General features: G+C 71.4%; 56 protein-coding genes and 1 riboswitch (2 of these 57 cut by a window edge). Of the genes, 28 read left to right on the forward strand and 28 right to left on the reverse strand.

Translation table 11 applies throughout. The features are described 5' to 3' along the window. A protein-coding gene (locus VT50_RS29845; protein WP_046090234.1) for a TetR/AcrR family transcriptional regulator crosses the window boundary here: on the reverse strand, positions 1 to 148 show its 5' end (the start). The gene continues 413 nt to the left of window position 1, outside the view; the window shows 148 of its 561 coding nt (coding positions 1-148); the start codon lies at positions 146 to 148; its stop codon lies off the left edge, out of view. Positions 149 to 280: 132 nt separating this feature from the next. Here VT50_RS29845 and VT50_RS29850 point away from each other — a divergent pair, with 132 nt between their 5' ends. Continuing rightward, the gene (locus VT50_RS29850) at positions 281 to 1,216 is read left to right on the forward strand and encodes an NmrA family NAD(P)-binding protein (RefSeq protein WP_046090233.1); all 936 of its coding nucleotides are present in this window, start codon (positions 281 to 283) and stop codon (positions 1,214 to 1,216) included. Positions 1,217 to 1,483: 267 nt separating this feature from the next. Beyond that, complete coding sequence (locus VT50_RS29855) at positions 1,484 to 3,931, forward strand: SpoIIE family protein phosphatase (protein WP_046090232.1); 2,448 nt, start codon at positions 1,484 to 1,486, stop codon at positions 3,929 to 3,931. A 61-nt stretch (positions 3,932 to 3,992) separates the two neighbouring features. Here the strand turns inward: VT50_RS29855 and VT50_RS29860 are convergent, their stop codons facing one another. After that, entirely contained in the window at positions 3,993 to 5,192 is a 1,200-nt protein-coding gene (locus VT50_RS29860; protein ID WP_046090247.1) for a LysR family transcriptional regulator, read from the reverse strand. Positions 5,193 to 5,496: 304 nt separating this feature from the next. Here VT50_RS29860 and snpA point away from each other — a divergent pair, with 304 nt between their 5' ends. Next, positions 5,497 to 6,162, forward strand: a complete 666-nt coding sequence (gene snpA / locus VT50_RS29865; RefSeq protein WP_046090231.1) for a snapalysin — start codon at positions 5,497 to 5,499, stop codon at positions 6,160 to 6,162. A gap of 339 nt (positions 6,163 to 6,501) precedes the next feature. Continuing rightward, a complete protein-coding gene (locus VT50_RS29870; protein WP_046090230.1) occupies positions 6,502 to 6,741 on the forward strand; it encodes a hypothetical protein in 240 nt (79 codons plus the stop codon). A gap of 70 nt (positions 6,742 to 6,811) precedes the next feature. Here the strand turns inward: VT50_RS29870 and VT50_RS29875 are convergent, their stop codons facing one another. Further along, on the reverse strand, positions 6,812 to 7,255 hold the full coding sequence (locus VT50_RS29875; protein WP_078840994.1) for an STAS domain-containing protein: 444 nt from the start codon (positions 7,253 to 7,255) through the stop codon (positions 6,812 to 6,814). 228 nt (positions 7,256 to 7,483) lie between these two features. Next, positions 7,484 to 7,876: an STAS domain-containing protein gene (locus VT50_RS29880; RefSeq protein ID WP_046090229.1), complete on the reverse strand. Its 393-nt coding sequence runs from the start codon at positions 7,874 to 7,876 to the stop codon at positions 7,484 to 7,486. Positions 7,877 to 8,141: 265 nt separating this feature from the next. Between VT50_RS29880 and VT50_RS29885 the strand changes: the two genes are divergently transcribed. From VT50_RS29885 to VT50_RS29895, 3 genes are all read left to right on the forward strand, one after another. Continuing rightward, positions 8,142 to 8,840, forward strand: coding sequence for an HAD family acid phosphatase (locus VT50_RS29885; RefSeq protein WP_075200555.1), 699 nt, complete (start codon positions 8,142 to 8,144; stop codon positions 8,838 to 8,840). Positions 8,841 to 9,080: 240 nt separating this feature from the next. Continuing rightward, on the forward strand, positions 9,081 to 10,019 hold the full coding sequence (locus VT50_RS29890; protein ID WP_046090227.1) for a beta-ketoacyl-ACP synthase III: 939 nt from the start codon (positions 9,081 to 9,083) through the stop codon (positions 10,017 to 10,019). 118 nt (positions 10,020 to 10,137) lie between these two features. After that, entirely contained in the window at positions 10,138 to 10,521 is a 384-nt protein-coding gene (locus VT50_RS29895) for a VOC family protein (protein ID WP_046090226.1), read from the forward strand. A gap of 125 nt (positions 10,522 to 10,646) precedes the next feature. Here VT50_RS29895 and VT50_RS29900 read toward each other — a convergent pair whose 3' ends face one another. From VT50_RS29900 to VT50_RS29910, 3 genes are all read right to left on the reverse strand, one after another. Next, positions 10,647 to 11,363, reverse strand: a complete 717-nt coding sequence (locus VT50_RS29900) for a helix-turn-helix transcriptional regulator (RefSeq protein ID WP_046090225.1) — start codon at positions 11,361 to 11,363, stop codon at positions 10,647 to 10,649. A 14-nt stretch (positions 11,364 to 11,377) separates the two neighbouring features. Beyond that, a complete protein-coding gene (locus VT50_RS29905) occupies positions 11,378 to 11,602 on the reverse strand; it encodes a hypothetical protein (protein WP_046090224.1) in 225 nt (74 codons plus the stop codon). Positions 11,603 to 11,707: 105 nt separating this feature from the next. After that, entirely contained in the window at positions 11,708 to 12,619 is a 912-nt protein-coding gene (locus VT50_RS29910) for a glutaminase (RefSeq protein WP_046090223.1), read from the reverse strand. Positions 12,620 to 12,821: 202 nt separating this feature from the next. On the opposite strand from VT50_RS29910, the gene VT50_RS29915 reads away from it, so the two are divergent. After that, positions 12,822 to 13,412, forward strand: coding sequence for a peptidoglycan recognition protein family protein (locus tag VT50_RS29915; RefSeq protein WP_206269504.1), 591 nt, complete (start codon positions 12,822 to 12,824; stop codon positions 13,410 to 13,412). Positions 13,413 to 13,509: 97 nt separating this feature from the next. Here the strand turns inward: VT50_RS29915 and VT50_RS29920 are convergent, their stop codons facing one another. Continuing rightward, positions 13,510 to 15,120 carry a Na+/H+ antiporter gene (locus VT50_RS29920; RefSeq protein WP_046090222.1) on the reverse strand — a complete coding sequence of 537 codons (1,611 nt, stop codon included), beginning with the start codon at positions 15,118 to 15,120 and terminating at the stop codon, positions 13,510 to 13,512. Positions 15,121 to 15,197: 77 nt separating this feature from the next. On the opposite strand from VT50_RS29920, the gene VT50_RS29925 reads away from it, so the two are divergent. From VT50_RS29925 to VT50_RS29940, 4 genes are all read left to right on the forward strand, one after another. After that, entirely contained in the window at positions 15,198 to 15,461 is a 264-nt protein-coding gene (locus tag VT50_RS29925) for a UBP-type zinc finger domain-containing protein (RefSeq protein ID WP_046090221.1), read from the forward strand. A gap of 139 nt (positions 15,462 to 15,600) precedes the next feature. After that, on the forward strand, positions 15,601 to 16,146 hold the full coding sequence (locus VT50_RS29930) for a GNAT family N-acetyltransferase (protein ID WP_046090220.1): 546 nt from the start codon (positions 15,601 to 15,603) through the stop codon (positions 16,144 to 16,146). Between the two features lie 247 nt (positions 16,147 to 16,393). Beyond that, a complete protein-coding gene (locus tag VT50_RS29935) occupies positions 16,394 to 16,807 on the forward strand; it encodes an ATP-binding protein (protein ID WP_014054819.1) in 414 nt (137 codons plus the stop codon). A 17-nt stretch (positions 16,808 to 16,824) separates the two neighbouring features. Beyond that, on the forward strand, positions 16,825 to 17,730 hold the full coding sequence (locus VT50_RS29940) for an RNA polymerase sigma factor SigF (RefSeq protein WP_420822240.1): 906 nt from the start codon (positions 16,825 to 16,827) through the stop codon (positions 17,728 to 17,730). Between the two features lie 726 nt (positions 17,731 to 18,456). Here the strand turns inward: VT50_RS29940 and VT50_RS29945 are convergent. After that, positions 18,457 to 19,041: a hypothetical protein gene (locus tag VT50_RS29945; RefSeq protein ID WP_420822241.1), complete on the reverse strand. Its 585-nt coding sequence runs from the start codon at positions 19,039 to 19,041 to the stop codon at positions 18,457 to 18,459. Positions 19,042 to 19,121: 80 nt separating this feature from the next. Here VT50_RS29945 and VT50_RS29950 point away from each other — a divergent pair, with 80 nt between their 5' ends. Together VT50_RS29950 and VT50_RS29955 are read left to right on the forward strand one after the other, a co-directional pair. After that, positions 19,122 to 20,090, forward strand: a complete 969-nt coding sequence (locus VT50_RS29950) for a diacylglycerol/lipid kinase family protein (protein WP_046090219.1) — start codon at positions 19,122 to 19,124, stop codon at positions 20,088 to 20,090. Positions 20,091 to 20,409: 319 nt separating this feature from the next. Then, entirely contained in the window at positions 20,410 to 20,667 is a 258-nt protein-coding gene (locus VT50_RS29955; protein WP_014054815.1) for a WhiB family transcriptional regulator, read from the forward strand. A gap of 193 nt (positions 20,668 to 20,860) precedes the next feature. On the opposite strand, the gene VT50_RS29960 is transcribed toward VT50_RS29955, so the two are convergent. The 6 genes from VT50_RS29960 to VT50_RS29985 form a co-directional block, all read right to left on the reverse strand. Continuing rightward, complete coding sequence (locus tag VT50_RS29960) at positions 20,861 to 22,330, reverse strand: sensor histidine kinase (RefSeq protein WP_046090218.1); 1,470 nt, start codon at positions 22,328 to 22,330, stop codon at positions 20,861 to 20,863. A gap of 357 nt (positions 22,331 to 22,687) precedes the next feature. Then, entirely contained in the window at positions 22,688 to 23,758 is a 1,071-nt protein-coding gene (locus VT50_RS29965) for an SIS domain-containing protein (protein ID WP_046090217.1), read from the reverse strand. Between the two features lie 55 nt (positions 23,759 to 23,813). Beyond that, entirely contained in the window at positions 23,814 to 25,373 is a 1,560-nt protein-coding gene (locus VT50_RS29970) for a glycoside hydrolase family 3 protein (protein WP_046090216.1), read from the reverse strand. Positions 25,374 to 25,382: 9 nt separating this feature from the next. Then, a complete protein-coding gene (locus tag VT50_RS29975) occupies positions 25,383 to 26,213 on the reverse strand; it encodes a carbohydrate ABC transporter permease (RefSeq protein WP_046090215.1) in 831 nt (276 codons plus the stop codon). Then, positions 26,210 to 27,211, reverse strand: coding sequence for a carbohydrate ABC transporter permease (locus VT50_RS29980; RefSeq protein ID WP_046090214.1), 1,002 nt, complete (start codon positions 27,209 to 27,211; stop codon positions 26,210 to 26,212). The genes VT50_RS29975 and VT50_RS29980 overlap by 4 nt, the downstream gene beginning before the upstream one ends. Positions 27,212 to 27,216: 5 nt before the next feature. Beyond that, on the reverse strand, positions 27,217 to 28,488 hold the full coding sequence (locus VT50_RS29985; RefSeq protein WP_046090213.1) for an extracellular solute-binding protein: 1,272 nt from the start codon (positions 28,486 to 28,488) through the stop codon (positions 27,217 to 27,219). 264 nt (positions 28,489 to 28,752) lie between these two features. Between VT50_RS29985 and VT50_RS29990 the strand changes: the two genes are divergently transcribed. The 5 genes from VT50_RS29990 to VT50_RS30010 all read left to right on the forward strand — a co-directional run bounded on the left by VT50_RS29990 (position 28,753) and on the right by VT50_RS30010 (position 32,622). After that, positions 28,753 to 29,547 (forward strand): GntR family transcriptional regulator, encoded by a 795-nt coding sequence (locus tag VT50_RS29990; RefSeq protein WP_046090212.1) that lies wholly within the window; start codon positions 28,753 to 28,755, stop codon positions 29,545 to 29,547. Positions 29,548 to 29,699: 152 nt separating this feature from the next. Further along, positions 29,700 to 29,960, forward strand: coding sequence for a DUF3311 domain-containing protein (locus tag VT50_RS29995; RefSeq protein ID WP_046090211.1), 261 nt, complete (start codon positions 29,700 to 29,702; stop codon positions 29,958 to 29,960). After that, the gene (gene mctP, locus VT50_RS30000; RefSeq protein ID WP_046090210.1) at positions 29,957 to 31,570 is read left to right on the forward strand and encodes a monocarboxylate uptake permease MctP; all 1,614 of its coding nucleotides are present in this window, start codon (positions 29,957 to 29,959) and stop codon (positions 31,568 to 31,570) included. The genes VT50_RS29995 and mctP overlap by 4 nt, the downstream gene beginning before the upstream one ends. Positions 31,571 to 31,687: 117 nt before the next feature. Then, positions 31,688 to 32,053, forward strand: coding sequence for a DUF1304 domain-containing protein (locus VT50_RS30005; RefSeq protein ID WP_107424922.1), 366 nt, complete (start codon positions 31,688 to 31,690; stop codon positions 32,051 to 32,053). Then, a complete protein-coding gene (locus VT50_RS30010) occupies positions 32,050 to 32,622 on the forward strand; it encodes a TetR/AcrR family transcriptional regulator (RefSeq protein ID WP_046090208.1) in 573 nt (190 codons plus the stop codon). The genes VT50_RS30005 and VT50_RS30010 overlap by 4 nt, the downstream gene beginning before the upstream one ends. A gap of 8 nt (positions 32,623 to 32,630) precedes the next feature. Here VT50_RS30010 and VT50_RS30015 read toward each other — a convergent pair whose 3' ends face one another. After that, on the reverse strand, positions 32,631 to 36,320 hold the full coding sequence (locus VT50_RS30015) for a hypothetical protein (protein ID WP_046090207.1): 3,690 nt from the start codon (positions 36,318 to 36,320) through the stop codon (positions 32,631 to 32,633). Continuing rightward, positions 36,310 to 37,161: a DUF4132 domain-containing protein gene (locus VT50_RS30020; protein WP_240529370.1), complete on the reverse strand. Its 852-nt coding sequence runs from the start codon at positions 37,159 to 37,161 to the stop codon at positions 36,310 to 36,312. The genes VT50_RS30015 and VT50_RS30020 overlap by 11 nt, the downstream gene beginning before the upstream one ends. 137 nt (positions 37,162 to 37,298) lie before the next feature. On the opposite strand from VT50_RS30020, the gene VT50_RS30025 reads away from it, so the two are divergent. Then, a complete protein-coding gene (locus tag VT50_RS30025; protein WP_046090205.1) occupies positions 37,299 to 37,985 on the forward strand; it encodes a hypothetical protein in 687 nt (228 codons plus the stop codon). Here VT50_RS30025 and VT50_RS30030 read toward each other — a convergent pair. Beyond that, positions 37,982 to 38,476: an ATP-binding protein gene (locus tag VT50_RS30030; protein WP_046090204.1), complete on the reverse strand. Its 495-nt coding sequence runs from the start codon at positions 38,474 to 38,476 to the stop codon at positions 37,982 to 37,984. The two genes, VT50_RS30025 and VT50_RS30030, sit on opposite strands and share 4 nt — an antisense overlap. Positions 38,477 to 38,628: 152 nt before the next feature. Between VT50_RS30030 and VT50_RS30035 the strand changes: the two genes are divergently transcribed. The 3 genes from VT50_RS30035 to VT50_RS30045 are packed head-to-tail and all read left to right on the forward strand — an operon-like array spanning position 38,629 to position 39,902. After that, positions 38,629 to 39,489 carry a helix-turn-helix domain-containing protein gene (locus VT50_RS30035; RefSeq protein WP_046090242.1) on the forward strand — a complete coding sequence of 287 codons (861 nt, stop codon included), beginning with the start codon at positions 38,629 to 38,631 and terminating at the stop codon, positions 39,487 to 39,489. A gap of 1 nt (position 39,490) precedes the next feature. Further along, entirely contained in the window at positions 39,491 to 39,691 is a 201-nt protein-coding gene (locus VT50_RS30040; protein WP_046090203.1) for a DUF397 domain-containing protein, read from the forward strand. A gap of 10 nt (positions 39,692 to 39,701) precedes the next feature. After that, a complete protein-coding gene (locus VT50_RS30045) occupies positions 39,702 to 39,902 on the forward strand; it encodes a DUF397 domain-containing protein (protein WP_046090202.1) in 201 nt (66 codons plus the stop codon). Between the two features lie 16 nt (positions 39,903 to 39,918). On the opposite strand, the gene VT50_RS30050 is transcribed toward VT50_RS30045, so the two are convergent. Both VT50_RS30050 and VT50_RS30055 read right to left on the reverse strand, forming a co-directional pair. Continuing rightward, positions 39,919 to 40,584: a nitroreductase gene (locus VT50_RS30050; protein WP_046090201.1), complete on the reverse strand. Its 666-nt coding sequence runs from the start codon at positions 40,582 to 40,584 to the stop codon at positions 39,919 to 39,921. Between the two features lie 142 nt (positions 40,585 to 40,726). Then, positions 40,727 to 41,713 carry an IPT/TIG domain-containing protein gene (locus tag VT50_RS30055; RefSeq protein ID WP_167396638.1) on the reverse strand — a complete coding sequence of 329 codons (987 nt, stop codon included), beginning with the start codon at positions 41,711 to 41,713 and terminating at the stop codon, positions 40,727 to 40,729. Positions 41,714 to 42,245: 532 nt separating this feature from the next. Between VT50_RS30055 and VT50_RS30060 the strand changes: the two genes are divergently transcribed. The 5 genes from VT50_RS30060 to VT50_RS30075 all read left to right on the forward strand — a co-directional run bounded on the left by VT50_RS30060 (position 42,246) and on the right by VT50_RS30075 (position 47,322). Then, entirely contained in the window at positions 42,246 to 42,533 is a 288-nt protein-coding gene (locus VT50_RS30060) for a hypothetical protein (protein WP_046090388.1), read from the forward strand. A gap of 49 nt (positions 42,534 to 42,582) precedes the next feature. After that, entirely contained in the window at positions 42,583 to 42,753 is a 171-nt protein-coding gene (locus VT50_RS39785; RefSeq protein WP_167396639.1) for a DUF7196 family protein, read from the forward strand. Between the two features lie 64 nt (positions 42,754 to 42,817). After that, positions 42,818 to 43,324 (forward strand): GNAT family N-acetyltransferase, encoded by a 507-nt coding sequence (locus VT50_RS30065; protein ID WP_046090389.1) that lies wholly within the window; start codon positions 42,818 to 42,820, stop codon positions 43,322 to 43,324. 171 nt (positions 43,325 to 43,495) lie between these two features. Then, a riboswitch (cobalamin riboswitch) is annotated at positions 43,496 to 43,622 on the forward strand. Positions 43,623 to 43,756: 134 nt separating this feature from the next. After that, entirely contained in the window at positions 43,757 to 46,273 is a 2,517-nt protein-coding gene (locus VT50_RS30070; protein WP_075200568.1) for a ribonucleoside-diphosphate reductase subunit alpha, read from the forward strand. A 17-nt stretch (positions 46,274 to 46,290) separates the two neighbouring features. Further along, a complete protein-coding gene (locus VT50_RS30075; protein WP_046090392.1) occupies positions 46,291 to 47,322 on the forward strand; it encodes a ribonucleotide-diphosphate reductase subunit beta in 1,032 nt (343 codons plus the stop codon). 51 nt (positions 47,323 to 47,373) lie between these two features. Here the strand turns inward: VT50_RS30075 and def are convergent, their stop codons facing one another. From def to VT50_RS30115, 8 genes are all read right to left on the reverse strand, one after another. Then, complete coding sequence (gene def, locus VT50_RS30080) at positions 47,374 to 48,003, reverse strand: peptide deformylase (RefSeq protein ID WP_046090390.1); 630 nt, start codon at positions 48,001 to 48,003, stop codon at positions 47,374 to 47,376. 416 nt (positions 48,004 to 48,419) lie between these two features. Further along, positions 48,420 to 49,406, reverse strand: a complete 987-nt coding sequence (locus VT50_RS30085) for a tetratricopeptide repeat protein (protein ID WP_020868546.1) — start codon at positions 49,404 to 49,406, stop codon at positions 48,420 to 48,422. 295 nt (positions 49,407 to 49,701) lie between these two features. After that, complete coding sequence (locus tag VT50_RS30090) at positions 49,702 to 50,970, reverse strand: HD-GYP domain-containing protein (RefSeq protein WP_046090395.1); 1,269 nt, start codon at positions 50,968 to 50,970, stop codon at positions 49,702 to 49,704. Positions 50,971 to 51,404: 434 nt separating this feature from the next. Then, the gene (locus tag VT50_RS30095; RefSeq protein ID WP_046090419.1) at positions 51,405 to 52,838 is read right to left on the reverse strand and encodes an HD-GYP domain-containing protein; all 1,434 of its coding nucleotides are present in this window, start codon (positions 52,836 to 52,838) and stop codon (positions 51,405 to 51,407) included. Positions 52,839 to 53,107: 269 nt separating this feature from the next. Further along, positions 53,108 to 53,437 carry a mycothiol system anti-sigma-R factor gene (gene rsrA / locus VT50_RS30100; protein WP_046090396.1) on the reverse strand — a complete coding sequence of 110 codons (330 nt, stop codon included), beginning with the start codon at positions 53,435 to 53,437 and terminating at the stop codon, positions 53,108 to 53,110. Continuing rightward, positions 53,434 to 54,123, reverse strand: a complete 690-nt coding sequence (locus tag VT50_RS30105) for a sigma-70 family RNA polymerase sigma factor (protein ID WP_046090397.1) — start codon at positions 54,121 to 54,123, stop codon at positions 53,434 to 53,436. The genes rsrA and VT50_RS30105 overlap by 4 nt, the downstream gene beginning before the upstream one ends. A gap of 322 nt (positions 54,124 to 54,445) precedes the next feature. Further along, positions 54,446 to 55,150 carry an alpha/beta hydrolase family protein gene (locus VT50_RS30110; protein WP_240529371.1) on the reverse strand — a complete coding sequence of 235 codons (705 nt, stop codon included), beginning with the start codon at positions 55,148 to 55,150 and terminating at the stop codon, positions 54,446 to 54,448. Then, positions 55,150 to 55,874, reverse strand: partial view of an SOS response-associated peptidase gene (locus VT50_RS30115; protein WP_046090398.1) — the 3' portion only. It continues 94 nt past the right edge of the window; 725 of the gene's 819 nt are visible here — the last part of the coding sequence; its start codon lies beyond the right edge, outside the window; its stop codon occupies positions 55,150 to 55,152. The genes VT50_RS30110 and VT50_RS30115 overlap by 1 nt, the downstream gene beginning before the upstream one ends.

Genomic DNA, 55,874 nt, shown 5'->3' on the forward strand with positions numbered 1-55,874 from the left:
AGTGGCGGCGCACGGTGGCCGAGCCGACTCCGGCGGTGCGGGCGATCTGTTCCAGTGAGGCGTCGGCGCCGTGGGTGGCGACCTCCTCCTCGGCGACGGCGAGGATGCGCGCGTAGTTGCGCCGGGCGTCCGCGCGCTGGGCGGGCATGGCGTCACCTCCGGGTTGCTAAGTGGCGGGGCCCTCCGTATCGTACCGAGTGATAAGTGGCGGGGCCCGCCGTTTGGTCTTTCCAGTCGACTTGTCGATGAGTCGATTTCCTTCTGCCCGAGGAGCTGCAGCATGACCGTGGAACCCCCGACCTCCGCCCCCGTCCTCGTCACCGGTGCCACCGGGCAGCAGGGCGGCGCCACCGCCCGCGCCCTGCTCTCCGCTGGCGTTCCGGTGCGGGCCCTGGTCCGCGATCCGTCCGGCGAGCGGGCCAGGGCCGTGGCGGCGCTCGGTGCCGAGCTGGTCACCGGCGATCTGCTCGACCTCGGCTCGGTGCGGCGGGCCGCCGAGGGGGCGCGTGCCGTCTTCTCGATCCAGATGCCCGATATGAACGATCTCCAGGGCGACTCCGAGTGGATCCAGGGCCGGAACCTGATCGAGGCCGCGCGGGACGCGGGGGTGGCCCACTTCGTGCACACCTCCGTCTCAGGCGCCGGGCAGCACCACACCGCGCCCGGCTGGGCCGAGGGCCGCTGGGCGGCGATGGAGCACTACTTCGCGACCAAGAGCGGCCTCCAGGACCGGGTCCGGGAGGCGGGCTTCCGCCACTGGACGCTCCTCAAGCCCGCCTTCTTCATGGAGAACTTCCTGTCCCTGCTCCCGAACGGCCCCGAGGGCGGCCTGGCCACCGTCCTCGAGCCCGGCACCAAACTCTCCCTCATCGCCGTCGCCGACATCGGTACGGCCGCCGCCGCGGCCATCGCCGAGCCGGAGCGGTTCCACGAGGTCGAGCTGGAACTGGCGGGCGACCACATGACCATGACCCGGGTCGCCGAGGTCCTGTCCGAGGTCACGGGCACCACGCTGACCGCCCCGTCCATGACCGTGGACGAAGCGCTCGCCGCCGGGATGCCGGAGTGGGGCCTCGGGCACGAGTGGCTGAACGCGGTCGACCAGCCCGCCCGTCCCGAGTTCGCGCGGGCCCTCGGTCTCCCGCTCACCGGCTTCGCCGAATGGGCCCGGCGCCATCTGCGGCCCGCACGGCCCGCGCGCCCCGCAGTGGTCTGATCCGGGCGGCGGCCACCGTGGTCCGCATGGCCTGAATGGTCTGAATGGTTCGCATGGCCCGTACGGGTCGTACGGCTCGCACCGCCTGCACGGCTCGTACGGCTCGCATGGCCCCACGGCTCGCGGACAGCCGACCCGCACGCTCCCCAAGGCATCCCTCCCGCCCCCTCCGGTCCCGAGCCGTGGTTGATGCCCGGACCGGAGTGGACCAGGCTGGAAGGGAGCCCTGGTGGACGGACCCGGTGCCGTCCCGGAGGGATGGCGAGGATGAAGCGCCACGACGGCGGCCCCGCGCAAGAGCGGGACGGCTTCGAGGAAACGGATACCGCACGAGCCACCGTCAGCGATGACGGGACGCTGACCAGCTGGAACGAGGGCGCCCGTCGGCTGCTCGGGTATCCGTCCGCCGATGTCGTGGGGCGGCCCGCCGCCGAGCTGCTGGCCGATCCGGGCCGCGCGACCGGCATCGGGGCCCGCCGTGCCCGCGCCCGGCTGACCCGTTGGCACGGGACCGTGGCCCTGCGCCACCGGGACGGCCGCGAGGTGCCCGTACCGCTGCTGGCGCACCGCAGACGGCCGGAGGGCGACTGGCTGCTGGTGACCGCGGCACCCCGGGCCGAGCAGCCCCCCGAGTCGTGGAACGACGCGCTGATGCGACGGGCCTACGCCCAGTCGCCCTGCCCCATGGCGATCTACGACGCCGATATGCGGCTGCGCAAGGTGAACGCCGAGATGGTCCGCGTCATCGGCCTCCCCGAGGCGGAGATCCGCGGTCTGCGGCTGTCGGAGATCAAGGGCAAGCTCCAGAGCGAACGGCTCGAAGCGGCCATGCGCCACGTGCTGGCCACCGGCGAGCCGCGCGAGGTGGAGACGCATCTGCGCACCGGCGGCGGCGAGTCCGAGGAGCAGGCCTGGTCGGCCCAGTTCGCCCCGCTGCGGGCGAGGGACGGGCAGGTGTACGCGGTCTGCATGGCGGCCCACGACGTCACCGATCAGTATCTGGCCCGCCAGCGGCTGCTGCTGCTGAGCGAGGCCAGTGAACGGATCGGCTCCACCCTCGACATCGACCACACCGCCCAGGAGCTCGCCGACGTCTGCGTACCCCGGCTGGCCGACTACACCAGCATCGACCTGCTGGACCGGCTGACCCAGGAGGAGGAGCTGCCGTCCGGGCCGCTCGCCGATCCGGTGGTACTGCGCCGCGCCGCCCGGCAGTCCAGCTACGAGGGCTGCCCCGAGTCCGTGGTGCCGGTGGGCATGGTGGACACCTACCCGAAGGTCTCGCCGATGGCCGAATGCCTGGTGGCGGGGCAGCCCATCATCCACGCGTCCGCCGACCCCGAGATCGCCGAGTGGGGTGCGCTGAAGCCCGAGCGCGCCCGGGCGATCCAGCGGTTCGGCATCCACTCGATCATGTCGGTGCCGATCCGGGCGCGGGGGACGACGCTCGGGGTGGCGGTGTTCGCCCGCCACCGCACCCCCGAGGCGTTCACCCAGGACGATGTGGTGCTGGCCGAGGAGATCACCACCCGGGCCGCCGTCTGCGTGGACAACGCCCGCCGCTTCACCCGCGAGCGCGCCACCGCCCTGGCGCTCCAGCGCAGCCTGCTGCCGCGGACCCTGCCCCAGCCGCCGGCCGTCGAGGTCGCCTCCCGCTATCTGCCCGCGGGCCCGTACGCGGGGGCGGGCGGGGACTGGTTCGACGTCGTCCCGCTCTCCGGGGCGCGGGTCGCGCTGGTGGTGGGCGATGTGGTCGGCCACGGCATCCAGGCGTCGGCCACCATGGGCCGGTTGCGTACGGCGGTCCGTACCCTCGCCGATGTCGATCTGCCGCCGGACGAGCTGCTCATCCACCTCGACGACCTGGTGATCCACCTGGCCGCGGAGACCGGGGCCGAGGAGGCCACCGGGGATGTGGGGGCCACCTGTCTGTACGTGGTCTACGACCCGGTCTCGCACCACTGCTCGCTGGCCGCGGCCGGGCATCCCGCCCCGGCGCTGGCCAGGCCCGACGGCTCCGTGGAGTTCCTTCCGGTGCCGCCCGGACCGCCGCTGGGGGTCGGCGGGCTGCCCTTCGAGGCGATGGAGACCGAGCTGCCCGAGGACGCCGTGCTCGCCCTCTACACCAACGGACTGCTGGGCGAGTGGGACCGCGATGTGGACGAGGCGCGCCTGCTGCTGGCCGACGCGCTGGCCGACGCGCTGGCCCGCCCCCGCGCCTCCCTGGGCGACACCTGCGACGCGGTGCTGCGGACGCTCCTCCCCGGCCAGGGCGTGCTGGACGACGTCGCGCTGCTGCTCGCCCGCACCCGCGCCCTGGACGCGGCGCACGTGGCGACCTGGGACGTGCCCGCCGACCCGGCGTGGGTGGCCCGGTCCCGCCGGAACGTGACGGAGCGGCTGACCGAATGGGGGCTCGCCGAGGCCGTCTCCACCACCGAGCTGGTCGTCAGCGAGCTGGTCACCAACGCCATCCGGCACGCCGCCCCGCCCATCCAGCTGCGGCTGATCCATGACCACTCGCTGATCTGCGAGGTCACCGACTCCTCCAGCACCGCCCCGCATATGCGCCGCGCCCGCACCTTCGACGAGGGCGGTCGCGGGCTGCTGCTGGTCGCCCGGCTCAGCCAGCGCTGGGGAAGCCGCCCGACCGCCGACGGCAAGACGATCTGGTCGGAGCAGACGCTTCCGGTGGGGCTGGCCGCCCCGGGCTGACCGGGCTGAACGGACCGATTGGGCTGATTGGACCGGCTGGACTGACTGCCTGAGCCTGGCGCTACGAGACCTCGGCGGGTCCGGCGAGCCCCAGGATGTCGAGCTCATCGCGGGTCGGGGGCTTCTGCAAGCGCAGCAGCGGGCTCTCGTTGCGGACCAGCCACTGGCGGTACGCCACGCTCGCCCAGGCGATCTCGAAGTACGCGTCCGCCAGGTCGCCGAAGAGTGCGCCGACGTCGAGGGGCGCCGCACCGGCCGCCGTGGCGTCGACGTCAAGGGGCGGCGCACCAGCCGACGTCGCGTCGACACCGATGGGCGCACCGGCCGCCGTCGCGTCCGCCCCAAGGGCCGCACCGGCCGCCGTATCCGGGACGGGTCCGGCGGCACCGGTACGGACGACCACCGGGTCCGGGGCGGATCCGTCGACGCCGTTACGGCCCGCCGGGCCAGCCCGTGAGGCCAGGAACAGCCGGACCGTCAGCGGATCGCCGTGCAGCGGGCGTACGGCCACGCCCTGGCGGGACCGCGCGGTGGGCTGACAGGGGGTGACCACCTCGCCCGAGGCGACCAGGTCGGCGGCGGTGAGGTAGTCCCCGTAGACCACCCGCGGATTGAGCCCCGCGGCGGCCAGCACCCGGCGCAGTCCGGGCCCCTCACCGTCCACGCTGGGGTCCACCATCCACTGGTCGGCGGCGAGTTCGGCGAGCCCCACCACGGGCCGCGCGGCGGCAGGGTGGGTTTCGGCCAGCGCCACGAACTGCGGCTCCCGCTCCACCAGCACCCGGCGCTCCACCCCCTCGGGCACCCGCAGCGGCGCGCCCTCGACCTCGTGGACGAAGGCGACGTCCAGCTGGTTGGCGGCGACCATCTGCAGCAACGCGTTGGCGGAGACGTCGATGTGGATGGTGGTGTCTGCGACGGGGTAGCGGGCGCGGAGCCTGCGCAGCCAGCCGACCACGGCACGGCTGCTCGTGCTGCCGATGCGCAGCCGGGCGTCGGCGGTCTGCCCCGCCTCCAACTGGACCTCGCTGACGAGGGCGTTCATCTCGGCCACTATCGGCCGGGCGCGGCACAGCACGGACCGCCCCAGCGGGGTCGGCCTGCTGCCGGAGACCTCCCGCGAGAACAGCCGGCCGCCGATGGTGTTCTCGATGCGCCGGAGCTGAGTCGTCAAGGATGGCTGGGTCATGCCCAGTTGGCGCGCCGCCTTTCGTAGGCTGCCGGTGTCGGCTATGGCGCACAATGCACGGAGATGCCTCACCTCGAGCTCCACGGCGGGAGCATAACTGCGCACTTATCCGCCACACCAGACTCTGAAACCGCACCAACCCATATCGGAAACGGTCAATCGGTGGTCAGACACCGGTCAACGGGGTATCAAACACCGCTCGGCGGCCGGGCCCTGAGCGCCCGGCAGGGGATATGCCCTCGACCTATCACCAGTTGATATCTCCGCGTACGGCCGGTTCTCCTCAAGACTCTGCGTCAGCCAAGAGTTCATCCCACGGCCCCGGCCGCCACCCCACACGGTGACCGGGGCCCGAGGACGATGAGGAGCCCCCCACATGTCACTCCCCAAGCTGGCGCTGTCCGCGACGATCGGCCTCGGCCTGGCGGTCTCCCTGTCCGCCATGCCCGCGTCCGCGGCCACGCCCGACCACTCCACGGCCCAGCGCGGCACCGCGGCCGCCGCCTACACGGCGAGCGGCGAGGAGCGGGCCGACACCGACGCCTTCATCAAGGCCGTCATGAAGTCGGCGCTGGAGAAGCGGGCGAAGTCGCGCAGCGCGACCGCCGCCGTCACCGTCACCTACGACGCGAGCCAGGCCCCGACCTTCCAGTCGGTGATATCCCGCTCCACCCAGATCTGGAACTCCGCGGTGAGCAACGTGAAGCTGCAGGAGGGCAGCGGCGCGGACTTCACCTACCGCGAGGGCAATGACCCCCGGGGCTCGTACGCGAGCACCGACGGGCACGGCAGCGGCTATGTCTTCCTGGACTACGCACAGAACCAGGAGTACGACTCGACCCGGGTCACCGCGCACGAGACCGGCCACGTGCTGGGTCTGCCGGACCACTACGAGGGTCCGTGCAGCGAGCTGATGTCCGGTGGCGGCCCCGGCACGTCCTGCACCAACTCGCAGCCGAACCAGGACGAGATCAGCCGCGTCAACCAGCTGTGGGCCAATGGCCTGGCCAAGCTCGAGAAGCAGCTGGCCAAGACCCACTGAGTCCGCCGGACCCGCCGATCCACTGGATCAGGGCCTAACCGCCCGCACCCGGTTCCCGACGCCGGGTGCGGGCGGCTCGGCGTGTGCGGGACGCTTACCGGGTGTCCGGCGGAGCCGCGTGGTCCGTCGCGTGGCAGGGACTGCCGCCCCGGGGCCCCGGGACCTCGGGCCTCGGGCCTCGGGCCTCGGGAACAGCACGCCTGGGCCCGTACGGCCCCGGTCGTCACGGGAAGCGACGCCGCCTCCGGGCCGGAGGTACCGTATAGACACCAGGAGCATTTCGCACAATCCGGCCGGATTCCCTCCAGCCGTGGGCCCCGGCCCCAGGGAGTGAGCACCATGGAGACCCTGATCACCGTGGTCGTCATCCTCGCGCTGATCGCCGTGGGCGCCCTGCTGATCCACCGGACCAATGTCCAGAACGGCAACCGCATGTCTGCCGAGAGCCACGAGACCCTTCCGGGCGGCGGGCGGGCCCGTCATCGCGCCTGGGGCCGCGGGCGGCAGCACCACCGGGGCCACCGAGTGACACCTCACCCGCCCCAGACGCCTCACCCGCCCCAGGACCGCAGGCCCTGAGGGCTTCACCCCCGTAAAGGGACGGGAGGGGAATCAGCCCCCGCGGGCGCCACGATCCGGCGGACGCTCCCTAGCCCTCTTCCTCCCGCAGCGCCTCGTCCAGCGTGGCCACCGGCTCGAGCACGTCCAGCGTCCTCCCCGCCCGCAGCGTGCGGAGGATCAAGGCGTCGTCGCAGACCAGCCGCAGCCGCCCGCCCCGCTCCCGAACACGTCGATGGGCCCGGCACAGCAGTCCCAGGCCCGAGCAGTCGAAGAAGGTGGTCGGGCGTAAGTCCACGATCACCGCGGGCCCGTCCCCGGCCGTGGCCGCGTCCAGCGCGGGTCCCACGCTTTCCACCCCGGCGATGTCGATCTCACCGTGGAGCTCCACGACGGTGTACCCGCCGACCCGGTGCGTACGGACCCGAGGAGCTGCGGCACCGGCCGGATACCCGCTCGCGGGCTCCCGCACGGCGCCCTGGGCACCGCGATCCAGCGGCACCGGCGCATCACGCGGAGCGCCTTGCTGCGTCATCGCGATATCCCCTCGGAACGGCACACTGCCCGTCTCACCTTCGTCAGGTCCCGGAAGCGGGCAGGGTCGGGCATCGGGTGCGACATTCCGCCGGGTCCTCAGGCGACGTCCCGCGAGCGTAAAGGGGTAACCGCCGGTTGCAGAGGGAGTGACGCAGCATTCCGCCGGTAAAGACCGCTCGTCCGAGTGAATTTCGGTTCTTACTATTGACACTTGGTCAGATTCAGCCTAGGCGAAGGCGTCACCGCCCCCTCCGGCCACCGGACCGGCCACGCCCGCGATCGCCGGAGTCAGGTCTTCCAGCACCTCGAAGGCGTCATCCAGCCGGACCATGTGCAACAGCCGCAGAAAGCGCGGATCGCCGATGACGAGCCGCAGCCGCCCGTCCCGCTCCAGCGCGCGATTGCGCAATCGGCACAGTAACGACAATCCGGCGCAGTCCAGGAACGTGACCGGTCGCAGGTCCAGGATCAGATCCGGGCATCGCACCTGGACGAGGGAATCGAGCCGAGCCACGATCCGCCCCGCGGCGAAGATGTCCAGCTCTCCCGCGACCTCGGCGACGGTGACGCCGCCGAGTACGTGGACTCTGACGCCGAAGGCGGGCCGATCATCGAACATGCAAGCCTCCTTGACCTGGTGGAGGCGCGCGACACCGGAGCCCGCAGCCACGCCGGTCATCGCCGGGGTCCAGGCCGGCCCTTCAGTAGATGACATACCCATCTACCGACTGACCAGTCAACGAACGCCCCGGCACGTGTCGTTGGCCTATTAAGGCCCCTCGGTCCCGAATCGTTACTCGCTGGTAAAGCAGAGGTCTTCTCATGTCCACCGGTAGCCGTGAACATGCCACCCGGCAACCGCCTCGACATGAAGGAAGTGACCGATGACAGCAGGACGCGTGCGATCACGGCGGCTCGGCATGACGACGGTGGCCGTCGCCCTGGCCATCGGCGTCGGCGGAACGGCCGCCACGGCGACCGCCGCCACGTCCGGCGCCACGACGGCCACCTCCTCGGCCACCGCGGCGGCCATCGCGACGGACACCACGTCGGCCACCGCGGCGCCGTCGAGCGCCACCGCGGCCGAGGAGGTCGACTACGAGACCTGGCAGCGTGATGTTCGCGCCATCATCGACGAGCAGCCCCGTCCCTACGTCGAGGAGCGCACCGCCGACCCCTCGGGCGAGAAGCGGGCCATCGTCCTGGACATCGACAACACCTCGCTGGAGACGGACTTCGGCTTCAGCTACCCCCAGCCCGCCGTGGAGCCGGTGCTGAGGCTCGCCCAGTACGCCCACGACCGCGGTGTGGCCGTCTTCTTCGTCACCGCGCGCCCCGGCATCATCCATCTGCCGACCGAGTACAACCTGGAGAAGGTCGGCTACTCGGCGGCCGGTCTGTACGTACGCCATCTGCCGGATCTGTTCCAGAACGTGGCGGAGTACAAGACCGCCAAGCGGGCGGAGATCGAGAAGAACGGCTACACGATCATCGCCAACATCGGCAACAGCCCCACCGACCTCACCGGTGGCCACGCCGAGAAGTCCTTCAAGCTCCCGGACTACGACGGCCAGCTCTCCTGAGCCACGGTCAGCGGTCATTCCCGTTCGCGTCATCGCCGTCGGCGTCATTCCCGTCCGCCGCACCCCTCGGCACCCGCCGGGGAAAGGCCGGGAACTCCAGATCTTGGCGCCCAAGATTGGTGAGTAACCCGAGCGCGCGGCACGTCTGCTCCCCTCAAGACTGGGCACACCGCAGACTGTCCGTCGAGATCTCCGCAACATTGCGCGGATACGTCGACACTGGCGCTAAGGGGATGACCGATGACCGGCTCGCACGTACTGGCTCTCGGCCACTACCAGCCCGCGAAAGTGCTCGGCAACGACGACCTCGCGGCCATGGTCGACACCAGCGACGAGTGGATCCGCAGCCGGGTGGGCATCCGCACCCGCCACCTCGCCCGCGCCGACGAGACGGTCGACGAGATGGCCGCGGCGGCCGCCGCCAAGGCGCTGGCCCACAGTGGGCTCGCCCCCTCCGACATCGACCTCGTGCTCGTCGCCACCTGTACGGCGATCGACCGCAGCCCCAATATGGCGGCCCGGGTCGCCGCCCGGCTCGGGCTGGCCCGCCCCGCCACCATGGACCTCAATGTGGTGTGCGCGGGCTTCACCCACGCCCTCGCCACCGCCGACCACACCATCCGGGCCGGGGCGGCCGGCGCGGCCCTGGTGATCGGCGCGGAGAAGTTCAGCGCGGCCACCGACTGGACCGACCGCTCCACCTGCGTACTGACCGGCGACGGCGCGGGCGCGGCCGTGGTGGTGGCCGCCGAGCGGCCGGGCGTCGGGCCGGTGGTGTGGGGCTCGGTCCCGGAGATGGGCGGCGCGGTCCGTATCGAGGGCACACCGCCCCGCTTCGCGCAGGAGGGCCAGACGGTCTACCGCTGGGCCACCACCCATCTGCCGCCGATCGCGCGGGAGGTGTGCGAACGGGCCGGGATCTCCCCGGAGGACCTGGCCGGTGTCGTACTGCACCAGGCCAATCTGCGGATCATCGAACCCGTCGCCCGCAAGCTGGGCGCCGTCAACGCGGTGATCGCCCGCGATGTGGTGGAGTCCGGCAACACCTCGGCGGCCAGCATTCCGCTCGCCCTCTCCAAGCTGGTCGAGCGCGGCGAGGTGGCCTCCGGCGCCCCGGTGCTGCTCTTCGGCTTCGGCGGCAACCTGTCGTACGCGGGCCAGGTCATCCACTGCCCCTGAGGGCGCCCCTGACACCCCTGACCCCTCTGAAGCCCCTCACGCCCCCGACGCTTCCGGCCCCCGCCCGACGTCCGATTCGTTCAAGACCGACCGCCCGGGCGCTCCCTACGCTGCCCGTATGACAGCACGATTCGACGCCATCGGCCTGGTCGTCGCCGACATGGCCGCCTCCCTCGCCTTCTACCGCCGTCTCGGCCTCGACATCCCGGCCGACGCCGACACCGAGCCCCATGTCGAGGCCGCCCTGCCCGGCGGCGCGCGGCTGATGTGGGACACCGTCGCGACGGTGCGCTCCTTCGACCCGGAGTGGACGCCACCGACCGGCTCCCACCAGGTGGGGCTCGCCTTCGCCTGCGACGGCCCGGCCGACGTGGACAAGACGTACCAGGACCTCGTGGGGGCGGGGGTGCCCGGCAAACTGGAGCCGTGGGACGCGCCCTGGGGCCAGCGCTACGCGACGGTCCTCGACCCCGACGGCAACGGCGTCGACTTGTTCGCTTAGGGCTCGCCTCCCGTCCGGTGCGCTTGAGCCTCCCCCGGCTACGGCTGCCGCTGCCGCTGGAAGGTGACCCGGCCGGAAGGTCCGCCCAGAGGTGACCACCGGGTCGCGGTCGGCGGTCCGCGGCTCTACGGCACTCTGAGCAGACGTCCCAGGGGCACTCCCGTCAGCGCCCTGACGTCGCGGGCGAGATGGGCCTGGTCGGCGTAGCCCGCCGTGGCCGCGACCTCCGCGAAGGGGAGGCCGGTGCGCGCCAGGTCCAGGGCCCGGTTCAGCCGGAGCACCCGGCCCAGCGTCTTGGGGCCGTAGCCGAACGCGGCGAGGGAGCGGCGGTGCAGCTGCCGCTCCCCCAGGCCCACGGCGGCGGCGATCCCGGCCACTCCCGTCCCGTGCGAGACCCCCGCGACGATCGCGGCAAGCACCGGATCGAGGGGTTCCGCCGTCCGCAGCCGCCCCAGGGCGGCCTCCTCCAGAAGGCGGCCCGGGGCCGTCCGCCCGGCGGCGATCAGCTCGGCCAGCCGCCGGACCTCCGCGCCCGGCCAGAGAGCGGCCAACGGGACCCGCAGATCGCGCAGTTCATGCGCCGGTACGCCCAGTACGGCAGGGCCCGTACCGGGGGCGAACCGCAGCCCCACGGCCCGGCTGCCCGGTGCGCCCGGGGCCAGGTGCGCACGGGTGTCCGGCCCCGCGACCAGCAGCTCGCCGTCCGGTCCGGGTCCCGCCTCGCTCCAGATCAGATCCGTACAGCCGTCGGGGAGCACCCGCTGCGGCCCGGTGCCAGCCGTACGGGTCCACACGACGGCGCCGTGGCCGATCAGCGCCCTCCGCTCCCGGTACTCGCTCAAGACGCTCAGGGCACTCAAGGGACCTCGCGCAGATACATCGCGCCGCAGGAGTGGCAGAAGGGCCCCGCGTCGCCGGTGGCCCACAGATCGGCGCCCTGGGTCTCGGCGTCCGGGTCCAGCTCCCGCCCGCACATCGCGGTCGTCCCGTTCCCGCGGACCATGTGCCAGATCTTGACCGGCGCGCCCGCGACCCGCCCGGAGCTGCCCTCCTCGTATTCGGCGCGCATCTCGTGCTGCATTGGCGGTACACCTCCTGCTCACCACCACTACTCTCCATGCTCCCGCCACACCAGCCCGAGCGCCACCTCCGCCCGGACGCCCACGCCAAGGGGCGCCGCAGGCGGCTAGAAGACGGACCAGCCCGTCAGCGTCGTGAAGTGGTCCAGAGCCGCCACCCCCGCCACCGAGTTGCCGCGCGCGTCAAGCCCGGGGCTCCAGACGCACAGCGTGCAGCGCCCCGGCACCACCGCGACGATGCCGCCACCGACCCCGCTCTTGCCGGGCAGCCCGACACGGTACGCGAAGTCGCCCGCCGCGTCGTACGTACCGCAGGTGAGCATGACCGCGTTGACCCGCTTGGCCTCGCTGCGCGACAGCAGCCGCGAGCCGTCCGCGCGCAGCCCGTGGCGGGCGAGGAAGCCACCCGCCAGGGCGAGATCGCGGCAGCTCATCTCGATCGAGCACTGCCAGAAGTAGTGCTCCAGAACGGTCGGCACGGGGTTGTCGAGGTTGCCGTAACCGGCCATGAAGTGGGCGAGGGCGGCATTGCGGTCGCCATGGGCCGTCTCGGAGGCGGCCACCTCCTGGTCGAAGGCGAGGTCCGGGTTGCCGCTCTCGGCGCGCAGGAAGTCCAGCATGGTGGTGCTGGCGTCGCCCGTAAGGGTGTGCAGCCGGTCGGTGACCACGAGCGCCCCGGCGTTGATGAACGGATTGCGCGGGATGCCGTGCTCGTACTCCAGCTGCACCAGGGAGTTGAAGGGGTTGCCCGAGGGCTCCCGGCCGACCCGCCGCCACAGCTTCTCGCCGTCCTCGGCGAGGACGAGCCCGAGGCTGAACGCCTTGGAGATGGACTGCATCGAGAAGGGCCGCTCCCAGTCGCCGACCCCGGCGACATGGCCGTCGACGTCCGCGAGGGCGATCCCGAAGCGCTCCGCGTCCACCGAGGCGAGCGCCGGGATGTACTGGGCCACCCGCCCCCGGCCGACCTGCGGCTTCACATGGGCCGCGACCTCCTCCAGCACTGCCTGGTAGTCCATGGTGCGGTGAGTCTCCTGTTGCGAGGTCGTACGGTACGGAATGAACCGGTTGCGAGGTCGTACGGATGAACCGGTCCGCACGATAACGCGCCCCCTATAACCCCTCACCCCATGTGTTTATGGAGGTGCGACGGGTAAGCAAACAAGTGAACGAGGCGGGCCGCGACCGGGGCCCGCCACCGGACCAGAACGGAGGCGGGGCATGGCCTCACCCATGTCCGCGGGGGACTTCCTGGCGGCGCTCACGAACGAGGGCTTGCAGGTCACGCAGGTCGGCGACTGGCAGCACCACAACCGGAACCACAAGGGGCCATGGGGCTCGGTGCACGGGGTGATGATCCACCACACCGTCACCTCCGGCACCGAGGAGACCGTGGAGATCTGCCGGGACGGCTACGAGGGGCTGCCCGGCCCGCTGTGCCACGGCGTGATCGCCAAGGACGGCGGCGTCCACCTGGTCGGTTACGGCCGCGCCAACCACGCCGGGCTGGGCGACGACGACGTCCTGCGGGCGGTGATCGCCGAGAAGGCCCTCCCGCGGGACAACGAGGCGAACACCGACGGGAACCGCGCCTTCTACGGCTTCGAATGCGAGAACCTGGGCGATGGCGAGGACCCGTGGCCCGAGGAACAGCTGGACGCGATCGCGCGCGCGGCGGCGGCCGTGTGCCGCCATCACGGCTGGACCGAGCGCTCGGTGATCGGCCACCTCGAATGGCAGCCGGGCAAGGTGGATCCGCGCGGCTTCACGATGGCTGCGATGCGCGAAAGAATCCACGAACGGCTCAAGTAGGACGCTCAGGGACAGGGACGCTCAGGGGCGGGGACGTACAGAGCGCGCCCTTAAGGAAGCGCGCCGCGCGCAAGCACGGCCGCGGAGGGCCCCGCGCTCAGGCCCCGTCCTCCGTGGCGCCCTCCCGGTAGAGCGCCGCCTCCTCCAGGTCCAGCCGCCGCAGCAGCGACCGCAGCATCTCCTCGTCGATCCGCCGGGCCTCCCGCAGGTCCACGAAGACCGCACGCTCGGCCTCGATCATCTCCCGGGCCAGCCGCCGATAGGTCTCGTCCGCCGATTCGCCGGTCACCTCGTTGACCGCGCCCAGCCGCTCCCACACGGCGTTGCGGCGCTGCTCCAGCACCGTGCGCAGCCGGTCGGCGAGCGGCGACGGCAGGGCGTTGCGCTCATCGGCGAGCAGTTCCGCCAGCCGCCGCTCGGCGGCCAGCGACGCCGTGTTCTGCGCCTGGGCCTCGGCAAGGGTCTCGGCGTGGGGGTCGCGGCCGGGCAGCCCGAGCAGCCGGATCAGGGACGGCAGGGTGAGCCCATGGATCACCAGGGTGCCGATGACGGTGGTGAAGGTCAGGAAGAGGATCAGATTGCGGGCCGGGAAGGGGGCACCGCCGTGCACGGTCTCCGGGATCGAGAAGGCGATGGCCAGCGAGACCACGCCGCGCATCCCGGCCCAGCCGACGATGACCGGCGCGGTCCAGTTGGTGCCGGGCTCGCGCTCGCGGATTCCGGGGAAGAGCATCCGCGGCACGAAGGTCGACGGGAAGACCCAGACGTAGCGGGCGGCCACCACGGCCAGGAAGACGACGGCCGCGTACCAGGCGGCCTCGCCCGCCCCGTACTCCCCCAGGCCGCCCATCACGACCCGCAGTTGCAGCCCGATCAGCGCGAACACCGCCGACTCCAGAACGAAGTCGATCATGCGCCAGACCGCCGATTCCTGGAGCCGGGTGGCGAAGTCGACCTGCCAGGAGTGATGTCCGAGATAGAGCCCGACCACCACGACGGCCAGCACGCCCGACGCCTCGACCTGCTCGGCGACGGCGTACGCGACGAAGGGGATGAGCAGCGAGAGGGTGTTCTGGAGCAGCGGGTCCCGCAGCCGGATGCGCAGCCAGTGCAGCGGCACCATCAGGATCAGACCGACCACGACGCCGCCGATGGCCGCGAAGGCGAACTCCCGCAGACCCTCGGCCCAGCTGATGCCCTCCCCCACGGCCGCGGCCACCGCCACCCGGTAGGCGGTGATCGCGGTCGCGTCGTTGAACAGGGACTCGCCCTGGAGGAGCGTGGTGAGCCGGGAGGGCAGCCCGATCCGGCGGGCGATGGCGCTGGCGGCCACGGCGTCCGGCGGCGCGATCACCGCGCCCAGCACGAGGGCGGCGGTCAGCGGCAGCTGCGGGATCAGCAGATGGGCGACCGCGCCGACCGCGACCGTCGCGAAGAGCACATACCCGACGGAGAGCAGCGCGATCGGCCGCAGATTGGCCCGCAGGTCGAGGTACGAGCTGTCCAGCGCGGCGCTGTGCAGCAGCGGCGGCAGCACCAGGGGCAGCACGATATGCGGGTCCAGCGTGTAGTCCGGCACCCCGGGCAGGTACGAGACGACAAGCCCGACCGTGACCAGCAGCAGCGGCGCGGGCACCGGGGTCCGGCGCGCCGCGCCCGCGACCACCGCGCTGCCCGCGACCAGCATCAACAACGGCAATACGTCCATCGTCCGGCCCTGTCTCCGTCGGCCGTCCCGACGGTCGTCCATGTGCTCCGCTACTGCGGCGTTTTAGTCTGGCAATCATGAACGAGTGCCCGCATGTTCCCGCACTGCCGCGTCCCGAGCCCGAGCCGCGGTCCGACACCTGTCCCGAATGCCTGGCGGTCGGCAGCCACCCGGTCCAGCTGCGGAAGTGTCTGGTGTGTGGCCATGTGGGCTGCTGCGACTCCTCGCCGTACCAGCACTCCACCCATCACTTCGAGCAGACCGGCCATCCGGTGATGCGCAGCTTCGAGGAGGGCGAGGACTGGCGCTGGTGCTTCGTGGATCAGCTCATCGTGGGGTGAGATGTCGGTTCAACGTGGAGTGAGGGGCGGCCCGCGCAGGGTGCGTCCCGGGCCGTGGACGCCCCGGTCTTGGCGTTTTCCGCGCAATGTCGGAGATCGACTGCCGCGTTTGCCGGCGCGGCCCGCTAGCCTTCACCACATGATCCGATCAGCCAAGCCGTCCGACGTTCCGGCGATCCATGCGATGATCCGCGAGCTGGCGGACTACGAGCGGGCTCCGCAGGAGGCGAAGGCCACCGAGGAGCAGCTGCGCGAGGCGCTCTTCGGGGCGCATCCCGCGGTGTTCGCGCTGATCGCCGAGGAGGCCGGTGGCGCCGGAGAGCCCTCCGGTCCGGTGGGGTTCGCCCTGTGGTTCCGTAACTTCTCCACCTGGACGGGCACCCATGGCGTGTATCTGGAGGACCTGTACGTCACCCCGCGGGCCCGCGGGGGCGGCCACGGCAAGGCGCTGCTCGCCGAGCTGGCGCGGATCTGCGTGGAGCGGGGCTATGCCCGTTTCGAATGGTCGGTGCTCGACTGGAACGAGCCCGCGATCGGCTTCTACGCCGCGATCGGTGCGGAGGCAATGGACGAATGGACGGTGCGCAGGCTCTCGAAAGAGCCGCTGCGAGCGCTAGCCGCTCAGGCCATGGGCACCGCCATGACCAGCGATTTTCTGAGTGAGGCGACATCTCTTTCGAATTGAGACCGCAAACCCTCTAGCCACGCTGCGTACTCATGTGCTTACTATGAGTGATATCGCGGCCTTGTGGGCCGGGGTTCACCCGTGATGGGGGCCGTGCATCGTCCGGGCGACACCGAACCGCAGATCGCGATAGCGTCGCAGCCAAAGTACATACAGCGCCGACCCGTATCACCCTCCACCATAAGGGTTCGGGGCCGACGCTCCAATCAGCTCAGCTCAATTAGCTTGTGTCACCTTGGAGGTGAGGGTGTCCCAGATCGCAGGCGAGCCCGGGACCCAGGACTTCGTGGAAGTCCGGCTGCCCGCTGCGGGTGCCTATCTGTCGGTGCTGCGGACGGCCACCGCCGGCCTGGCAGCCCGCTTGGACTTCACCCTCGACGAAATCGAGGATCTGCGCATCGCCGTCGATGAGGCATGCGCGATCCTGCTGCAACAAGCCGTGTCCGGCTCCGTGCTGAGCTGCGTCTTCCGCTTGATCGACGACGCACTCCAGGTGACCGTCTCGGCTCCCACCACCGACGGTCGCGCCCCCGAGCGCGACACCTTCGCCTGGACGGTGCTCTCCGCGCTGGCGGGCAAGGTGGACTCCACGGTGGCCGAGGACCGAACGGTCAGCATCAGCCTGTACAAGGAGCGCGGCGCCGGCCCCGGACAGCCGTGACGGAACAAGGGGGCTCCGTGAGCACTGCATCATCGCGGGGAGTAGGTACCCCGGCCATCCCGCACCCGCCGGCCCGGCCGCATCCCGCGGACTCGGAGGCGGCAGGAGACCGACCAGAGCGGGCGGACCACATGGATCAGCACGAGCAGGTGCATCAGCAGCACGATCCGCAGGACCGGAGTGGCGCACGGGCGATGTTCGCCGAGCTGCGACAGCTGCCCGAGGGCTCCACCGAGCGGGCCGAGCTGCGCAACCACCTCGTGCGCATGCATCTGCCGCTGGTGGAGCACCTGGCCCGGCGCTTCCGCAACCGCGGTGAACCGCTGGACGACCTGACCCAGGTCGCCACCATCGGACTGATCAAGTCCGTGGACCGGTTCGACCCGGACCGCGGTGTGGAGTTCTCCACCTATGCGACACCCACGGTCGTCGGCGAGATCAAGCGCCACTTCCGCGACAAGGGCTGGGCGGTGCGGGTGCCGCGCCGGCTCCAGGAGCTGCGACTGTCGCTGACCACGGCCACCGCGGAGCTCTCCCAGCGCCATGGCCGCGCCCCGACCGTCCATGAGCTGGCCCAGCACCTGTCCATCTCCGAGGAGGAGGTGCTGGAGGGGCTGGAGTCCGCGAACGCGTACAGCACCCTGTCCCTGGACGTCCCGGACACGGACGACGAGTCCCCGGCCGTCGCCGACACCCTCGGCGCGGAGGACGAGGCGCTGGAGGGCGTCGAGTACCGCGAATCGCTGAAGCCCCTGCTGGAGGATCTGCCACCGCGCGAGAAGAAGATCCTGCTGCTGCGCTTCTTCGGCAATATGACGCAGTCGCAGATCGCGCAGGAGGTCGGCATCTCCCAGATGCACGTCTCCCGCCTGCTGGCCCGCACTCTCGCGCAGCTGCGCGACAAGCTGCTGGTCGAGGAGTAGCGAGCGCTGCGGGCCCCGGCGGGTCGTTCCCCTCCCCGCCCCTTCCCGGCCCCAGGGGCTCCGCCCCCACCACGCGGCAGAGCCCCATCCCGCTACCGCGCGGAAGGAGCCGGGCCCCCGACCCGGGGTTTCGGCGCGGCCCCCGGCCCGGAGGTTTGCAACGGAACCCGCCCCAGGGCCTGGGGCGGAGCCGCATACCGATGCCACGGGGAAGGGGCCGAGCCCCGATCAGGAGCCTAGAGCGGAATCCCGATCCGGGGCCTGGGGCAGAGCCCCACCACACGGCGGAGCCGCACCACGACACCGCAGGAAGGGGCCGCTCCCCGGCACGGAGTCAGGCACAGGGCCCCTGCCCGGGAGCCAGGGGCAGGGCCGCAGTCACGGCGCCTGGGGCACAACCCCACCCCCGGATCTGGAAGACAGAGCCCCACCCCACGGCGGAGCCGCACCACGACACCGCAGGAAGGCCGCTCCCCGGCACGGAGTCAGGCACAGGGCCCCTGCCCGGGAGCCAGGGGCGGGGCCGCAGTCGCGGCGCCTGGGCCGCAACCCCACCCCCGGATCTGGAAGACAGAGCCCCACCCCACGCCAGCCACACACCGACACCGCGAGAAGGAACCCAACCCCGGCACGCGGTCTGGGGCGGAGCCCCGTCCGGGGGCTGGGGCGGGGCCCCAGTTTCGGGAAGGGGCGGGGAGGGGAGAGCCCGCCGCAGGCGGAAACCCGCTATGCGTCGCGGGGGCCGATGCCCAGGGCCTCGGTTGCCGTTGGGTTGATCAGCAGCGCCAGGACGGCGAGGGCCGCGAGGGCGATGGCCACTCCGGCGGCGATCAGCCCGCCGCCGTTCTGCACCAGCGTCCAGGCCACCGGCAGCGCCATCAGCTGGGTGATCGTCGCGGGGCCGCGACTCCAGCGGCGGCGCAGCCACAGTCCACGGGCCGCCAGCAGCGGCAGCAGGGCCAGCGCCAGCACCGTGACCCCGAGCATCTCCGCCTGCTGGGGGCTCTCCGGGTTCCCGGTCAGCCCCATGATCAGGACGTAGACGCCGAAGCCCAGCAGCACCACGCCCTCCGCGGCGGCCAGCACCGCGGCGGCGGTCAGCCGCGCGGGGCGGGGCCCGGTGGGCACCGCACCGGTGGCGTCGGCGGCACCGGTGGCGTCGGCCGCCTTCGCCGCGTCAGTCGGCTTGGCCGCGTCAGTCGGCTTGGCGGTCCCGGCGTCCGGCCGCGCCGTAGCCTTCCGCGCCGTGGCCCTCTGCGCACTCTGCGCCTTCTTCGCGGACTTCGCCGTGGCGGACTTCCTACTGCTCACCCCCGCAGCCTAGCCGTCCTCAAGGCGTCCGGGCCCTACCCCCCTACGGCCGGTCGTCCCGGATAGGTAGGCTGGCGCGCATGCGCGCGCTCCTCGTGGTCAACCCGGCAGCAACCACCACCAGTGCCCGCACCCGGGATGTTCTGTTCCACGCGCTCGCCAGCGATCTGAAGCTGGACGTGGCGACCACGGAGTACCGGGGGCACGCCCGCGACCTGGCCCGGCGGGCGGTCGACGGGGGCACTCATGAACTGGTCGTGGCGTTCGGCGGCGACGGCACCGTCAACGAAGTCGTCAACGGACTGCTGCACCATGGCCCCGCCCCCCAGGAGTTGCCCCGGCTCGCGGTCGTGCCCGGCGGCTCCACCAATGTCTTCGCCCGCGCGCTCGGGCTGCCCAACGACGCCGTCGAGGCGACCGGCGCCCTGCTGGACGCGTTGAGAGACGGCACCGAGCGCACCGTGGGCCTCGGGCTCGCGGGCGGCACTCCGGGCACCCGGGACGAGGCGGTCCCGGCCCGCTGGTTCACCTTCTGCGCCGGGCTCGGCTTCGACGCGAGCGTCATCGGCCGGGTCGAGCAGCAGCGCGAGCGCGGCAAGCGCTCCACCCACGCCCTCTACATACGTCAGATGGTGCGGCAGTTCATGGGGGAGCCGCACCGGCGGCAGGGCACCGTCACGATCGGGCGGCCGGGCGAGGACCCGATCGAGGAGCTCGCGCTGTCGATAGTCTGCAACACCTCCCCGTGGACCTTCCTGGGCAACCGCCCGGTCTACGCGGCGCCCCAGGCGTCCTTCGACACCGCCCTCGACGTGCTGGGACTCGCCAAGCTTTCGGCCCCGGCGATGACCCGCTACGCGACCCAGCTGCTGATGTCGACCCCCCAGCGCGGACCCCGCGGCAAGCATGTGGTAGCGCTCCACGATCTGACGGACTTCACCTTGCAATCCCAGGCGCCACTGCCGTTCCAGATGGACGGTGACCATCTGGGACTGCGTACGAGCGTGACGTTCACAGGCGTACGCCGTGCACTGCGTGTGATTGTGTGAGTGAGACCGCAAAAAGTCCTTCCAGTCGAACGTTTACCCTGGACTCCACCCACCGGAAGTACGGCTGTGACCGAGCCGACACCAAGGAATCAAAAAAAACTTTCCGGAAGGGGTTGTATCCGTCGCCGAGGTTTGCGAGTCTCTTCTTGGCGATCGGGACGGCCTTCTGAAGGGCCCCCTTGAGAGCCCGAACCCCCTCCTCATCCCACAGGACCGCACCAGCCCCAACTGGTTCGGCAGCCCTGCCCTTGCGGGGGGATTCGTGAAAGCGTTCACATTCACAAGCAACGAGCCCGCAATACGAGGAGATGGAGCAGCCATGGACTGGCGTCACAACGCCGTTTGCCGCGAGGAAGACCCCGAGCTGTTCTTCCCCATCGGCAACACCGGTCCTGCGCTGCTGCAGATCGAGGAAGCCAAGGCCGTCTGCCGCCGCTGCCCCGTCATGGAGCAGTGCCTGCAGTGGGCGCTTGAGTCCGGCCAGGACTCCGGCGTCTGGGGTGGAATGAGCGAAGACGAGCGCCGCGCCATGAAGCGCCGTGCCGCTCGCAACCGGGCACGCAACGCCAGCGCCTGAAGCCCGCACCCCGTGGCCCCCGAGCCGCAGCGCGTAGTAACCCCCATGCGCACAGCATCATGAGCTTTGAGCCCCGGACCGGATGGGTCCGGGGCTCAGTGCTTTCCGGGCGCGCGTTCCATGCTCACTTTCCGGTCTCTTCACCATCCCGGTGACGACGCGGACACCCGATGACGACGCGGAAAACCGCACATCAGTGCTTCTCCGCACCCACCGGGAAGTCCAGCATCACCCGGGTGCCGCGCTCCGGCGCGGGCAGCATGTCGAACGTCCCGCCCAGCTCCCCCTCCACCAGGGTGCGGACGATCTGCAGCCCCAGGTTTCCGGCCCGCTGCGGGTCGAACCCCTCCGGCAGCCCGCGCCCGTCGTCCTGGACGACCACCACCAGCCGACTCTCCTCACCGCTGCCCCCGCGCACCGCCGAGACCTCGACCGTGCCCTGCTCCCCCGGCCCGAAGCCGTGCTCCAGCGCGTTCTGCAACACCTCGGTGAGGACCATGGACAGCGGGGTGGCCACCTCGGCGTCGAGGATGCCGAACCGCCCGGTGCGGCGGCCGGTCACCTTGCCGGGCGCTATCTCGGCCACCATCGCCAGCACCCGGTCGGCTATGTCGTCGAACTCGACCCGCTCGTCGAGGTTCTGCGAAAGGGTCTCGTGGACGATGGCGATCGAGCCGACCCTGCGCACCGCCTCGTTGAGCGCCTCCCGCCCCTGCGCCGAGTCCATCCGGCGGGCCTGGAGCCGCAACAGGGCAGCCACTGTCTGGAGGTTGTTCTTCACCCGGTGGTGGATCTCCCGGATGGTGGCGTCCTTGGTGATCAACTCGCGCTCGCGGCGGCGCAGTTCGGTGACGTCCCGCAGCAGCACCAGCGAGCCGATGTGCAGCCCCTTGGGCTTGAGCGGAATGGCCCGCAGCTGGATGACCCCGTCGCCGCCCTCGACCTCGAACTCCCTGGGCGCCCAGCCGCTGGCCAGTTTGACCAGCGCCTCGTCCACCGGGCCGCGCACCGGGGCGAGTTCGGCGGTGGTCCTGCCCAGGTGGTGGCCGACGAGATCGGCGGCGAGGCCCAGCCGGTGGTAGGCGGAGAGCGCGTTGGGGCTCGCGTACTGGACCACCCCGTCCGCGTCGAGCCGGATCAGCCCGTCGCCCGCGCGCGGTGAGGCGTCCATGTCGACCTGCTGGTTGGGGAACGGAAACGATCCCGCGGCGATCATCTGGGCGAGGTCGGACGCGCTCTGGAGATAGGTCAGCTCCAGTCGGCTGGGGGTCCGTACGGTCAGCAGATTGGTGTTCCGCGCGATCACGCCGAGGACCCGGCTCTCCCGCCGGACCGGGATGGACTCCACCCGGACCGGCACCTCCTCGCGCCACTCGGGGTCGCCCTCCCGGACGATCCGGCCCTCGTCCAGGGCGGCGTCCAGCATGGGGCGGCGGCCGCGGGGGACGAGATGGCCGACCATGTCGTCCTGGTAGGAGGTGGGTCCGGTGTTCGGCCGCATCTGGGCCACGGAGACATAGCGGGTGCCGTCACTGGTGGGGACCCACAGCACCAGATCGGCGAACGAGAGGTCCGAGAGCAGCTGCCACTCCGAGACCAGCAGGTGCAGCCACTCGAGATCGGAATCGTCGAGTGCGGTGTGCTGGCGGACGAGGTCGTTCATGGAGGGCACGTTGTGAGCCTACCCTCATCGGCCGATTAGCCTATTCGCGCATAAGCATGGACAGAGAGCAGTGGTCTAGTCCAGAATATCGAGCACTGCGATCTTCCGCTCTCCCCGCACAGGAGGGCGGATCGAGGGCCCCGGAGCGCTCTGCCCTGACTGCCCGGGAGCCCTCAGGTCGGCCGCTCGGCCGGCCCAACTCCGGGCTGCGGTGCCGGGCGGGTTGAGGGTCCCGCCCTGGCGCCGCGGCCCGCGGGTATCACACAAGCGCTGCAAGGGTTACCAGGGCGCCAAAAGGGCTCCCGCGCCCCTCGGAGGGCGGCGGGAGCCCATCTTTCAGCGGGCCCGCCGCAGGGCTCAGCGGGTCTCCGTCACCTTCGCCAGCGCCCGCGGCGCGTCCGGGTCCTGCCCGCGCGCGATCGTCACCTCGTACGCCAGCATCTGCAGCGGCAGGATCTCCAGGATCGGCTGGACCTCCTCGGCGACCCCGTCCGTCGGCAGGGCGAACCCCGCCGAGGCCCGCTCCACCTCTGCCGCGCCGCCGATGACGACGAGGTCCGCGCCCCGGCCGCGCAGCCGCTCCAGGACCGGCCGCAGCGCCTGGCCGCCCTTGCCCTCGGTGACGATGGCGATCACCGGCGAGATGTTGTCGACCATGGCCAGCGGGCCGTGCAGCAGATCGGCGCCGGAGTAGGAGAGCGCCGGGATGTAGCTGGTCTCCATCAGCTTCAGGGCGGCTTCCTTGGCGGTCGGATAGCCGTAGCCCCGGGAGGTGAGGACCATCCGCTCGGCGAAGCGGTAGCGCGCCGCGAGCTGCCGGACCTCGTCCTGGCGGTCGAGGATCTGCTGGGCGAGGTCGGGCAGCACCTTGGCGGCCGCGCCGTCGCCGCCGCGCAGCCCCTCCACGAAGAGGTAGAGGGCGAGCAGTTCGGCGGTGTAGGTCTTGGTCGCGGGCAGCGCCTTCTCCGGCCCGGCCAGGACGTCGACGTGGAATTCGGAGACGGCCGCGAGCGGCGAGTCGGCGTTGTTGGTCACCGCGAGGGTGATCGCACCGGCCGCGCGGGCGGCCTCGGTGGACGACACCAGGTCCGGGGAGCCGCCGGACTGGCTGACGGTGATCACCAGGACGTCGGTGAGGTCAGGCCGCGCGCCGTACGCGGTGGTGGTGGACATGGAGGTCAGCCCGCACGGCTTGCCCAGCAACACTTCGAGCAGGTACTTGGCGTACAGCGCCGCGTTGTCCGAGGTGCCCCGGGCGGTGAGCAGGACGAAGCGCGGGTTGCGGGCGGCGATCCGCTCCGCGACCTCGCGGATCCTCGGGGCGCCCTGCTCGAGGATGCGGCGCAGCACGGCGGGCTGCTCGGCCATCTCGCCGGACATGATCCGGCCCGGCTGGTCGCTGCGCTGGGCCGTCGTCGTGGCGGACATGCTGGGTGCCTCCAGGTGGCTAAAGTGCCGGGCTGGGCCGAGGGGGCTGAGGAGTTCAGTCCCCGAGGTGGTCACCGGCGCCGTTGCCGACGATCACTTCCGCGGCCGCCCGTCCACACACCCGGGCGGCGCCGTGGGTCGCGATGTGCAGCGCCCCGGCGGGCGGCGCCTGGGGCACCCCCATCTCCACGACGACCGTCTCCGGCCGGGCGGTGAGCAGGGCGTCCAGCGCGTCGGCCATCCAGGGGTGGCGGTGGACATCGCGGACCACAGCGACGATCCTACGGTCCCCCGCGGTGTCGAGCACATTTTCGATCAGGCCCTGGACGCCCAGGGTGTCGGTGTCCTGCCGCCCGTAGGTGGCGGCCCCGGTACCGGGGCGCAGCCGGGCCAGTTCGGCGCCGACGCCCCAGGGGGTCTCGTCGCCGACGGCGATGTTGGCCGCCGGGGTGAAGGCGGCCACATAGGCGGGTCCGGTCACCGGCTCGTACGGGGTCCCAGCCGGGGTGACCCTGAGCGCCCGGCGCGCGGCGGCGAGCCCGACCCCCGCGGCGGGCTCGATGCCGTGCGCGGCGCGCGGTCCTCCGGAGCGCCGTGTCCACTCCCCCAGGGCGCGCACCCGCGCCGCCGCCCCGGCCAGCCGCTCCTCCGCCAGCCGCCCCTCGATGACGGCGGTGACCAGCGCATTGCGCAGCCGCAGCACGGTGTCCTCGTCGGCGAGTCCGCCGCCCACGCAGATGGCGTCGGCGCCCGCGGCGATGGCCAGGACGCTGCCGCGTTCGATGCCGTACGCGTCGGCGATGGCCCGCATCTCCATGCCGTCGGTGACGATCAGCCCGTCGAAGCCGAGTCCGCCGTCGGCCACCGGCCGGCGCAGCAGGCCGTGCAGCGCGGCGGGGCTGAGGGTGGCGGGCAGGTCGGGGTCGAGCGCGGGCAGCAGGATGTGCGCGCTCATCACGGCCTTGGTCCCGGCGGCGACGGCGGCGCGGAAGGGCACCAGTTCGCGGCCGGTCAGGGTGTCGAGCCCGGCGTCGATGCGCGGCAGGGCGTGGTGGGAGTCGACGGCGGTGTCGCCGTGGCCGGGGAAGTGCTTGGTGCAGGCGGCCACCCCGGCGCCCTGAAGGCCCTCGACGTACGCGGCGGTGTGCCGGGCGACGAGCTCCGGCTCGGCACCGAAGGAGCGCACGCCGATGACGGGGTTGTCGGGGTTGGAGTTGACGTCGGCGGACGGCGCCCAGTTGAGGTTGACGCCGCACTCGGCGAGGCGGCGGCCCAGTTCGCGGGCGACGGCGCGGGTCAGCTCCGGGTCGTCGACGGCGCCGAGCGCCAGATTGCCGGGGAAGGAGGAGCCGGTGCGGACCTCGAGCCGGGTGACATCGCCGCCCTCCTCGTCGATGGCCACCAGGACGTCGTCACGTTCGGCGCGCAGCTGGGCGGTGAGGGCGCCCAGCTGCTCGGGGGTGGCGATGTTCCGGCCGAACAGGCCGACGGAGGCAAGCCCCTCGCCGAGCCGCCGCAGCACCCAGTCCGGGGCGGTGGTGCCGGTGAAGCCGGGCTGGAGGACGGTGAGCGCGTCACGGGTCAGGGTGGCCGAGTCGTGTGCCAGGGTCGTCATAAACCGGGATCATCCCTTCACAGCGCCGGAAGTGAGCCCACCGACCGCCTTGCGTTGCAGAAACAGGAACAGGAGGAGGATCGGGATGGCGAACAGCGACGCCGCAGCCATGGTGGCACCCCAGTCGTCGCCGAAGGCGGTCTGGAAGCTGGACAGCCACAGCGGAAGCGTCTGGGCGCCCGGGTCCTTGTTCAGGATGAGCACGAGCGGGAATTCGTTCCAGGCCGTGATGAAGCCGAAGAGCGAGGTGGCCATCAGACCGGGGGCGAGCAGCGGGAAGATCACCCGGATGAACGCCTGCGGACGGGTGCAGCCGTCCACCATCGCCGACTCCTCCAGCTCCTTGGGGATCGCGGCCACAAAGGCGCGGAGCGTGAGGATGGTGAAGGGCAGCACCATGACCATGTAGAAGAGGGTCAGCGGAAGCAGGCTGTTCAGCATGTCGCCGTCGCGCACCAGCATGTAGATGGCGATGACCAGGACCTCCCAGGGCGCCATCTGCGCGATCATGAAGGTCAGCAGGAAGCCGCGGCGCCCCTTGAACCGCATCCGGGCCAGGGCGAACGAGGCGAGCAGCGCGATCAGCAGGGAGAGACCGACCGCCGAGAGGGTGACGATGAACGAGTTGCCCACCAGGGTCCAGAAGTTCTCGGCGTCCATGGCCTTCTGGAAGTGTTCGAGGGTGGCTCCGGTCGGGAACCACACCGGGTCCTCGGAGATGATGTCCGAGGTCGGCTTGAGGGCCGTGGTGAACATCCAGTAGACGGGGAACACGAAGCCGAGAAAGAGCACGACGGCGGTCGCGTTGGGCCACAGCCGGGCGAGCGGCGAGCGCTTCACAGCTCGTCCTCCTCTTGCCTGAGCACGATCCGGAGGTAGTAGGAGGTCAGCGCCAGCAGGACCACGATGGTCAGCAACGAGATCGCGGCGCCCATCCCGTAGTGCTGGTTGCCGACGCCCTCGACGAAGGCGTAGACGGGCAGGGTCTCGGTGAGCCGGTCGGGGCCGCCCTCGTTGATCGCGAAGACCTGGGTGAACGCCTTGAAGACCCAGATGACTTCGAGGAACGTCGTGGCCAGCAGGAACGGCTTGAGGAAGGGGAAGGTCACCGAGGTGAAGCTCTTCCAGCCGCCGGCGCCGTCGAGCGCGGCCGCCTCGTAGAGCTCGCCGGGGATGGTGGTGGTCGCGGCGTAGAGGTTGATCGCCACGAAGGGGATCGACCCCCAGACGATCAGCACGGTGATGACGAAGAACGTGGAGAACTGGCCGCCGGTCCAGTTGTAGTGCGCCATGGAGTGCCAGCCGAGCGCGTCCAGCACCCAGTTGACCACTCCGAAGCGGGTGGCGAAGAGCCACTGGAAGACGGTGGTCGCGGCGATCGTCGGCATGGCCCAGGTGAGCACGAGACCGATCGAGAGCAGCAGCCGCATCTTGCTGCCGAGGCGGGCCAGCAGCAGTCCGATCAGGGTGCCAAGCAGCATGATCAGCACCACGTTGACCGTGGTGAAGATCACCGACCGCAGGGTGACCCGCCAGAAGTCCTCGCTGGTCAGCGCCTCGCGGTAGTTGTCGACCCCGTTCCACTCGGTGAGGTGCTGGATCAGCTGCCGCATATTGAGGTTCTGGAACGACAGCAGGCCGTTCTTGACCAGCGGCCAGCCCAGCAGCACGGCGGTCACCGCCAGCGCCGGCACCAGCAGGAGGTACGGGACGGCGCCGAGCAGCCGTGCGCCCCCGCGGGCGCCCGGGGCCGGGCGGCGGGGGCCCGGCGGCGCCCCGCCCCGGCGGACCCCGGCCGCCGCCGGGCCGGGGTCCTGGCGTTCGGTCGCTACCGACATCGGGCTCAACGCTCCTGGCTGAGGCGCTTGTTCAGCTCGCCCTCGACCGACTTGGCCGCCTCGGCGGGCGACTTACCGGTGAGCACGGCGGTCATATAGGTCTTGACGGGGTTCGGGGCGTTCTCCACCGCGGCCCATTCGGGGATCAGTGGGGTGGTGCCGCCGGTCGCGGCGGCCGGGGCGGCCGCCTGTGCGGCAGGGTTGCCCTTGAGCCGCGCCTGGAGCGACTCCTTGTTGGGGATGACGCCGCCCTCCTTGGCAAGCTGTCCCTCGTAGGTGTCATTCAGCGCGATCTTCAGGAACTCCTTGGCCAGTTCCTGCTTCTCGCTGCCCGCGGCGATCGCGAGGTTGGAGCCGCCGAGGAAGACCCCTTCCGGCTTGCCCGCGGTCTCGCCCGGGATGGTGAAGTAGCCGATGTCCTTCTCGATCTTCGGGTTGGCCTTGATCGAGAGAGCGGCCTCCCAGCCCATGCCGATGAACGCGCCGGTCTTGCCCTTGGCGAAGACCTCGGCTTGCTGCGGGGTGGCCTCGTCCTTGTCCTTGGGGGCGTCGCTGAAGGACTGGTACTGCTTGTAGATGTCCATGGCCTTGCCGACCTTGGGGTCGGCGAGGTTGGAGACCCACTTGTCGCCGTCCTTCTTCACCAGGTCGGCGCCGGTGCCGACGGTCAGCCCGTCGAAGAAGTACCAGTTCTGGCCCGGCAGGTAGATGGGCTCGGCGTCGGTCTTCTTCTGGATGGTGTCGAGGTCCTTGAAGAACTCGGTACGGGTCTTGGGGGTGTCCTTGATCCCGGCTTCGGCCCAGATCTTCTTGTTGTAGAGGACGACCCGGTTGACCACGTACCACGGCGCGGCGTACTGCTTGCCGTCGTAGACCGAGGAGTCGTTCATCGACTTCGACCAGTCGGCGCCGATCGACTTCTTCAGGTCATCGAGTTCGGCCAGGCCGCCGGTCTCCGCGTAGGCGGGGGTCTGGGTGTTGCCGATCTCCAGCACATCCGGCGGGTCGGATTCCGAGAGCGCCGTGGTCACCTTCTGCTGAATGCCGTTCCACTGCTGGATCTCCAGCTTCAGCTTGGCGCCCGTCTTCTTCTCGAAAGCGGCCTTGACATCCTTCGTCCAGCCGTCCGGCGTGGAGCCGTCCATCGCCCAGACGGTGAGCGTCTGCCCCTTAAAGCCGTCCGCTCCGGCCTTGTTGTCATCGCCGTCGGACCCACAGGCCGCGACGGATACCAGCATTGCCGCGACACCCGTCGCCGCTATGAGCCCACGCTTCACAGCACACTCTCCTCAGAAGGCCGGATCAGCGGTTTAATGGTCCAGACCAGTGCCCTGCACTTTGGCCTAGACCTTTTGGGGTGTCAAGGGTGTATAAGAGTCACCGGAGGCTCCGTTACCGGACCGACACTTCCCGACATCCGGACCGGCGGACCGCCCGGAGCCGGGGCCGTGCCACGATGTGAGGCGCTGGATACTTCAGAAGACCGGTGACGGCGGTGGACGCCGGTGACGGCAGCGGACCAGGAGTCGGAAGGGCGCGCGATGGACACCGAGGGGGCAACGGCGGCAGCGGCGGCCACGACGACGGCCGAGAGCGACGGCAACGGCTCCAATGGGACACGCACCGCGCGCGTCCCGAAGTACTACCGCCTCAAGCGCCACTTGCTGGAGATGACCGAGACCCTGCCACCGGGCAACCCGGTCCCGCCGGAGCGCACCCTGGCCGCGGAGTTCGACACCTCGCGCACCACCGTGCGCCAGGCACTCCAGGAGCTGGTCGTCGAGGGGCGCCTGGAGCGGATCCAGGGCAAGGGCACCTTCGTGGCCAAGCCCAAGGTCTCCCAGGCGCTGCAACTCACCTCGTACACCGAGGACATGAAGGCCCAGGGCCTGGAGCCCACCTCCCAGCTGCTGGACATCGGCTATGTCACCGCCGACGACCGGCTCTCCGGACTGCTGGACATCGCCACCGGTGGGCGGGTGCTGCGCATCGAGCGGCTGCGACTGGCCAGCGGTGAGCCGATGGCGATCGAGACCACCCATCTGTCGGCCAAGCGCTTCCCCGCGCTGCGCCGCAGCCTGGTGAAGTACACCTCGCTCTACACGGCGCTGGCCGAGGTGTACGACGTCCGGCTGGCCGAGGCCGAGGAGACCATCGAGACCTCGCTGGCCACCCCGCGCGAAGCGGGGCTGCTGGGCACCGATGTGGGGCTGCCGATGCTGATGCTCTCGCGGCACTCGCGGGACGCGTCCGGGGAGCCGGTGGAGTGGGTGCGGTCGGTCTACCGCGGGGACCGTTACAAGTTCGTGGCGCGCCTGCAGCGCCCGAACGGCTGACCGGCTTTCTTTCTCATACCGATATACGGACGGGTAGTGACGGACGCCCGGCCCCGGGCTTAGATTTCCTGCGCATTACACAAATGATCAGCTGTGACCCAGGTGATCAGCAGTGACGCAGGTGATGAACCGAGGGGACTGGAGCCCGCCACATGTCAGACACGTCCGCTTCACCCGGCAGGAGACCGGTCGTGACGCCCACCCGCGTCGTGGTCGCTCTGTGCCTGATCGCCCCGTTTGTCGGGATGCTCTGGGTCGGTTCGTACGGCAAGGTCGAGCCGACCCTGATCGGGATCCCGTTCTTCTACTGGTACCAGATGCTCTGGGTGCCGGTGTCGGCCGTGCTGACCTCGGTCGCCTATGTCCTGGTCCGCCGCGAGCGGCGGGAGCGCAAGGGGGGTGACTCCGCATGAACGGCGGAGTGAACGGCGTCGCGCTCGGCGTCTTCATCTTCTTCTTCGCGGCCGTCACGGTCATGGGCTTCCTGGCCGCGCGCTGGCGCGCCGCCGAGAACGCCAACAACCTCGACGAGTGGGGTCTGGGCGGCCGCAGCTTCGGCACCTGGATCACCTGGTTCCTGCTCGGCGGCGACCTGTACACCGCGTACACCTTCGTCGCCGTCCCGGCCGCGATCTACGCGACCGGCGCGGCCGGGTTCTTCGCGGTGCCGTACACGATCCTGGTCTACCCGCTGATCTTCACCTTCCTGCCCCGGCTCTGGTCGGTGTCCCACAAGCACGGGTACGTCACCACCTCGGACTTCGTCCGCGGCCGCTTCGGCTCCAAGGGCCTTTCGCTGGCCGTCGCGATCACCGGCATCCTCGCCACCATGCCGTACATCGCCCTCCAGCTGGTGGGCATCCAGGCGGTGCTGGACGTGATGGGCGTCGGCGGCGGGGAGAACACCAACTGGTTCATCAAGGACCTGCCGCTGCTGATCGCCTTCGGTGTGCTCGCGGCGTACACCTACTCCTCGGGGCTGCGCGCCCCCGCGCTGATCGCGTTCGTCAAGGACACCCTGATCTACATCGTCATCGCGGTGGCGATCATCTACATCCCGATCAAGCTGGGTGGCTTCGACGACATCTTCAGCGCCGCCAACGACAAGTTCACCAAGGCGGGCGCGGGCGGGCTGGCACCCCCGGCCGAGGGCCAATGGGCGTACGGCACGCTGGCCCTGGGGTCGGCGCTCGCCCTGTTCATGTATCCCCACTCGATCACGGCGACGCTCTCCGGCCGCAGCCGTGAGGTGATCCGCCGCAACACCACGATCCTGCCGCTGTACTCGCTGATGCTGGGGCTGCTGGCGCTGCTGGGCTTCATGGCCATCGCCGCCGGGGTGACGGTCGAGAACGGCCAGCTGGCCATCCCCCAGCTCTTCGAGGACATGTTCCCCGACTGGTTCGCGGGGGTCGCCTTCGCCGCGATCGGGATCGGCGCGCTCGTCCCCGCGGCCATCATGTCGATCGCCGCGGCCAACCTCTTCACCCGCAACATCTACAAGGACTTCCTGCGGCCGAACGCCACGGCCGAGGAGGAGACCAAGGTCTCCAAGCTGGTCTCGCTGCTGGTGAAGGTCGGCGCGCTGATCTTCGTGCTGGGCATGGACAAGACCGTCGCGATCAACTTCCAGCTGCTGGGCGGGATCTGGATCCTGCAGACCTTCCCGGCCCTGGTGGGCGGCCTGTTCACCCGCTGGTTCCACCGCTGGGCGCTGCTGGCGGGCTGGGCGGTCGGCATGATCTACGGAACCTGGAAGGCGTACGACACCCCGAGCGGCGCCCAGAAGCACTTCGGCAACACCGCCGATGTGCCGGGGATCGGCGAGATCGGCTACATCGGTCTCACCGCCTTCGTGCTCAACGTGGTGGTCACGGTCGTCCTGACGCTGGTCCTGCGGGCGGTCAAGGCCCCGGACGGCGTGGACGAGACGTCGTCCGCCGACTACAAGGCGGACGCGGGCGACCCGGGCGTCCAGACCGACCTCCCGCCCGCCACGGCGGGTGCCCCGGGCGGCCACTGACGCCTTCGCGGCGGGCCGCACTCCATCGGTCGCCGGCCGCGCGCCTCGATACTTCCTGTACAGTTGTCCAGGAAGTATCGAGGCGCGGTCATGACGTGCGAAGAGGGTGGGCTCACGGTGGGTGTTCTAGCGGCGGTTCTGGTCGGTGCGGTCGCGGTGCTGCACGCGTACATCATGGTGCTGGAGATGTTCTTCTGGCAGCGGCCGCGCGGCCGGGCGGCCTTCGGCATGGACGAGGAGACGGCCCGCGTCACCGCGCCGCTCGCGGCCAACCAGGGGCTGTACAACGGCTTCCTGGCAGCCGGGCTGATATGGGGCCTGGTCGCGGACGACCCGGTAGGCTTCCAGGCGCAGGTCTTCTTCCTCAGCTGCGTCGTGGTCGCCGGTGCCTACGGGGCGGCCTCCACGTCCAACCGAAAGATCCTGTTCTCTCAGCTCGCCCCGGGCGCGGTCGCTCTGGCGGCTGTCATCATCGCGGGGTGACTGACGATCCGACGGCGGGCCAGGACCCGCGCACCGTACGGACCCGTGGCCGGCTGCGGGACGCGCTGCTCGCCGAATGCGCCTCCCAGCCACTGGAGAAGGTGAGCGTCTCCTCGGTGGTCCGCCGGGCCCAGGTCGGCCGCGCCACGTTCTATCTGCACTACGACGACCTCCAGGCGCTGGCCGTGGACGCGTGCGCGGAGGTGGTACGGGATGCCGTGGAAGCGGTGCACTCCTTCGACGGCATTCCCGACCCCGCACAACCCCCGGCCGCGCTCGCGGACTTCTTCACCTCGGTGACCGACCACGCCGACCTGTACCGGGGCCTGCTCCACGCGGGCGGCAGCGGCCCCCTGGGAGAGCTGCTGCACGGCGAACTCCGGGCGCGCTCCCGGCTGGAGCGGGAACGCGCCGGACTGCGCCACTCCGAGGCCGCGGACTCGGCGGTGGCCGCCACGTTCACGGGCCTGTTCGCTGACTGGCTCCACGGGTTGATCGACGCGGCGCCCGACGCCCTCTCACGGCAGGTCTGGCGCCTGCTGATCTCCATCCACGGCACGTTCCCGTGACGGAACCGTCATCCGGACGGCCGCCGCCGGTATGCCTCTGCCAGCCGCTCGGCCATCATGCGCTGGTTCCACAGCTGTCCCGGGTCGTTGGGCATCGCCGCGTCGTACAGCTCCAGGCGGGCTTCGGTGGGCACCCGCACCAGCCTTTCGCACGCGTCGGCCGCCTCCGTCACCTTCAGCCCCAAGGCGGCGCGGGTTTCGGACGACAGACTTTTGTCGGTGCGGACATTGCTGGCGTCGATTCCGGGGAGGCCGGCCAGCCACAGGGCCGCCTCCGCGTGGTCGAGGTCGGCGGACTTGGCGAGGTGGGCCACCGCGTCAGGGTCGAACGGCACGGGTTCGCGCCGCTCCAACTCGTCGGCCAGCAAGCGCAGCCGCTTGACGGTGGCCCAGCCCCGGGCCACCGGTCGGATGTCGAGGAAGCCCTCCGGCCGGGGCATGTCGCCCCGCTGCAGAAACGCCTTGATCCTGTAGTTCCCCGCTGCTTGCGACCGGGCCCAGCCGCCGAAGTGCGCGGCGATGTCCAGCGGCAGCAGCTTGCCCTCCGCGGTGGACTGGGCCACCGGAGGGTCCTCGTCCCCGTCCTTCCCCGGGTCCAGCAGGCCGCGGTGCAGGGCCGGATCGTTCAGGGGCGAGGAGGCCCAGAACCGCAGCAGCGCGATCACCGCCGCACGGTGCTCGGCGGGGGTGACAGCGCTGGCCGCGCGGATGCCGAGGCCGCCGATGCGGCCGGCGAGCTCCGTCCAGTCGTAGCGGCTCCCGTGGACCGCCCAGTGCGCCATGGCCGTATCGCCGTCGATCGCGCCCGCGAAGAACGCCGAGGCCAGCTCGATCTGCCGGACCGTCCCGCCGGTGCCCTCGGGGCAGAGGCTGATCAGCCCGTCCAGTGCACCGTCCAGGTCCGGTTCCGGAACCTCCAGTAGTCGGGGGGTCTGCCGGTCGAGCACTGTCAGGAGCCGGTCCCGGTGCCGTATCCGGCGGTTGGTCTCCTGGAAGAACCCCATGAGCCCGTCCAGGAGCAGTGGGTGGCTGACCTCGGGCAGCAGGGAACCGAGGGCTTTCCGCAGCGCCGACGCGGAGGTGGCCGTCGCCGCCAGCAGTGCCCGCACGGTGTCCTCGGATATCTCCCGCAGCGCCCGGGAGCCCGGAAGGTCACGGGGCGTCAGGAAGTGCCAGAACGCCTTCGGCGGCATGCGCCGCGTGCCCGCGGCCATCGGGGACGGGTGGTTGGCGATCCAGTCCTGGTCCATCATGTAGACCCGCCAGTGTGCTGCGCCGGTTTCCGGATCGCGCGCGGTGACGTCGTAGCCGCCGTCCAGCAGCAGTCGTCGGTCCGAGCCGGGAACGTCGAGGAGCCCCCAGGGGACGGGGGGTTTGGCGGACCAGCGGCCGTGCGGCAGGGAACCGGTCGTCGGCTGAGCGGTGCCGTGGACGCCGTCAATGCGGTGGTAGCGGATCCGTCCCGTCACGCGGTCGTAGGCGACCCTGAAGCCCAGGTGGCTACCGTCGGTGCCCAGGGGCGAGGTGGCGGCGCCGGCGGTGACCGGGGCCAGCGACGCATGCTCGATCAACCAGCTCTCGTCCTCCCCCAGCAGGGCAGGGTCGAGGAACGCGGGCAGGCCGGGCTCGCCAAGCTGCTCGGTGACCAGGTCGATGGGGCGCGGCACCCGAGAAGCCTGGTCCACGCCCGTGTACCACCAGTACGTCCGGCCGTCGTGGAACATGTGGCCCTCGGGGCCGACCCGGCGATCGCCCACGGTCAGGAGCCGGTGGCCGATGAACCGCCGGGCACGGGGCCCCAGGAAGGTGTAGCCGGAGCGCGTCTTCTCGCCGTGCCGCCACTTCCACGAGGCCTCCTCCTCCGTATGGATCTCCCCCGGCGTGCCGGACCAGTACACGCTCTGCTCCTGGTTGACCGCGTGGAAGACCTGGAACTCTCCTTCGGAGAAGATCGCCCGGACGTCGTAGTGGAATTGGCTGGCGCCCTTCGGCACCACCAGCCGGTGCTCCGCGATCCGGCCGCCGGGGCCGATCGCGATGGCCTTGCGGCGGTCGTGCACGGTCAGGACGGGCCAGCTGGCCCGGCACCAGTTGTCTTCGCCCGTCAGCTCACTGGCGGCCGTGTCCAGGGCGTCCCAGCCCAGTTCGTCGAGGATGCCCGCGCGGAGCGTCGTGGTCAGCGGGGCCACCAGGTCGATGCCGGCGAGCCGGTCGAGGAGGTCCGGCAGCTCCGCCACCGCCCGCCGGGACAGCGTCCCGTAGAGCCAGTCGAACGCGTCGAGAGCGCTTTGCAGGGGGCCGGACGTGGCGCAGTTCAACCGGTCGGCGACGATCCCGCGCAGAAGGGGCCGCAGTGCCTCGATCGTCCACGCCCTCTGCCAGCGTTCGTCGGACAACTTGTCTACGAGGAGGGAGCGGACCAACGGGTCCGCGAACCGGTCGTCGGCGGTCAGCGCTTCCAGATCGACGCGGTCGCGCTCCCACCAGTGCCCGAGCAGCAGCTTCGGATCCGGGTCCGGCACCGGGATGCCCGCTGCCAGGCAGCCGCCGATGACCGCCGCGTCGATGCGGTACTCCTCCGCGGTGCCCTTGCCGAGGCGCAGTGGGCGGTCTGCCGGGCCGATCCGTGCGGCCAGGCGCGGCAGCAGGTCCAGCAGCTCCTTGGGGGCTCTGGGGGGACGTGCGTCGGGCCCGCGGTAGCGGCGGAGCATCGCGGTCAGCCACCGGGCGGTGTCCGCGCCGAGCAGGTCGAAGGCGCCCGCCTCGTCGAGGAAGGCGACCCACCAGGCGTCCATGTCCGAATGCGGGAGATCGATCAGCTGCCACACCAGCCGCCGCTTCAGCGCGTCCGACGTGGCGACGGCGGCCAGGCAGGTCTTGCGCTGCGAGGTCCAGAAACCGTCCGCGGCCCCCCAGAGGGCGGGTGCTTCCACGAGGGCTTCCAGCACGGACCGATGTTCGGCGGCCACGTCGAGGGCCGCGGCCTTGGCCAGTTTGGCGAGCTGCTTGAGCATGTCGGGCCAGGGCGGCAGACCGCCGAGCGTACGGCGGACGGCCAGCTCCCGCAGCTCCCGGTAGGCATCGACGGGGTCGCCCCCGCGCCTGCCGAGGCCCGCGACGTAGTTCTTGATGTCCTTGACCGACAGTGCACCGGCGAGGGCGAACTCCAGGAACACCGCGCGCTGCCGGGCCGGATCGACGGACGGCAGGAACGGATCGGCCTGGCGCGCCCGGCCGAACATCATCGCGGCCTGCCGGTGGCGGCCGGCGGCGATGAACGCCCGGCCGACCTGTTCCCAGTAGGCCGGAAGGTGGGAGTCCGGCAGCGTCGTGGCGATCTCTCCGTACAGGTCGAGCGCGGGTCCCGGCTTGGGCCCGGCCAGCCGCTCGGCGTGCGCCATCTCGGGCGCCGCCGCGAGGGCCGCGTCGGCGTGGGCGGGGTCGTGGAGCACGGCCCACGCCGGGTAGCCGGGCTCCTGGCGGTGCCCGGCCGACACGGGTGGGCCGACATCGGGTGCGGAGAACCCGGTGGCGGCCAGCACCTGGTCCTCGCCGGGCGCGGCGGCCTGTCCGCTCAGCCGGACCACGGGGCGGGTGCCAAGCAGGGGGTGGGTGTAGCGGCGGGCGGTGACCGGCTCGCCGCCCGAGGTACCGGCGGGCGCCAGGCCCGCGTCCAGCGCGATCCGGTTATCCGCCATCGGTCGTCCTCCCCGCGTGGATCAGCTCTGCCATGCGCACGCCTTCGGACCAGGCCACCGGGCCGACCTCGCCCAGTGGGACGGGCCGTTCGGAGGCGTCCACCCACAACAGTCGTCCGGTCTCGATGGGCAGGCCGGGATCGTCGGCCCCCAGCCAGTAGCGGGCCTGCAGACCGACGCCACCGTCAACGATCCGCAGCATGGCGAAGCCGCCGCGCATGACGAAGCCGAACCGGGCGGCGCGGGCGGTGGCGTGACGCAGCTCCTCGAACTCGCCCCCGGCGTAGTCGTCAAGGCTGGTGGCTCCGGGGTCGACGTCGTCCGGCCGGTGGTGGGCCTCCCGGGCGAGCTGCGGGACACCCTGCGCGGACGCGCGGCCGTCGAGCAGTTCGCACCACTTCTCCACGTCGGACAGCAGGACCGGATGCGGCAGGGTCACGGGGCCCACCGGTGGGGTGTGCGGAGTGCCGTCCTGGCCCACCAGGGCAGTACGCCCCTCCTCGGTCACCTCCGTCAGCAGGCCCGTCCGCCCATCGACGACCACCACGAGGTGCTCCAGGACGGCCCGCCAGCTCGGGTCGGGCCACACGCGGGCCAGCAGGGCGGCGGGCACCGGAACGCCCCCCAGCAGCCAGGACTCCACGGTGGACCGGCATTCCTCCTCGTGCCGCACCAGCCTCTCGCGCAACTCGGACAGCTTCTCGCCCACCGAGCTGCCGCGCACGGCTCTGGGGACCGACCGCAGCATCTGGCCACCGGACTTGCGGCATCTGAGAGTGGTCCCGTCCAGAGCCAGTTCATGGCCATGGGTGGCGGGGACCCACACGAGTTGAGTTGACATACCCCGCATCGTGTCAGGCCCCTCTGACAACCCGGGTGACCTCTCCGCCACCGCCCTGGCGTGAGTACCCGTACCTAGCCCGCCCTGAGCCAGGGGGCGGATCCGGACCGCCCGGGACGGAACCTACCGTCCGGTATATGACCGAAAGTGAGGTGCCCGCGAGAAGGGGCCGCAATGGGTGGAGCGTCGGCTGCACCGGGGCGCTGGCCCTGGCCGTGGCCGGAATCGCGTGGCTCGCGTACGCGAGCGTCGACTCCACCTATCCCGACGTCGACCCCGAGAAGCGGGCGCGCCAGCTCTCCGGGTACTCACAGGACACCTACGCCGCGCTCGGCATCGACCGCACGGTCCGGGGCGCCTACGTCGATGTCGACGTCAACGACAACAACGACTTCGGGCACGACGACTGCTATCCGGACGGCCTGTTCAGCATCGCCGACCCGCCCGTCGAGGGCGCGTACCGGCTGTACCAGGAGTGGACCTTGAGCAAGGTGCACAAGGCGGAGGCGCTTCCCGGACTGCGCGGGGTGCGCCACCACCTCAAGGCCAAGGGATGGCACATCACCGAAAGCGGCAAGGACGAGCAGATCGAGGAGTGGAGCGTACGGGCGGAGCGCGACGGCGGCTACCAAATCCACGTCATCTGGGAAGCGGAATATCACCGGCTCACCGGGTTCGTCCGCGCACCGTGCGCGATGGACCCCGACTGGCCTGAGGAGAAGCGGAAAGAGGAGGAGGAGCAGGGGTACAGCGGTCCCTACGACGGGCCGACCCTGGACTTCCCCCCGGCGCTCACCCCGGCCAGGACGCCCGGCGGCCGTTAGGCCGCGATCTCGAAGGCGCCGCAGGGGTCTTGCGGCGCGAGCTCGAACCAGAGCAGCTTGCCACTCTGCCCGAAGAGGTCGTCGGCGAGCGCGTAACCGCCCCAGTTGTCGGCGCAGATCCGGACGATGAGGAGGCCACGGCCGTACGTGGCCTCGGTGTTCGCGGCGGCCTCGGCGAGGGCGGACGAGCGGTCGAAGAGGGCCGGGGGCTTGTCGAAGGGCGGCGGGATGTCCGGGTTGGTGTCCCACACGCTGATCCGGAGCCGCCCCTCCTCCACGGCGCGGATGCGCATTTCGGCCGGGCCGGTGGTGTGGCGGTACGCGTTGGTGACCATCTCGCTCGCCACGAGGGTCGCGGGGTCGGTGAAGTCGCCCAGCCCGTGCCGGGCGAGCACCGCACGGAGGGTAGTGCGGGCGATGGCTGCGGCGCGGGAGTCATGGGGCAGTCGGAGCGAGTACGACCAGGGGTTTTCCGGGGCTACGGTGGGCATGAAGTCTCCGGTTTGTGCGAGGAGTTGGACTGTGTCCTGGCACACACCGTAGTCGGCGTGCCTTAAGGTATTTACCCCCGAGCGGAAAAGGAGTGCATATACCACTCGTGTGAGTGACACGCCTGTTGCGCATGAGCAGAGAGAATCGGCAGATGCCCATGAGAAGCGTTCCGACCGCACGCCAACTCCGCCTCGGCACCGAGCTCCGTAGGCTCCGCGAGCGCGCGGGGATGTCGTCAACCGAGGCCGGGAGCTTGCTCGGCACCAACCAAACAGCGATCAGCAATATCGAGGCGAGCCGGTTGGGTGTGAGCGCGGATCGGCTACGAGCACTCGCGCGGAACTACTCATGCGCGGACCAAGCGCTGATCGCGGCACTCATCGATTTGTCGGCACAGCGCAAGCGCGGCTGGTGGGAGGAGTACCGGGAGATCCTGCCGACCGGGTTGCTCGACCTGGCCGAGCTCGAACACCACGCCGTGGCGCTGCGCACGGCGTACATCGCCCACATTCCTGGCCTGCTTCAGACGGCCGAGCACGCCCGCGAGATCTTCCGGCAGGTCGTCCCGACGCTGCCCCCGCCAGAGGTGGAACATCGCGTCTCGCATCGCATCAAACGCCAAGGGATTCTGTACCGGGACAAGCCCACGCCGCTTACGGCCATCGTCCATGAGGCCGCACTGCGTATGCGCTTCGGAGGACCGGACATGGCACGGGCGCAGTTGCAACACATCCTGGACATGGGCGAGCACGGCCACATCAAGGTGGTCGTGATCCCCTTCGAGGCCGGTGCGTTCCCCGGCTCGGGCCAGTCGATCCTTTACGCCACCGGCCCCGTCTCGCAGCTGGACACCGTACAGCTCGATACGGAGCATGGCTCCGAACTCCTCGACGCGGCAGCACAGTTGGAGAAGTACCGCGTCGTGCTGGACCGTATGGAAACGGTCGCGCTCCCGGAGAGCCGATCACGCGATCTCATCCAGAGCATCATCCGCACCCTGAAAGGTGAATGAGTTGTCCGCTCGCGATTGGCAAAAGTCCTCCTTCAGCGGGGAAGGCAACGCCTGCCTCTACGTCTCCGCTCCCGACAACGCCACCATCCGACTCCGCGAGAGCGACGAACCCGACACCATCCTCACCACCAACCCCACCGCCCTCAACGCCCTCATACGCAACGCCAAAGCCGGGCGGCTCGACCACCTCAGCAAGGGATAGGGCGGAACGCATGCGCACCCAACGCTGGCGCAAGTCCTCGTACAGCTCCGAAGGCAACGCCTGCCTCTACGTCTCCGCTCCCGACAACGCCACCATCCGACTCCGCGAGAGCGACGAACCCGACACCATCCTCACCACCAACCCCACCGCCCTCAACGCCCTCATACGCAACGCCAAGGCAGGGCGGCTGGACCACCTCGGCGCCGCGTAAGAATCCGCGGCCGGGCTCAGCCACCGAGAAAAGTCACCGTCTCGGTGAGCGGAGCCCGGTCCGTGCGGGCGTACGGCACGGTGGCGTCCTCGTAGCCGATCGACATCCCGCAGAACAGGATCAGCCCCTCCGGCGGTGACACGACCTCCGCGACGGTCCGGCGGTACACCGACCACGCCATCTGGGTACAGCTGTGCAGCCCCTCGGCGCGGAGCAGCACCATGACGATCTGCAGATACATTCCGGCGTCGGCCCACTGGGCCGGTCCCATGTGGCGGTCGAGGTAGCAGAACAGCGCGGCGGGCGCGCCGAAACAGTCCCAGTTGGCCGCGACGGCCCGGTGGCGTGCCCGCTGATCCTCCCGTGGGATGCCCAGCGCGGCATAACGCCGCTCGGCGGCCTCCGCACGGCGCTCCCGGTACGGGCTGCCCGGCTCGGGCGGATACATCGGGTACTCCCGCGCGTCCCCGCGATCACCCGCGGCCACCCGCTCGGCGGTGCGCTTCTTGAGCTCGGCCAGCGGGGCGCCGGTCACCACATAGATCCGCCACGGCTGGAGGTTTCCGCCGGACGGTGAACGCGCGGCGGCGCAGAGCACCCGCTCAAGCACCTCCCCCGGAACCGGCTCCTCCGTGAACCCGCGCACCGCCCGTCGGCTCATGACCGCCTCGTAGACATCCATGTCCACCTTGACGATCGAGAGCGAGAGAACGTGACCGGTGCGCCCTCAGCGGCTCGCCGGTCACCGGGCCCCTTCCAGCGGAGCCCGGTGACCGGCGCGGTTCGGCCGAACGTACGCGGCAAGACGTACCGTGCGTACGCGGTCAGACGTACAAGAAGCCGCCCGGGACGGTGACCGTACCGAAGGCCGTCACCAGGGTGACGGTCGCGCTGCCGACCGCCCCGGCCGGGGTGATACCGGCCACCGTCGTGGGCGTGGCGGTCACCCCCGTGGCGGGAACGCCGTTGAACAGCACGCCGAGCACCCCACCGAGGTTGGTGCCGGTGATGGTGAACGGGGTGCCGCCGGCGGCGGGTCCGGTGGCGGGCGTGATGGCCACGGGCGCCGGTGCGGGCGGGGCGACGAAGTAGGTGAAGCCGCCGGGCACATTGGTGCTGCCGCCGGGCCCGGTGAGGGTCACGGTGACGTTGCCGCCCGCGGGCGGCCCCGCCGGGGTGATGCCGATCAGGCTGGTCCCCGCGGGGTTGATGGCCAGGATGGTCGAGGGGCTTCCGCCGAAGGTGACACTGGTGACGCCGGTCAGATTGGTGCCCGTGATCACGTACACGGTGCCGCCGGTGGTCGGGCCCACGGTCGGGGTGATGGCGACGGCGGCGGGCGGGGCCGGTGCCACATAGGTGTACGGCAGGCCGTTGCTGGTTCCGGCGGGGGTGGTGACGGTGACCTGGACGGTTCCGGGCGCGTGCGGCGGGGCTATGACCACGATGCCGTCGTAGCCGGGGTTGCCGCCACCGCCACCGCCTCCGCCACCGCCACCGCCCCAGCCGCCTCCGCCACCACCCCAGCCACCGCCACCGCCGCCCCAGTCGCCTCCACCGCCACCCCAGCCACCGCCACCGCCGCCGTACACGCTGGGGTTGTCCTGGTAGACGATGGTGGCGGGCGTGCCGCCGAAGGACACACTGGTGGCGCCGCGCAGGTTCTGCCCGAACAGCCGGACGGTGTTGCCACCGGCGGCGGGGCCCGAGTCGGGCACCACGGCGAGCAGCGTCGGCGGTGCCGACGGCGGCCAGTTGCCCCCGGCGGGAGCGGCGTTGGCGGCGGCGGTCGTGAGAGCGGTCGAGGTCATGGTCGGTCCTCCCGGGGAAGGGTTCGGTGATGCGCGCCGGCGGGACGCCGACGGACAGGGGCGCACCGCCCGGTCAACCGCCTCGTCGTCACCGTGCGGTCGAGTCAGGCCGCACCCGAGGATCGGATGCGCCGCGGGCGGCCGGTCGATGCGCGGGAACGGTGCGCGGAAGCATTGCGCGGAAGCGGTGCGCATGAGCGGTGCGCGAATGAGGGCGGAGCCACGGGGCGGACGCCCGGCTCCTGGAGTGGCCGACGAGGTATGGGGCGGCTTCGGCGGCCACGCCTCCAGTTATCCACGCCCCTCGGCGTCGCTCAAGACCTCACCGCGGCCATCACTCGTTTGGCGCATCAGGGCGCACGGAGCGCCGAGCTTGTATGACAAGCGCTCGGCTATTCGGGCGAATGCGTGTCAAGGGGTATGGCTTGCCGCCGCCCGTCATGCCTCTAATGAGTGATATCGGCCGTGCCGACCCGTCCCTGACACCGGCAGCGCCGACCCCCGTATGACCACCCGGGGAGGAAACGATCCGATGAGCCCCGCCGCGTTCCTTCTCGCCCTCGGCACCACCTGCCGGATCACCCGCTTCATCACCAAGGACACCCTGGCGGCGGGGTTCAGGACCTGGGTCGCCGACCGCTTCGGCGATGACTCCCGCCCGTCCTACCTGGTCAACTGCGGCTGGTGCACCAGCACATGGGTGGCCGCCGCCACCGCCGTCTACGCCTCCTTGCTGCACACCACCGCGTGGTTCCACCTCCCGGCCACCGCCCTGACGCTCTCCTACCTGGCGGGTGTCGCCTCGCGATGGCTGGACTGACCCCCGTCCCCCACCACGACCACCACTTCCCGAGGGAAAGGAAGGTCACATGGCCTGCAACTGCGGCGGAAGCGCGTCTCCATGGCCGCCCCAAACCGTTGTCGCCTATGAGCTGAAGCTTCCGGACGGCACGGTCCGGCGCTATGTCACCCACCAGGAAGCCGAAGCCGCCAACAAGCGCGCGGGGTCCACCGGAGTGATCACCGCCGTCACCCAGTGACACCGAGCACCCACCCTCGGTGCACGCCGACCCGGCTGTCAGTGGCCTGGGGCAGACTGTGGGAATGGACATCACGATCAGACGCGCACGGGACGAAGAACTGGACGGCATCGGGGAGCTCACGGCGCAGGTGTATCTGGCGGACGGGCTCCTGGACTTCGGGGACAGTGATCCTTATCTCGCCACGCTGCGCGACGCCCGCTCCCGGGCCGCCAAGGCCGAGCTGCTGGTCGCGGCGGACGCGGCGAGCGACGAGGTCGTGGGCGCCGTTGCGTTCGCCGTGCACGGCGGGGCGTACGCGGAGCTGGCCCGCCCCGGCGAGGGCGAGTTCCGGATGCTGGCCGTCCGCCCCGAGTCGCGCCGCCGTGGCGCCGCCGAGGCGCTGGTGCGGGCCTGCCTGGACCGGGCCCGGGCACTGGGGCTGCGGCGCATAGTGATCAGCAGCCAGCGGTCCATGACCGCCGCCCACCGGCTGTACGAGCGGTTGGGCTTCGTCCGTGCCCCGGAGCGCGACTGGTCGCCCCTGCCCGAGACCGGCCTCACCCTCTGGGCCTTCACCGTGGAGCTGTGACGCCCCGCGCCGGGACGCCCCGGGCCACGGACCCGCCGTACGCACCGGGCCAGGGCCCGCCCTACGCCCCAGGCCACGGGGCCACCCTGGGAACGCATTAGCACATTCATGCGAAACTCCGCAGCTGCGACACAACATGTGGGGGTGCGTGCGTCGACCGACACAAGATGTATGCTCGTCCTCGCTGTCGCCGCAGGGGAATCCGGTGGGAATCCGGAACTGTCCCGCAACGGTGTACGTGTGCGTTCCATCCGGCGTACCCGTGAGTCCGAGCACCTGCCGACGGCCCTGTGAACACGTCCCCCGGCCTCGAGGGTTGGGCCGATGGACGCTGCGTGGTGTGGCTGGCGTACGAGGAGTGCGGCACCGGCATGCCCGTATGCGCCCATCGCACCACCCTCGCGGCCCGGCCGAGCGAGGGAGAGCACCTCAGTGACCATCGCGCCCGCCGATCCGGTTTCAGCGCAGGCGGCTTCTCAGGCAGCGCCAGCTCAGGCAGAGGCCCTTCAAGCGGCAGCTGCTCAGGCGGCGGTTCCCCACGCGGCGACTGCTCAGGCCGCGCCGTCCGGGGCAGCGGACGACGCGCCCGGGGCCGCCCTGCTGCGGACTCTGACCGGACTCACCGCCGACCTGCCCGCCACCGACCCCGGCAAGGTCGCTGCCGCCGCCCTGCGCGGCCGTCATCCCGGCTCGGACGAGGCGGAGTTGCGCGCGCTCGCGACCGAGGCGGCGGCCGGGCTGATCGCCGAGGAGCCGGAGTACTCCCGGCTCGCGGCGCGGCTGCTGGCGCTCACCATCACGGAGGAGGCGGCCGGGCAGGGGGCGGTCTCCTTCTCGGCCTCCGTCCGGGTGGGCCACCGCGAGGGACTGCTCGCCGACTCCACCGCCGAGTTCGCCGCCGCCCACGCCGAGCGGCTGGACGCGCTGGTGGAGCGGGCCCTGGCCGACGGCGCCGACAACCGCTTCGGCTACTTCGGGCTGCGCACCCTCTACAGCCGCTATCTGCTGCGCCACCCGATCACCCGCCAGGTGATCGAGACTCCGCAGCACTTCCTGCTGCGGGTGGCCTGCGGGCTCGCCGAGGACCGCTCGGAGCGGGCGCTGGACGATGTGGCCGAGCTGTACCGGCTGACCAGCACGCTGTCCTACCTCCCCAGCTCCCCCACGCTGTTCAACTCCGGCACCCGGCATCCGCAGATGTCGTCCTGCTATCTGCTGGACTCGCCGCTGGACGAGCTGGACTCGATCTACAACCGCTACCACCAGGTGGCGCGGCTGTCGAAGCACGCGGGCGGCATTGGCCTCTCCTACTCCCGCATCCGGGCCCGCGGTTCGCTGATCCGGGGCACCAACGGCCACTCCAACGGCATCGTGCCGTTCCTGCGCACGCTCGACGCCTCGGTGGCCGCCGTCAACCAGGGCGGTCGGCGCAAGGGCGCGGCCTGTGTCTACCTGGAGACCTGGCACGCGGACCTCGAGGAGTTCCTGGAGCTGCGGGACAACACCGGCGAGGACGCCCGCCGCACCCACAACCTCAACATCGCCCACTGGATCCCGGACGAGTTCATGCGCCGGGTCGAGGCGGACGCCGACTGGTCGCTGCTCTCCCCGGCCGACGCGCCCGAGCTGGTGGACCTGTGGGGCGAGGAATTCGACACCGCGTACCGCAGGGCCGAGGCCGAGGGGAAGGCCGTCAAGCAGGTCCCGGCGCGCCAGCTGTACGCCCGGATGATGCGCACCCTCGCCCAGACCGGCAACGGCTGGATGACGTTCAAGGACGCCGCCAACCGCACCGCCAACCAGACCGCCGAGCCCGGCAGGGTCGTCCACTCCTCCAACCTCTGCACCGAGATCCTGGAGGTCACCGACGACGGCGAGACCGCCGTGTGCAACCTGGGCTCGGTCAACCTCGCCGCCCACCTGGACGAGGACGGGCAGCTGGACTGGGAGCGCCTGGACGCCACCGTCCGCACCGCCGTGACCTTCCTCGACCGCGTGGTGGACATCAACTTCTACCCCACCGAGGAGGCCGGGGCATCCAACTCCCGCTGGCGCCCGGTGGGTCTGGGCCTCATGGGGCTCCAGGACGTCTTCTTCCGGCTGCGGCTGCCGTTCGACTCGCCCGAGGCCACGGCGCTCTCCACGCGGATCTCCGAGCGCATCATGCTCGCCGCGTACGAGGCGTCCTGCGAGCTCGCCGAGCGCCACGGGCCGCACCCCGCCTGGTCCGAGACCCGCACCGCGCGCGGTGTGCTGCACCCGGACCACTACCCGGACGCGGTGGCCACCTGGCCGGAGCGCTGGCAGGCGCTGCGCGCACGGATGGCGAAGTCCGGGATGCGGAACTCGCTGCTGCTGGCGATCGCGCCGACCGCCACCATCGCCTCCATCGCGGGCGTCTACGAGTGCATCGAGCCGCAGGTCTCCAACCTCTTCAAGCGCGAAACCCTCAGCGGGGAGTTCCTTCAGGTCAACTCCTACCTGGTGGACGACCTCAAGAAGCTGGGTTTCTGGGACGCCCAGACCCGTGAGGCGCTGCGCGAGTCCAACGGCTCGGTCCAGGACCTCTCCTGGGTGCCCGCGGACGTACGGGCGCTGTACCGCACCGCGTGGGAGGTCCCGCAGCGCGCCCTGATCGACATGGCGGCGGCCCGCACCCCGTACCTCGACCAGAGCCAGTCGCTGAACCTCTTCATGGCCTCGCCGACGATCGGCAAGCTCAGCTCGATGTACGCCTACGCCTGGAAGCGCGGCATCAAGACCACGTACTACCTGCGCTCGCGCCCGGCCACCCGGATCGCCCAGAGCGCCCGGGGCGGCGCCGCCGCGACCGCCACCCCCACCGTTCCCGCCCAGCAGGCCCCGGCCGAGGCCGGGCAGTCCCCGGCCGAGGCCGACGCGATCGCCTGCTCCCTGGAAAACCCCGAGTCCTGCGAGGCCTGCCAGTAATGCCCACCGCATCCGAGATGACCACCGCGAACACCTCGGCCGAGCACCACAAGAACCTGCTCGACCCCGGCTTCGAACTCACCCTGCGGCCGATGCGGTACCCGCAGTTCTACGACCGCTACCGCGACGCGATCAAGAACACCTGGACCGTGGAGGAGGTCGACCTCCACTCCGACGTCGCCGACCTCGCCAAGCTCTCCCCCGGTGAGCAGCACCTGATCGGCCGCCTGGTCGCCTTCTTCGCGACCGGCGACTCGATCGTGGCCAACAACCTGGTGCTGACGCTCTACAAGCACATCAACTCCCCCGAAGCGCGGCTGTACCTGTCGCGGCAGCTCTTCGAGGAGGCGGTGCACGTCCAGTTCTATCTGACGCTGCTGGACACCTACCTCCCCGACCCGGACGACCGCGCCGCGGCCTTCGCCGCCGTCGAGAACATCCCGTCCATCCGGGAGAAGGCGGAGTTCTGCTTCCGCTGGATGGATTCGGTGGAGAAGATCGAGCGGCTGGAGACCAAGGCGGACCGCCGCCGCTTCCTGCTCAACCTGATCTGCTTCGCGGCCTGCATCGAGGGGCTGTTCTTCTACGGCGCCTTCGCCTATGTGTACTGGCTCCGCTCGCGCGGGCTGCTGCACGGCCTGGCGACCGGCACCAACTGGGTGTTCCGCGATGAGTCGATGCACATGGAGTTCGCCTTCTCGGTCGTGGACACCGTCCGCGAGGAGGAGCCGGACCTCTTCGACGACGGGCTCCAGCGTCAGGTCACCGACATGCTGAAGGAGGCCGTCGAGGCGGAGCTCCAGTTCGCCCGCGATCTGTGCGGGGACGGGCTGCCGGGCATGAACACCGCGTCGATGCAGGAGTATCTGCAGTGCGTGGCCGACCAGCGCCTGCAGCGGCTCGGCTTCGCGCCGGTCTTCGGCTCGGAGAACCCGTTCTCCTTCATGGAGCTGCAGAACGTCCAGGAACTGACCAACTTCTTCGAGCGGCGCGCCTCCGCGTATCAGGTGGCGGTGGAGGGGTCGGTCGCGTTCGACGACGACTTCTGACGCCAAGAGGGCCGGACCCTTGGGGCCCGGCCCTCTTGGCGTACCGCACACTCACTCGTTGGGCACCGTCTCATAGCGGGCGGTGCCCTCGGCCATCTGCTTCAGCACGTCCTTACGGTCGCGCTTGGAGAGCCGGTCGATGTAGAGGTAGCCATAGAGGTGGTCGGTCTCGTGCTGGAGGCAGCGCGCGAAGTAGCCGGTGCCGCGCACCGCGATCGGCTCACCGTCGAGGTCCTGCCCGCGCACCACCGCGTAGTCGGGGCGGGCCAGCTCCGCGTAGGCCGTGGGGACCGACAGACAGCCCTCGTTGGAGTCGTCCAGCACCCGGCGGTCGGCGGGCAGCTCCTCCAGCACCGGGTTGCACACCACGCCCACATGGCGAACGCCCTCGTCGTCCATGCAGTCGTAGACGAAGACCTTAAGGTCGACACCGATCTGGTTGGCGGCCAGGCCCACGCCCTCCGCCGCCCGCTGGCTGGCGAACATGTCGTCGACGAGCCGTGCCAGCTCGCCGTCGAACACGGTCACGTCCCGGCACTCCTTGTGCAGGACCGGGTTGCCGTACACGGTGATCGGGCGGGCGGTGCCGCGCTCGCGGAAGGCCCGCTCGCGCTCCTCGCAGTCCTCCGTGTCCACGATGAACTCGTCGTCCACCCGCTGCTTCGTCCCTTGCTGCGACATCGTCCGCCGTATGCCTTCCTTCAACCGTGATGCGTCGCCCTACAGACTACGGGCACCGCGGAACGGGCCGCCGCGCGCCTACGCACCGTGACCGCACCTGCGGCCGCGTCGCAGGGACTCCGCCCCCCCGCACGAGCGGACTGATCGCGGTCGCTCGCCAGCGCGGCGGGTAACCGGGCAGATGACCGGCGTACACCCGCAGCTCCCAGCCGGGGTCCAAAGCGAAGCCCCAGAGGGGGCCTGGGGCGAAGCCCCGGCGGGGTCTGGGGCGAAGCCCCGGCGGGGTCTGGGGCGAAGCCCCGGCGGGGTCTGGGGCGAAGCCCCGGCGGGGTCTGGGGCGAAGCCCCAGTTTCGGGAAGGGGCGGGGTGGGGAACAGCCCGCCGCAGGCGCCGCCGTCCCGCCAGCCGCCAGGCGGTCAGCAGACCTCTTCCAGGTCCCGCCACTCACGCGTGTCCGGGCTGTCCGCCACCCACCCGTCCAACAACCCCCGCACCAGCCCGCCCGGCGCCGCGATCCCGCATTCACGCTCGGGCACCCACAGCGACCCAGAGCCCGCCATACGGTGACCCAGCGGCCCAGGGTGGCCCGGTTCGCTGTGGTCGTGGGGGTCCAGATGCTCCCCCTCGCCCTCATCACTGGGCATCCGGCTCTCCGAGCAGGAACGACACAGCAGCCGCACCGACGACGACCAGTCCTCGGCCGCGAACCCCGCGTCCGCCGCAAGCCGCTCCAGCGCGTCCCGGTCGGCCTCGGTGGCCGCCTCCAGCAGCACCACCCAGGTCGGTACGGGGGACGGCGCCCACAGCTCGATCTCGTCGAAGACCGGGTACGCGGGACCCGCGGAGGTCACCCGCTCGCCGTGCGGCACGCCGTCGTGCAGCACCACTTCGCCCCAGCGCCGCCCGGACGACGGCAGCGGGATGGACAGCACCTCGATCCGGGCCGGGTCCAGCCGACGGCCCCAGACGACCTCGGCCTCGCCCTCCGGCGACAGCCGCACCGCCGCACTGCCCAGCTCCATCCCGAGCGGCTCACCGGACGCGGACGCCTCCCCGGGCACCTTCAGCCCGTACGCCTGCCAGGCGCGGCGGGCCAGCGGCCAGTCCTGGAGCGCGGTGGCCGCGATCCCCACGTTCCACCAGTCCGGGGCGCCCGTCTCGCGGTCCAGCAGCGCGACCGCCCGCAGCCCCGCGGCGCGCGCCTGCTCCCAGTCGTGCCGGAACTTGTGCAGCAGCGCCAGGTTGAACCAGGACTCCGACAGCCACGGCTCCAGGTCGGCGGCGCGGGTCAGCAGCGCGCCCGCGTCCTCGTACCGGCCATCGCCGATGAGCGTGAACGCACGGTCCGTGGCCTGCCGCCATGAGGCGGACGGCCGGTGCCGTACCTTGCCGAAGATCTTCACGATTCCCGCCTGCCGGTATCGAAGTCGTCCCGTACCAGATGCCTCCGCGGACGGCGTCGCCCTCCCTCGAAGACAACCTGCCACACATTCGCGGACATCTCAGCCCGACCCCTCACGCTGCGGCCGGGATGCGACACCCACCACACCTCCTTGCCACCGGCCATCTGGCCTGGCTCCCCTCTCCTCGCATCCAACCATGCCCCTCGGGAGCCCCGCTCATTACCGGCGAGTTCTCAGTTCTCACCGGAGGCGGCCGTAGACCCCGTTCTCACGGCGCGTGGCCGTGAACCCCTTCTCACCGCGGGCGGCCGTAAACCCCGCGCGACAGCACCGTGGCCAGCGCCTCGACCACGACCGGGTCGAAGTCGCGCGCCGTGGCCAGCCGCAGCCGCTCCAGGGCGCGCAGCGCCGCCGCCCCGGCCGCCGCTCCCCCGGCCGCGGGCCCGCTCACCAGTTCGGTGTACGCGTTCACCGCGCGCACGATACGCGCGGCGAGCGGCTGCTCGCGGTACGGGTCGGCCTGGCGCTCCACGACCAGCGCCACCTCGGCGGGTACCCCGGTCTGGCGCACCACAGCACCGCCGAGCAGCGCGATTTTGCGCTGCTCGGCGGCGGGCAGCGGCTCGGTGGCCCCGGCGGGCACCGGGTCCACCAGCGACAGCTGGCCGATGTCGTGCATCAGCGCCGCGTACTCCAGCACGGTCAGCCGGGGCTCGGAGAGGCCCAGCTCCCGCCCCACCGCCCGGCTGAGCCCGGCCACCTCGCGGGCGTGGCCCGTCGGGGTGTACCCGGCTATCTCGGTCGAGCGGGCCAGGGAGGCGATGGTCTGGCGGTAGGTGGCCCGTATCCCGGCGTAGCGGCGGTAGGAGTACTGGATCAGCAGCAGCGGCACCGCCAGCACCGGCACCGGCCACAGCCCGGCCACGGCCACGGTGAGCGCCATGACGGCCGCCGTCGCGCACACCGCCGCCCCGACCCCGGGCAGCGACCGCAGCTCGTCCCGGAGCAGCGGCCCGTAAGGCCAGCCGGTACGGGCGCGGGCGAGGGCGGCGGCGAGAACGGCGTCGCACAGGGCGGTCAGGGCCAGCAGGACGAGCAAATAGCCGACGAGGGACGGCCCATGGCCGAGCCAATCGGCCAATCGGCCAGTGCGGTGCAGCGGTTGGAAGCAGACGGCGGCGAACGCGGCGGTCAGCACCCGGCGGGCGGTGTGGCCGGGGTCGACCGGACAGCCGAACGCGAGCGGTGCCACCAGCCCGGCGAGCGACGCGGCCACGACGACGGCGACCGCCTGGAGGACGCCGTGGCTGGCGGGCTCCCCGCCGAGCCGCCCGAGCAGGGCGTATCCGAGGGCCCCGGCGGCGGCGAGGGGCGCGGGCTCACCGCGCGGATCGGGCACTCCCCCGCCACCGCCCGGCAGCGCGGGCGGCGCCTCGACGCACCGGATCGCCTCCCCCACGGCGATGAGCGCCCCGAAGGCCAGCGCCGCCTGGGCCTGCCGCACCCCATGCCACTCGGTCCACACCAGCGCCACCACGGCGAGCGCCCCGGCCGCGCCATACACGGCGACGACCGTAAGGCCGCCATAACGCCCCCGGGATATGCGCCCCCGCCCCTCCTCACGGACGGCGGCGATCTCGGCTCGCTGGCGCCGGTCGCGATGGAGAGCACGGGCATGCCGCTCGGCGAGCCGGGCGAGAGCGTACGGGGTGCGGTGGCCGCCCCCACCCGAGGCGGAACGGATCGCCCTCCCGGGCCACCGAGCCGCACCCTCATCCCGCTCCCGCGCCCCGCCGGGACGCCCCGGGGCCCCGCCCCCGCCCGGGGCGCCCGGGGCACCCCCGACCCCCACATCGGCCGGCCCGGGACCGGGGTGGGCCGGGGGGACCGGTCCGGCTCTGTCTGGGGTGGCCGGGGCGTCCCCGGACTCGTCGTCGGCCGGGCCGGAGGCCTGGGGGGAATCGTTCGTGCCGGGTGGGGTGGGGTGCTCTGCGGGGCTCATGGGGCACCGCCGGGGGTGCCCGCGCCGGGGGTGTCCAACGCGTCCGGGGCCCCCGCCCGTACCAGGGGCGGGACGAGGTCGGCTCCTGGCGGGACGTTTCCGCGCTCCTCAGGGGCGTCCGCGGTGACCGCCGCGTGCCAGCCGTGGCGGTCCAGGGCGCGGGTGAGGGCACGCACCATGCGGGGGTCGAACTGCGAGCCCGCGCACCGCCGCAGCTCCTCCACGGCCGTGGGCACCGGCCGGGCCCTGCTGTACGTACGCGTGGAGGTCATCGCGTCGAAGGCGTCCGCCACCGCGACCACCCGGGCGAACTCCGGGATCTGCGCCCCGGCGAGCCCGTACGGATAGCCGCTGCCGTCCAGCCGCTCATGGTGGTGGAGGATCGCGGCCCGCGCCTCGCCCAGGAAGCCGATCCCGCGCACCATCTCGTCGCCGTACTCCGGGTGGAGCTCGATCACCCGGCGCTCATCAGGCGTCAGCGGACCGTTTTTGCGCAGCAGCCGGGTGGGCACGCCGAGCTTGCCGACGTCGTGGAGGATGCCCGCGATCCGCACCGCCTCCAGCCGGTCGCCGCTCATGCCCAGCTCGCGGGCGATCATCGCGGAGGCGCGGCCGACGCGCTCGCTGTGACCACGGGTGTAGCGGTCCTTGATGTCGACCGCCTGGACCAGGGCCCGGATGGTGGCCTGGTGGGCGGCGCTCTCGCGGCGGTAGAGCACGAAGCCGCAGGCGCAGACGTACATCGGCAACAGCACCAGCAGGGCCGCCGCCGGTCCGTAAGGGCTGCGCCACAGCACCGCCATGGCCAGCCCGGCGGGCCCGTGCACCAGGTACGGGGCGAGGGAGCCGGGCAGCCGCCCCCACCAGGCGGCGCGCGGGGACTGCCGGTCGGCGGTGACCAGCACCCCGCCCTCCAGGGCGGTGGCGGTCAGGCCCAGGACGAGCGCGGCGGCCACGGCGGCCGCCAGGGCGTACGGAAAGCCGGGCGCACCGGTTGCACCGGACGGCGCCTGCCCAGCGGGGGCCTGGGCGGCGTCGCCGAGGGCCCAGAGCGCGCCGAGGGCCCCGGGGCCGTCCAGGGCCGCGAAGGCGCACGAGGCGGCCCAGACGGCCAGCGAGAGCCGCGCGGCCCGCCAGGCCCGCCGCGTCCCGGCCGGTGGCCGCTCGACGCGGGCGAGCAGCGCACCGGGCACGGCGACCAGCGCCGCGGCGGCGGGCGGCAGCAGAAAAGCCCCGGCCAGAAGGACGGGGCTGCACCATTCGGGCCAGCGGCCGCGGACCCTGGAGCCCACCGCGTGAACCGCCGCGAGCAGGGCGGTCGTGGCCCAGGGGACGGCCGCTCCGGGCCGTACGGCCGGGGCGGCGCAGTACGCCCCGGCGAGCACGGCGCACAGCACATAGGCGCGCGCCCCGTGGGGAAGTGCCCGCACGGTGTCCTCCTCCCCATCCATCCATGTCCATTGCGCCGCCCCTGTCGGGCGGGGCGGGTCAGGTGGTTGGGGAGCTTAGGGCGAGGCGGGGCGGATGGGATCGGAGGGACTGTCCGATTACACCCCTTCGAGTGATGATCTGATCACCGAAGGTGGGAATGAGAACGCGCCAACTCGATTCGCGTTCGACCGGGAGTCCACCGAGGCATTAGCCCGGCGGGGTCCGCGGGGGCCCGTGCCCCCGGGTCACTCCTGGGCGCGCCCCAGGGTCACTCCTGGGCGCTGCTCGGCGCGTTGCCCGGAGCGTTCGTCTCCGCCGTGATCTCGCGCTCCGGCACCGCCTGCCCGGAGCGGATCAGCTCGATCCGCCCCATGACCTTCGACCGGAGGTCGGCGGGCACGTCGTCATGGCCGCAGCACCGCTTGACCAGCTTCTTCACGGCCTTCTCCAGGCCGTACTTCTCCAGGCACGGGGAGCACTCGTCGAAGTGCACCTGGAACTTGGCGCAGTCGCCGTCCGGCATCTCGTGGTCGAGGAACTCGTAGAGGTGGTCGAGCACCTCGGAGCAGTCCGTCTCATGCGGCTCTCCGCAGCTCATGAGTCCGCGCCTTTCCGATCGTGCGACTCGTCCCCCGTGCCGCCCGCTCCGGCCGGGACGAGTCCGCGGCCACGGGCGTAGTCCTCCAGCAGACCGCGCAGCTGGCGGCGCCCACGGTGCAGCCGGGACATCACCGTACCGATGGGTGTACCCATGATGTCCGCGATCTCCTTGTAGGCAAAGCCCTCGACGTCCGCCAGATAGACCGCGATGCGGAACTCCTCGGGGATGGCCTGAAGGGCCTGCTTGACATCGGAGTCGGGCAGGTGGTCGAGGGCCTGCGACTCGGCGGAGCGCAGACCGGTCGACATATGCGACTCGGCGCGTGCGAGCTGCCAGTCCTCGATCTCCTCGGCCGCGCTGCGCTGGGGCTCCCGCTGCTTCTTGCGGTACGAGTTGATGAAGGTGTTGGTCAGGATGCGGTACAGCCACGCCTTGAGGTTGGTGCCCTCGCGGAACTGGTGGAAGGACCCGTACGCCTTGGCGTAGGTCTCCTGCACGAGGTCCTCGGCGTCCGCCGGATTACGCGTCATCCGCAGCGCGGCCGAGTACATCTGGTCCAGGAAGGCAAGGGCGTCCCGCTCGAAGCGCGCGTTCCGCTCCGAGGACGACTCCTGCGACCGCTCGACCGGCTCTCCCTCGGTCACGCCGTCGGTACCTGCGTCGGTCCCAGTGACCTGACCCACCTCCTCCAGCTTCGTGTCGGGTCCGGATGTGGACCCGCTCGAATCGGAGAATAGACGACGATCCGGTGCGCCCGCCGCTCCAATCTTCACGGCCTGCGCCGCCTGCAGCTGAGACCAGTCCAGGTCAGCGGCCTGTGGACGGGCCGGGCAAGCAAGCGAACCCATGCGGGGGACTCCCTTTCCTCGTATTCCGCGTATCAGTGCCTCTTACACGGTGAACACCGACAGCCCGTTCAACACGGATCCCTCCTGCCGCATTCCCGCCCCGGGCCGGGCGGGGCGGGAATGCGGCGAGGTGGGGCCAGTGGCCAGCGGTCGGCGATCAGCCCAGGGCGCGCGGCAGCCAGTCCCCGACGGCATCCGTGATCAGGGCAAGCGCCGCGGGCTCGTCGAGGTCCGCCGACTTCGGCAGCCCGAAGCCGTGATCGCCGTACGGAACCTCCACGAGCTCCATGGCCGCAGGCAGCTCCGGAAACTCCTCCGGTCTCCCGAACGGGTCCCGGCCGCCCTGGACGATCAGCGTCGGCACGCCCGTGGCCAGCAGCTCCCCGGCCCGGGACCGCTCCGGCTTGCCCGGCGCGTGCAGCGGGAACGACAGCGCCAGCACGGCCTTCGCACCCAGCTCCTTCGCGGTCCGGCAGGCCACCCGCGCCCCCGCGCTGCGGCCGCCCGCCACGATCGGCAGTCCGGCCTTCTGCAGCACGGGCCATACGGCGCGCCATCCGGTGTCGAGGGTCGAGGGGGCGGGCGCGATCTTCTTGCCCGCCACCCGCCACGGCTGCTCGACCAGCGCGACGCTCACACCGAGCCCGGGGAGCACCCCGGCCAGCGCGCGCAGGTCCCGCGCCTCGATGCCCCCGCCCGCGCCGTGGCTGGCGGCGAGCAGGGCGTGGGCGCCGGGGGCGCGGTGCCAGGTGATCCGGGCGTCCCCGGCCGGGGTCGCCACCGTCTCGGTGGCCGCCCGGGGCGTCTCGGTTCCCTGAGGCGCGTCGGCCGCCCCAGATCCCTCCGTCTTCTTCGCGGCCATCAGAACAGCGTGCCCTCCTCCGGGGCCTCGAGCTCCTCCAGCAGCTCGGGGCCGTTGTTACGGACATCGCTGACCCCGGTGGCCACCGGATAGGCCCGCAGCAGCCCCGAGGGCGGCGGTGCCAGCAGCGGCAGCAGGTCGTCGGGGTCGGTGCGGCCCGGATCCAGCCAGGAGTCCCAGCGGTCCTCGGTGAGGACCAGCGGCATCCGCGGGTGGATCTCGGCGAGCGAGCCCGGCCCCTCGTCCCGTGCCGCGCCCCCGAAGGGCTCCTTGTCCGCCTCGGTGGTGATCACCGTGCAGGTGACCCACCACGCCCGGGGGTGCTCGTCCGGCAGCGTACGGTCCCGCCAGAACTCGTACAGCCCGGCCAGGGCCATCACCGAACCGTCCACCGGGGTCACGAAGTACGGCTGCTTGCGGGGCCGCTTCCGCTTGCCCTTTTCCTCCAGCTGCCGCTCCCCCGCCGCGGTGACCCACTCGTAGTAGCCGTCGGCGGGCAGGATGCAGCGCCGCGAGGCGAACGGCCGCCGGTAGGACGGCTTCTCGTGCACGGTCTCGGCCCGTGCGTTGATCATCTTCGCGCCGCCCTCGGGGGACTTCGCCCAGGACGGCACCAACCCCCACTTCAGCGCCCTCAGCTGACGAACCGGACGCGGTTCCCCGGCGTCCTTGAGGGGGCGTTCGAGCACCGCGTACACGTCCTTGGTGGGCGCGACGTTCCAGT

Source organism: Streptomyces antioxidans (assembly GCF_000968685.2).
In the GTDB taxonomy this organism is placed as follows: domain Bacteria; phylum Actinomycetota; class Actinomycetes; order Streptomycetales; family Streptomycetaceae; genus Streptomyces; species Streptomyces antioxidans.

Bases quoted from the DNA above. Each gene is read 5' to 3' on its own strand.
- VT50_RS29970 (WP_046090216.1), bottom strand. From the start codon at position 25,373: ATGACGACCCTGGCACACGACTCGGCCACCCTGACCCGTGACGCGCTC.
- VT50_RS29890 (WP_046090227.1), top strand. From the start codon at position 9,081: ATGACCGGCTCGCACGTACTGGCTCTCGGCCACTACCAGCCCGCGAAA.
- VT50_RS29850 (WP_046090233.1), top strand. From the start codon at position 281: ATGACCGTGGAACCCCCGACCTCCGCCCCCGTCCTCGTCACCGGTGCC.
- VT50_RS30015 (WP_046090207.1), bottom strand. From the start codon at position 36,320: ATGGCGGATAACCGGATCGCGCTGGACGCGGGCCTGGCGCCCGCCGGT.
- mctP (WP_046090210.1), top strand. From the start codon at position 29,957: ATGAACGGCGGAGTGAACGGCGTCGCGCTCGGCGTCTTCATCTTCTTC.
- VT50_RS29995 (WP_046090211.1), top strand. From the start codon at position 29,700: ATGTCAGACACGTCCGCTTCACCCGGCAGGAGACCGGTCGTGACGCCC.
- VT50_RS29980 (WP_046090214.1), bottom strand. From the start codon at position 27,211: ATGTCGGTAGCGACCGAACGCCAGGACCCCGGCCCGGCGGCGGCCGGG.
- VT50_RS29960 (WP_046090218.1), bottom strand. From the start codon at position 22,330: ATGAACGACCTCGTCCGCCAGCACACCGCACTCGACGATTCCGATCTC.
- VT50_RS30075 (WP_046090392.1), top strand. From the start codon at position 46,291: ATGACCACCGCGAACACCTCGGCCGAGCACCACAAGAACCTGCTCGAC.
- VT50_RS29925 (WP_046090221.1), top strand. From the start codon at position 15,198: ATGAACGAGTGCCCGCATGTTCCCGCACTGCCGCGTCCCGAGCCCGAG.
- VT50_RS30060 (WP_046090388.1), top strand. From the start codon at position 42,246: ATGAGCCCCGCCGCGTTCCTTCTCGCCCTCGGCACCACCTGCCGGATC.
- snpA (WP_046090231.1), top strand. From the start codon at position 5,497: ATGTCACTCCCCAAGCTGGCGCTGTCCGCGACGATCGGCCTCGGCCTG.
- VT50_RS29920 (WP_046090222.1), bottom strand. From the start codon at position 15,120: ATGGACGTATTGCCGTTGTTGATGCTGGTCGCGGGCAGCGCGGTGGTC.
- VT50_RS30045 (WP_046090202.1), top strand. From the start codon at position 39,702: ATGCGCACCCAACGCTGGCGCAAGTCCTCGTACAGCTCCGAAGGCAAC.
- VT50_RS29880 (WP_046090229.1), bottom strand. From the start codon at position 7,876: ATGTTCGATGATCGGCCCGCCTTCGGCGTCAGAGTCCACGTACTCGGC.
- VT50_RS29870 (WP_046090230.1), top strand. From the start codon at position 6,502: ATGGAGACCCTGATCACCGTGGTCGTCATCCTCGCGCTGATCGCCGTG.
- def (WP_046090390.1), bottom strand. From the start codon at position 48,003: ATGTCGCAGCAAGGGACGAAGCAGCGGGTGGACGACGAGTTCATCGTG.
- VT50_RS30030 (WP_046090204.1), bottom strand. From the start codon at position 38,476: ATGCCCACCGTAGCCCCGGAAAACCCCTGGTCGTACTCGCTCCGACTG.
- VT50_RS29990 (WP_046090212.1), top strand. From the start codon at position 28,753: ATGGACACCGAGGGGGCAACGGCGGCAGCGGCGGCCACGACGACGGCC.
- VT50_RS30035 (WP_046090242.1), top strand. From the start codon at position 38,629: ATGCCCATGAGAAGCGTTCCGACCGCACGCCAACTCCGCCTCGGCACC.
- VT50_RS29930 (WP_046090220.1), top strand. From the start codon at position 15,601: ATGATCCGATCAGCCAAGCCGTCCGACGTTCCGGCGATCCATGCGATG.
- VT50_RS29885 (WP_075200555.1), top strand. From the start codon at position 8,142: ATGACAGCAGGACGCGTGCGATCACGGCGGCTCGGCATGACGACGGTG.
- VT50_RS29915 (WP_206269504.1), top strand. From the start codon at position 12,822: ATGGCCTCACCCATGTCCGCGGGGGACTTCCTGGCGGCGCTCACGAAC.
- VT50_RS29905 (WP_046090224.1), bottom strand. From the start codon at position 11,602: ATGCAGCACGAGATGCGCGCCGAATACGAGGAGGGCAGCTCCGGGCGG.
- VT50_RS29955 (WP_014054815.1), top strand. From the start codon at position 20,410: ATGGACTGGCGTCACAACGCCGTTTGCCGCGAGGAAGACCCCGAGCTG.
- VT50_RS30025 (WP_046090205.1), top strand. From the start codon at position 37,299: ATGACCGAAAGTGAGGTGCCCGCGAGAAGGGGCCGCAATGGGTGGAGC.
- VT50_RS29965 (WP_046090217.1), bottom strand. From the start codon at position 23,758: ATGTCCGCCACGACGACGGCCCAGCGCAGCGACCAGCCGGGCCGGATC.
- VT50_RS39785 (WP_167396639.1), top strand. From the start codon at position 42,583: ATGGCCTGCAACTGCGGCGGAAGCGCGTCTCCATGGCCGCCCCAAACC.
- VT50_RS29895 (WP_046090226.1), top strand. From the start codon at position 10,138: ATGACAGCACGATTCGACGCCATCGGCCTGGTCGTCGCCGACATGGCC.
- VT50_RS29855 (WP_046090232.1), top strand. From the start codon at position 1,484: ATGAAGCGCCACGACGGCGGCCCCGCGCAAGAGCGGGACGGCTTCGAG.
- VT50_RS30050 (WP_046090201.1), bottom strand. From the start codon at position 40,584: ATGGATGTCTACGAGGCGGTCATGAGCCGACGGGCGGTGCGCGGGTTC.
- VT50_RS30110 (WP_240529371.1), bottom strand. From the start codon at position 55,150: ATGGCCGCGAAGAAGACGGAGGGATCTGGGGCGGCCGACGCGCCTCAG.
- VT50_RS30020 (WP_240529370.1), bottom strand. From the start codon at position 37,161: ATGTCAACTCAACTCGTGTGGGTCCCCGCCACCCATGGCCATGAACTG.
- rsrA (WP_046090396.1), bottom strand. From the start codon at position 53,437: ATGAGCTGCGGAGAGCCGCATGAGACGGACTGCTCCGAGGTGCTCGAC.
- VT50_RS30065 (WP_046090389.1), top strand. From the start codon at position 42,818: ATGGACATCACGATCAGACGCGCACGGGACGAAGAACTGGACGGCATC.
- VT50_RS29875 (WP_078840994.1), bottom strand. From the start codon at position 7,255: ATGACGCAGCAAGGCGCTCCGCGTGATGCGCCGGTGCCGCTGGATCGC.
- VT50_RS29910 (WP_046090223.1), bottom strand. From the start codon at position 12,619: ATGGACTACCAGGCAGTGCTGGAGGAGGTCGCGGCCCATGTGAAGCCG.
- VT50_RS29950 (WP_046090219.1), top strand. From the start codon at position 19,122: ATGCGCGCGCTCCTCGTGGTCAACCCGGCAGCAACCACCACCAGTGCC.
- VT50_RS30055 (WP_167396638.1), bottom strand. From the start codon at position 41,713: ATGACCTCGACCGCTCTCACGACCGCCGCCGCCAACGCCGCTCCCGCC.